59 protein-coding genes and 1 pseudogene (1 of these 60 cut by a window edge) are annotated in these 55,396 nt (G+C 62.4%); 19 read left to right on the top strand and 41 right to left on the bottom strand.

All coding sequences use genetic code 11. From position 1 onward, the window contains the following. The 7 genes from pqqC to E5X88_RS25665 form a co-directional block, all read right to left on the bottom strand. On the bottom strand, nt 1–293 hold the beginning of the coding sequence (gene pqqC / locus E5X88_RS25695) for a pyrroloquinoline-quinone synthase PqqC (protein ID WP_292166229.1). 466 nt of this gene lie to the left of the window's left edge; only the first 293 of its 759 coding nucleotides appear in the window; it begins with the start codon at nt 291–293; the stop codon falls past the left edge of the window. Continuing rightward, entirely contained in the window at nt 290–1,228 is a 939-nt protein-coding gene (gene pqqB, locus E5X88_RS25690; RefSeq protein ID WP_292166228.1) for a pyrroloquinoline quinone biosynthesis protein PqqB, read from the bottom strand. Before pqqB ends, pqqC begins: the two co-directional genes overlap by 4 nt. Nucleotides 1,229–1,384: 156 nt before the next feature. Continuing rightward, entirely contained in the window at nt 1,385–1,480 is a 96-nt protein-coding gene (locus tag E5X88_RS25685) for a pyrroloquinoline quinone precursor peptide PqqA (RefSeq protein WP_101954564.1), read from the bottom strand. A gap of 163 nt (nt 1,481–1,643) precedes the next feature. Further along, the gene (locus E5X88_RS25680; protein ID WP_292166224.1) at nt 1,644–2,201 is read right to left on the bottom strand and encodes a PQQ-dependent catabolism-associated CXXCW motif protein; all 558 of its coding nucleotides are present in this window, start codon (nt 2,199–2,201) and stop codon (nt 1,644–1,646) included. Nucleotides 2,202–2,211: 10 nt separating this feature from the next. Next, nucleotides 2,212–3,075, bottom strand: coding sequence for a substrate-binding domain-containing protein (locus E5X88_RS25675; RefSeq protein ID WP_292166223.1), 864 nt, complete (start codon nt 3,073–3,075; stop codon nt 2,212–2,214). A gap of 1 nt (nt 3,076) precedes the next feature. Continuing rightward, on the bottom strand, nt 3,077–3,601 hold the full coding sequence (locus tag E5X88_RS25670; RefSeq protein WP_292166222.1) for a c-type cytochrome, methanol metabolism-related: 525 nt from the start codon (nt 3,599–3,601) through the stop codon (nt 3,077–3,079). A gap of 177 nt (nt 3,602–3,778) precedes the next feature. After that, a complete protein-coding gene (locus E5X88_RS25665) occupies nt 3,779–5,680 on the bottom strand; it encodes a methanol/ethanol family PQQ-dependent dehydrogenase (protein WP_292166221.1) in 1,902 nt (633 codons plus the stop codon). A gap of 675 nt (nt 5,681–6,355) precedes the next feature. Between E5X88_RS25665 and E5X88_RS25660 the strand changes: the two genes are divergently transcribed. Then, the gene (locus tag E5X88_RS25660) at nt 6,356–6,709 is read left to right on the top strand and encodes a hypothetical protein (protein WP_292166219.1); all 354 of its coding nucleotides are present in this window, start codon (nt 6,356–6,358) and stop codon (nt 6,707–6,709) included. A 51-nt stretch (nt 6,710–6,760) separates the two neighbouring features. Here the strand turns inward: E5X88_RS25660 and E5X88_RS25655 are convergent, their stop codons facing one another. The 6 genes from E5X88_RS25655 to E5X88_RS25630 all read right to left on the bottom strand — a co-directional run bounded on the left by E5X88_RS25655 (nt 6,761) and on the right by E5X88_RS25630 (nt 11,514). Further along, the gene (locus E5X88_RS25655; RefSeq protein ID WP_292166217.1) at nt 6,761–7,624 is read right to left on the bottom strand and encodes a quinoprotein dehydrogenase-associated SoxYZ-like carrier; all 864 of its coding nucleotides are present in this window, start codon (nt 7,622–7,624) and stop codon (nt 6,761–6,763) included. A gap of 97 nt (nt 7,625–7,721) precedes the next feature. Beyond that, a complete protein-coding gene (locus E5X88_RS25650) occupies nt 7,722–8,693 on the bottom strand; it encodes a quinoprotein relay system zinc metallohydrolase 2 (RefSeq protein WP_292166215.1) in 972 nt (323 codons plus the stop codon). A gap of 33 nt (nt 8,694–8,726) precedes the next feature. Further along, the gene (locus E5X88_RS25645) at nt 8,727–9,467 is read right to left on the bottom strand and encodes an ATP-binding cassette domain-containing protein (protein ID WP_292166308.1); all 741 of its coding nucleotides are present in this window, start codon (nt 9,465–9,467) and stop codon (nt 8,727–8,729) included. Then, nucleotides 9,436–10,263 (bottom strand): ABC transporter permease, encoded by an 828-nt coding sequence (locus E5X88_RS25640; protein WP_292166212.1) that lies wholly within the window; start codon nt 10,261–10,263, stop codon nt 9,436–9,438. Before E5X88_RS25640 ends, E5X88_RS25645 begins: the two co-directional genes overlap by 32 nt. Then, nucleotides 10,260–11,264: an ABC transporter substrate-binding protein gene (locus tag E5X88_RS25635; RefSeq protein ID WP_292166210.1), complete on the bottom strand. Its 1,005-nt coding sequence runs from the start codon at nt 11,262–11,264 to the stop codon at nt 10,260–10,262. The genes E5X88_RS25640 and E5X88_RS25635 overlap by 4 nt, the downstream gene beginning before the upstream one ends. A gap of 40 nt (nt 11,265–11,304) precedes the next feature. Continuing rightward, nucleotides 11,305–11,514 carry a hypothetical protein gene (locus E5X88_RS25630; RefSeq protein ID WP_292166207.1) on the bottom strand — a complete coding sequence of 70 codons (210 nt, stop codon included), beginning with the start codon at nt 11,512–11,514 and terminating at the stop codon, nt 11,305–11,307. Between the two features lie 679 nt (nt 11,515–12,193). Here E5X88_RS25630 and E5X88_RS25625 point away from each other — a divergent pair. Then, on the top strand, nt 12,194–12,574 hold the full coding sequence (locus tag E5X88_RS25625; protein WP_292166206.1) for a cytochrome c family protein: 381 nt from the start codon (nt 12,194–12,196) through the stop codon (nt 12,572–12,574). 165 nt (nt 12,575–12,739) lie between these two features. Here E5X88_RS25625 and gph read toward each other — a convergent pair whose 3' ends face one another. The 10 genes from gph to E5X88_RS25575 form a co-directional block, all read right to left on the bottom strand. Then, nucleotides 12,740–13,441, bottom strand: coding sequence for a phosphoglycolate phosphatase (gene gph / locus E5X88_RS25620; protein ID WP_292166205.1), 702 nt, complete (start codon nt 13,439–13,441; stop codon nt 12,740–12,742). Next, the gene (locus E5X88_RS25615; protein WP_292166203.1) at nt 13,438–13,995 is read right to left on the bottom strand and encodes a thioredoxin family protein; all 558 of its coding nucleotides are present in this window, start codon (nt 13,993–13,995) and stop codon (nt 13,438–13,440) included. The genes gph and E5X88_RS25615 overlap by 4 nt, the downstream gene beginning before the upstream one ends. Nucleotides 13,996–14,016: 21 nt before the next feature. After that, nucleotides 14,017–14,703, bottom strand: coding sequence for a ribulose-phosphate 3-epimerase (rpe, locus tag E5X88_RS25610; protein ID WP_292166201.1), 687 nt, complete (start codon nt 14,701–14,703; stop codon nt 14,017–14,019). Between the two features lie 62 nt (nt 14,704–14,765). After that, nucleotides 14,766–15,704, bottom strand: coding sequence for a CbbX protein (gene cbbX / locus E5X88_RS25605; protein WP_292166199.1), 939 nt, complete (start codon nt 15,702–15,704; stop codon nt 14,766–14,768). Between the two features lie 8 nt (nt 15,705–15,712). Next, the gene (locus tag E5X88_RS25600) at nt 15,713–16,147 is read right to left on the bottom strand and encodes a ribulose bisphosphate carboxylase small subunit (protein ID WP_127206186.1); all 435 of its coding nucleotides are present in this window, start codon (nt 16,145–16,147) and stop codon (nt 15,713–15,715) included. A gap of 17 nt (nt 16,148–16,164) precedes the next feature. Further along, nucleotides 16,165–17,643: a ribulose-bisphosphate carboxylase large subunit gene (locus tag E5X88_RS25595; protein ID WP_292166307.1), complete on the bottom strand. Its 1,479-nt coding sequence runs from the start codon at nt 17,641–17,643 to the stop codon at nt 16,165–16,167. 36 nt (nt 17,644–17,679) lie between these two features. Then, nucleotides 17,680–18,759: a class II fructose-bisphosphate aldolase gene (fba, locus tag E5X88_RS25590; protein WP_292166196.1), complete on the bottom strand. Its 1,080-nt coding sequence runs from the start codon at nt 18,757–18,759 to the stop codon at nt 17,680–17,682. 12 nt (nt 18,760–18,771) lie between these two features. After that, nucleotides 18,772–20,793: a transketolase gene (gene tkt, locus E5X88_RS25585; protein ID WP_292166195.1), complete on the bottom strand. Its 2,022-nt coding sequence runs from the start codon at nt 20,791–20,793 to the stop codon at nt 18,772–18,774. Nucleotides 20,794–20,803: 10 nt separating this feature from the next. Next, nucleotides 20,804–21,676: a phosphoribulokinase gene (locus E5X88_RS25580; RefSeq protein ID WP_292166194.1), complete on the bottom strand. Its 873-nt coding sequence runs from the start codon at nt 21,674–21,676 to the stop codon at nt 20,804–20,806. A 4-nt stretch (nt 21,677–21,680) separates the two neighbouring features. Next, on the bottom strand, nt 21,681–22,727 hold the full coding sequence (locus E5X88_RS25575; protein WP_292166193.1) for a class 1 fructose-bisphosphatase: 1,047 nt from the start codon (nt 22,725–22,727) through the stop codon (nt 21,681–21,683). Nucleotides 22,728–22,848: 121 nt separating this feature from the next. Between E5X88_RS25575 and E5X88_RS25570 the strand changes: the two genes are divergently transcribed. Continuing rightward, nucleotides 22,849–23,808: a LysR family transcriptional regulator gene (locus E5X88_RS25570; protein ID WP_292166192.1), complete on the top strand. Its 960-nt coding sequence runs from the start codon at nt 22,849–22,851 to the stop codon at nt 23,806–23,808. A 30-nt stretch (nt 23,809–23,838) separates the two neighbouring features. Here E5X88_RS25570 and E5X88_RS25565 read toward each other — a convergent pair whose 3' ends face one another. From E5X88_RS25565 to E5X88_RS25550, 4 genes are all read right to left on the bottom strand, one after another. Beyond that, nucleotides 23,839–24,453, bottom strand: coding sequence for a TetR/AcrR family transcriptional regulator (locus E5X88_RS25565; protein WP_292166191.1), 615 nt, complete (start codon nt 24,451–24,453; stop codon nt 23,839–23,841). A 140-nt stretch (nt 24,454–24,593) separates the two neighbouring features. Beyond that, on the bottom strand, nt 24,594–27,704 hold the full coding sequence (locus E5X88_RS25560) for an efflux RND transporter permease subunit (RefSeq protein WP_292166190.1): 3,111 nt from the start codon (nt 27,702–27,704) through the stop codon (nt 24,594–24,596). Continuing rightward, complete coding sequence (locus E5X88_RS25555; RefSeq protein ID WP_292166189.1) at nt 27,701–28,807, bottom strand: efflux RND transporter periplasmic adaptor subunit; 1,107 nt, start codon at nt 28,805–28,807, stop codon at nt 27,701–27,703. Before E5X88_RS25555 ends, E5X88_RS25560 begins: the two co-directional genes overlap by 4 nt. A 36-nt stretch (nt 28,808–28,843) precedes the next feature. Then, nucleotides 28,844–29,269 (bottom strand): hypothetical protein, encoded by a 426-nt coding sequence (locus E5X88_RS25550; RefSeq protein WP_292166188.1) that lies wholly within the window; start codon nt 29,267–29,269, stop codon nt 28,844–28,846. A gap of 118 nt (nt 29,270–29,387) precedes the next feature. On the opposite strand from E5X88_RS25550, the pseudogene E5X88_RS25545 reads away from it, so the two are divergent. Continuing rightward, nucleotides 29,388–29,819 (top strand): annotated as a pseudogene (locus tag E5X88_RS25545) (hypothetical protein). An 86-nt stretch (nt 29,820–29,905) separates the two neighbouring features. Here the strand turns inward: E5X88_RS25545 and E5X88_RS25540 are convergent. Next, nucleotides 29,906–30,364 (bottom strand): nuclear transport factor 2 family protein, encoded by a 459-nt coding sequence (locus E5X88_RS25540; RefSeq protein WP_292166187.1) that lies wholly within the window; start codon nt 30,362–30,364, stop codon nt 29,906–29,908. Nucleotides 30,365–30,486: 122 nt separating this feature from the next. Between E5X88_RS25540 and E5X88_RS25535 the strand changes: the two genes are divergently transcribed. The 4 genes from E5X88_RS25535 (at nt 30,487) to E5X88_RS25520 (ending at nt 33,723) form a co-directional block, all read left to right on the top strand. Further along, a complete protein-coding gene (locus tag E5X88_RS25535) occupies nt 30,487–31,065 on the top strand; it encodes a TetR/AcrR family transcriptional regulator (protein WP_292166186.1) in 579 nt (192 codons plus the stop codon). Between the two features lie 47 nt (nt 31,066–31,112). Beyond that, on the top strand, nt 31,113–32,417 hold the full coding sequence (gene fabF, locus E5X88_RS25530) for a beta-ketoacyl-ACP synthase II (RefSeq protein ID WP_292166185.1): 1,305 nt from the start codon (nt 31,113–31,115) through the stop codon (nt 32,415–32,417). Between the two features lie 68 nt (nt 32,418–32,485). Continuing rightward, nucleotides 32,486–33,298, top strand: coding sequence for an oxidoreductase (locus E5X88_RS25525; protein ID WP_292166184.1), 813 nt, complete (start codon nt 32,486–32,488; stop codon nt 33,296–33,298). A gap of 224 nt (nt 33,299–33,522) precedes the next feature. Then, nucleotides 33,523–33,723, top strand: a complete 201-nt coding sequence (locus tag E5X88_RS25520) for a hypothetical protein (protein WP_292166183.1) — start codon at nt 33,523–33,525, stop codon at nt 33,721–33,723. 26 nt (nt 33,724–33,749) lie between these two features. Here the strand turns inward: E5X88_RS25520 and E5X88_RS25515 are convergent, their stop codons facing one another. The 6 genes from E5X88_RS25515 to E5X88_RS25490 all read right to left on the bottom strand — a co-directional run bounded on the left by E5X88_RS25515 (nt 33,750) and on the right by E5X88_RS25490 (nt 38,876). Beyond that, nucleotides 33,750–34,379 (bottom strand): hypothetical protein, encoded by a 630-nt coding sequence (locus E5X88_RS25515; RefSeq protein ID WP_292166182.1) that lies wholly within the window; start codon nt 34,377–34,379, stop codon nt 33,750–33,752. Beyond that, a complete protein-coding gene (locus tag E5X88_RS25510) occupies nt 34,379–35,212 on the bottom strand; it encodes an ABC transporter permease (protein WP_292166306.1) in 834 nt (277 codons plus the stop codon). Before E5X88_RS25510 ends, E5X88_RS25515 begins: the two co-directional genes overlap by 1 nt. A 35-nt stretch (nt 35,213–35,247) precedes the next feature. Further along, nucleotides 35,248–36,036, bottom strand: a complete 789-nt coding sequence (locus E5X88_RS25505; RefSeq protein WP_292166181.1) for an ATP-binding cassette domain-containing protein — start codon at nt 36,034–36,036, stop codon at nt 35,248–35,250. 89 nt (nt 36,037–36,125) lie between these two features. Then, nucleotides 36,126–36,626: a hypothetical protein gene (locus E5X88_RS25500; RefSeq protein ID WP_292166180.1), complete on the bottom strand. Its 501-nt coding sequence runs from the start codon at nt 36,624–36,626 to the stop codon at nt 36,126–36,128. 52 nt (nt 36,627–36,678) lie between these two features. Further along, complete coding sequence (locus E5X88_RS25495) at nt 36,679–37,605, bottom strand: YVTN family beta-propeller repeat protein (protein ID WP_292166304.1); 927 nt, start codon at nt 37,603–37,605, stop codon at nt 36,679–36,681. 65 nt (nt 37,606–37,670) lie between these two features. Further along, a complete protein-coding gene (locus E5X88_RS25490; protein ID WP_292166179.1) occupies nt 37,671–38,876 on the bottom strand; it encodes an ABC transporter substrate-binding protein in 1,206 nt (401 codons plus the stop codon). Between E5X88_RS25490 and E5X88_RS25485 the strand changes: the two genes are divergently transcribed. The 10 genes from E5X88_RS25485 (at nt 38,776) to E5X88_RS25440 (ending at nt 48,060) form a co-directional block, all read left to right on the top strand. Further along, nucleotides 38,776–39,225 (top strand): hypothetical protein, encoded by a 450-nt coding sequence (locus tag E5X88_RS25485; protein WP_292166315.1) that lies wholly within the window; start codon nt 38,776–38,778, stop codon nt 39,223–39,225. The genes E5X88_RS25490 and E5X88_RS25485 overlap by 101 nt on opposite strands. After that, nucleotides 39,222–41,063, top strand: coding sequence for a (5-formylfuran-3-yl)methyl phosphate synthase (locus E5X88_RS25480; protein ID WP_292166178.1), 1,842 nt, complete (start codon nt 39,222–39,224; stop codon nt 41,061–41,063). Before E5X88_RS25485 ends, E5X88_RS25480 begins: the two co-directional genes overlap by 4 nt. 3 nt (nt 41,064–41,066) lie before the next feature. Further along, a complete protein-coding gene (locus E5X88_RS25475) occupies nt 41,067–41,618 on the top strand; it encodes a flavoprotein (protein ID WP_292166177.1) in 552 nt (183 codons plus the stop codon). After that, on the top strand, nt 41,611–43,005 hold the full coding sequence (locus E5X88_RS25470) for a DUF6513 domain-containing protein (protein WP_292166176.1): 1,395 nt from the start codon (nt 41,611–41,613) through the stop codon (nt 43,003–43,005). Before E5X88_RS25475 ends, E5X88_RS25470 begins: the two co-directional genes overlap by 8 nt. Nucleotides 43,006–43,008: 3 nt before the next feature. Next, entirely contained in the window at nt 43,009–43,599 is a 591-nt protein-coding gene (locus tag E5X88_RS25465; RefSeq protein ID WP_292166175.1) for a DUF447 domain-containing protein, read from the top strand. Nucleotides 43,600–43,816: 217 nt separating this feature from the next. Then, on the top strand, nt 43,817–44,392 hold the full coding sequence (locus E5X88_RS25460) for a hypothetical protein (protein WP_292166174.1): 576 nt from the start codon (nt 43,817–43,819) through the stop codon (nt 44,390–44,392). Beyond that, nucleotides 44,385–44,912 (top strand): hypothetical protein, encoded by a 528-nt coding sequence (locus E5X88_RS25455; RefSeq protein WP_292166172.1) that lies wholly within the window; start codon nt 44,385–44,387, stop codon nt 44,910–44,912. The genes E5X88_RS25460 and E5X88_RS25455 overlap by 8 nt, the downstream gene beginning before the upstream one ends. A 322-nt stretch (nt 44,913–45,234) precedes the next feature. Next, the gene (locus tag E5X88_RS25450) at nt 45,235–45,714 is read left to right on the top strand and encodes a hypothetical protein (protein ID WP_292166171.1); all 480 of its coding nucleotides are present in this window, start codon (nt 45,235–45,237) and stop codon (nt 45,712–45,714) included. Further along, nucleotides 45,711–46,988 (top strand): XRE family transcriptional regulator, encoded by a 1,278-nt coding sequence (locus E5X88_RS25445; protein ID WP_292166170.1) that lies wholly within the window; start codon nt 45,711–45,713, stop codon nt 46,986–46,988. The genes E5X88_RS25450 and E5X88_RS25445 overlap by 4 nt, the downstream gene beginning before the upstream one ends. Continuing rightward, entirely contained in the window at nt 46,975–48,060 is a 1,086-nt protein-coding gene (locus tag E5X88_RS25440; RefSeq protein ID WP_292166169.1) for a beta family protein, read from the top strand. Before E5X88_RS25445 ends, E5X88_RS25440 begins: the two co-directional genes overlap by 14 nt. On the opposite strand, the gene E5X88_RS25435 is transcribed toward E5X88_RS25440, so the two are convergent. Both E5X88_RS25435 and E5X88_RS25430 read right to left on the bottom strand, forming a co-directional pair. After that, nucleotides 48,014–48,619: a sce7726 family protein gene (locus E5X88_RS25435; protein WP_292166168.1), complete on the bottom strand. Its 606-nt coding sequence runs from the start codon at nt 48,617–48,619 to the stop codon at nt 48,014–48,016. The genes E5X88_RS25440 and E5X88_RS25435 overlap by 47 nt on opposite strands. 294 nt (nt 48,620–48,913) lie before the next feature. Then, nucleotides 48,914–49,948 (bottom strand): hydantoinase/oxoprolinase family protein, encoded by a 1,035-nt coding sequence (locus E5X88_RS25430; protein WP_292166167.1) that lies wholly within the window; start codon nt 49,946–49,948, stop codon nt 48,914–48,916. A gap of 45 nt (nt 49,949–49,993) precedes the next feature. Between E5X88_RS25430 and E5X88_RS25425 the strand changes: the two genes are divergently transcribed. Continuing rightward, on the top strand, nt 49,994–50,692 hold the full coding sequence (locus E5X88_RS25425; RefSeq protein ID WP_292166166.1) for a HisA/HisF-related TIM barrel protein: 699 nt from the start codon (nt 49,994–49,996) through the stop codon (nt 50,690–50,692). Between the two features lie 238 nt (nt 50,693–50,930). Here E5X88_RS25425 and fae read toward each other — a convergent pair whose 3' ends face one another. The 5 genes from fae to E5X88_RS25400 all read right to left on the bottom strand — a co-directional run. Continuing rightward, nucleotides 50,931–51,437 (bottom strand): formaldehyde-activating enzyme, encoded by a 507-nt coding sequence (gene fae / locus E5X88_RS25420; protein ID WP_292166164.1) that lies wholly within the window; start codon nt 51,435–51,437, stop codon nt 50,931–50,933. 166 nt (nt 51,438–51,603) lie between these two features. Next, complete coding sequence (locus E5X88_RS25415) at nt 51,604–52,410, bottom strand: triphosphoribosyl-dephospho-CoA synthase (protein ID WP_292166163.1); 807 nt, start codon at nt 52,408–52,410, stop codon at nt 51,604–51,606. Between the two features lie 63 nt (nt 52,411–52,473). Next, nucleotides 52,474–53,418 (bottom strand): RimK family alpha-L-glutamate ligase, encoded by a 945-nt coding sequence (locus E5X88_RS25410; RefSeq protein ID WP_292166161.1) that lies wholly within the window; start codon nt 53,416–53,418, stop codon nt 52,474–52,476. Nucleotides 53,419–53,421: 3 nt separating this feature from the next. Continuing rightward, nucleotides 53,422–54,378: a methenyltetrahydromethanopterin cyclohydrolase gene (mch, locus tag E5X88_RS25405; protein WP_292166160.1), complete on the bottom strand. Its 957-nt coding sequence runs from the start codon at nt 54,376–54,378 to the stop codon at nt 53,422–53,424. Next, on the bottom strand, nt 54,375–55,396 hold a 1,022-nt coding region (locus E5X88_RS25400), incomplete at its 5' end, for an ATP-grasp domain-containing protein (RefSeq protein WP_292166158.1). The genes E5X88_RS25400 and mch, both read right to left, overlap by 4 nt.

Genomic DNA, 55,396 nt, shown 5'->3' with positions numbered 1-55,396 from the left:
CCGCTCCAGCCGTCCTCGCCGTCATGGTCCTCGATGCGTTTGCGCCAGGCGGCGCGAAACGCCGGGTCCTCGGCACGTGCGAGGATCATGGCGTCCTTGCGCGGGATGACAGCCTGGTAGCAATAACGGTTCAGCGCCCAAGCCTGCATCTCGACCCTCGACAGCGCACCGCTGGTCATCCTGTGATGGAAAGGATGACGGTTGTGATAGCGCTCGGCTCCGACCTGCCGCAGCACGGCTTCGAGCTCGCTGGAGGACAGGCCGTTTCTGGCCGCGTCGTGAAAATCGCTCAAAATTCCATCTCCATTCCATCGCGGGCGACTTCCCAGCCAGCCGCTTTGACCGCTGCGTGTTCGGCAGAATTCTCGTCGAGAACAGGATTGGTGTTGTTGATGTGGACGAAGACACGGCGGCCGATCTTCACATCGGCCAGGCCGGCGATCGAACCCGCGTCTCCCGACATCGCCAGATGGCCCATGCGCGCACCGGTTTTCTGGCCAACACCGGCAGTAACCATCTCGTCGTCGGTGTAGACCGTGCCGTCGAACAGGAGGCAGGCGGCATCGGCCAGACGTGTGCGCAGGGCTGCATCGATGCGCGCGCAGCCCGGGATATAGAAGACGGAGCCGCGACTGCCGGCGCCGGCGATGCGGACGCCGATCGTGTCGCCGGAATCGGAGCTGAAATTGGCATCCGGATGGCCTCTTTCCTCGAGATAGAGCGCTATCTTCCCGGGCACGGGAAAGCTCTCGACAGCCACGCCGGTGTCATGGCCGTCCGCATCGCAGATCGCCAGCTCCTTGGTTGGCGGCAAGGTGCGTCGCGGCACGAGCGCCGGATCGAGAACATTGAAAATCGAATTCGCCTCCAGCGTCGCCAGAACCTGTGTCGTTGCATAGATGGCGAAAGGCTGCCGCTCACGCAGGCTGAGCAGGCCGGCGACATGATCGACATCGGCATTGGTCAGCACCACCGCGCGGATAGGCGTCGAACGCAGCGGCGCATCGTGTGCGGGCTGCAATTCAGGCGTTTGCGCAATCTGCTGGCGCATATCGGGCGAGGCGTTGAAGAGAACCCAGCCGACCCCATCCGCCGATGCGGCAATGCTTGACTGGGTTCGCGAATGCACGCCAGCCATTCCGGTGCGAGCCGCGCGGCTCAGGCGATAATTGCAGTTCCATTGCGGAAAGCCGCCGCCTGCCGCCGAGCCGATGATCTTCAAGCGCATTGCAACACCCGCCCTGCGGCTTGTTCAACCGGCAGGAAATTTTCGACCGTGAATGGCTTCGCGCCCGTATCGGACGCGTCAAAGCCTTTCACCAAGAAGACCTCGCGCGGCAAGGGAGTGCGTGCCCCCGTTGCCAGGGACACGCACCTCTGCGGGCTACTTCTTGGGAGGAATTTCAGCAGGCAGATACCGCGAAATTTCGAAGCCCGCAGCAACCTGGCACATGGTCGGTTTTGTCCAGCTCTTCTTCATGGCATTTCTCCTCTTCTACCAGCCCGAAGGGGCCGATCTTTTTTCAGTCAACCATTGCTGGGCACCATTGCAATGGCTCGTCCATCAAGTCTCAAATGGACAAATGAAACGATAGGTTCTGAAAAGTCCAAAAATAAGACGACCGAAATAACAATGCTCATGCTCAATTGCTGATCACGTAAGGCTTCTTCTCCTCCAGCGGAAGGTTTGCACGTTCCCATCCATCGGCGCCGGGCGGATACCAGATCACCGAACTGTAGCCCCATTCGACGGCCCGTTTCGCGGCATTCCAGGACATCCAGCAATTCGTCATGCAGTAGAACACGATCGCGCGCGACTTGTCGGCACCGGCTTCGGCCGCGAGGCCCTGGCGAAAATAGCTGGCGGTCTCCTCGGAGATAGCGCCGTAACCGACATTGGCCAGCCAGATGCTGCCTGGAATGTCCTTTCTGGTCGTCTCTCTCCAGATCGTTCCTGCCGGCAGATTGGCCGGCTTCGGCGTGTTCGGCATGACGTCGAAGAACACGGCCTTCTTCTCCCGCCACAGCGCCTCCGCTTCCGCCGTCGTCACCACCCTGGCGCCTTGCAGCGTCTGCGGCACCGGCGCCCGGTATTCGTCCATCCGGTAGCCGCCGGGTTCGGCAATATCGCCAGCCCACATCGGTTCGGTCAGACCCAGAAGGCTCGCCGCGACCAGCAAAATCGTCTCCTTTCCCTTCATACCGGTTTCGTCATTGCGTGATCGGATTGTCGTGTTCGTCGATCAGCGGCACATTGTAGTCGAGCAGGATCCTGTTGATCTCCGCCTGGTTTTCCCTGATCACCCGATTGAGCGTCCGCTTCCATTCCTGGTCGGATGGACGCACGCCCATCGTGATGCGGTAGGACATGCGCGAACCGGTCTTCTCCTTCACCAGCGGAACGATCGTGAGATCGGCGCCGAGTTCCTTGGCATAATAGCCCGCCATCGGCCCCCACATGATCGCCGCGTCGATCTTGCCGGCGAGCATGTCCTTGATCATGACCTCCCCCATGGAAGGGGTGAAGCGCGTATCCACCGCCAGCGGATAGATTTTTGCCGTTCGCAAGAGCTTGTTGGCGGCCATGTTGGCCGTCGGCGGCGTGCTTTCGACGACACCGATCCTCTTGCCGATGAGTTTCGGATCCTCGATCGTCTCGACGCCTTCCATGCCCTTGCCCTTCGGGTGCACCAGCACGTAGGAGGAGCGGTAGTAGGCGTTGGTGTTCTGCACCAGTTCATCGCCCTGGGCATAGCCCATGACGATGTCGCATCGGTTGGCCGCCAGCGTGTTGCGCACGAAGCCGGCGACAATGGGAAACCATGTGTAGGCGACGGACTTCCGACCGGTTTTCGCGGCAACCAGTTCGGCCAGCTTGTTTTCGAAGCCTTCGCCGCTCTTGTCGGTGAAGGGCATGTTCGAAGGATCGGCGCAGACGCGCAGAATGTCGGGGTCGACCAACTCTCCCGCGGCGCCAAGGCCGGCGCCTTGCGCCTGGGCGTTCGACGGCAACAAGGCGAGCGCGCCGAGGATCGGCAGGACAACGCGCAGCTTCGATGCATCGCGGCTGATCATGTCATCCACCCATACAGGATGCCTCGGCATCCTTCGCTGCCTGTGGCTTGTCTGCTTTCTTTGGCGGCCTGCCGCGGGGCGCCGTACCGTCGGCGCGGGCACGCAGATAGACGTAGAGATCGTCCATGTAGCAATAGACGTTCTTGTTGTCGCCAAAGGCGGGCATGACGTTCTCCTTGCCGCCACCGACATTCTTGCGGCCTTCGGCGACGATCGAAAGGAACGTGGGGTAATCCATGGTTTTCAGGCTGTTGACCAGGCCCGGCGCATAGGTCGAACCTGTGCCGTCCTGTCCGTGACAGACGTGGCAATCGGAGTGATAGCGGCGGTAACCGCTGAACGTATACCAATCCACGGTGCCGTTTTCGATCTTGTAGGTCGGATTTCCGTCCGCGTCGAAATACTTGCCGTTTTCTTCAGTCACCGCCTTGGCTTTTTCCGCGCTGTCCTCGGCTTGCGCGAGACTTGAGCTTGCCAGAGGCAGCAGGGCCAGGACGAGAGCGGAGATTACGATGCGAACAGACATTCAAACTCTTTCTTCATTTGCCACGAACACGGGTTTTGCTGTCATGAAGCGGCATGGATCGATGTTTTGGGTGCGTGGCGAAATCGAGAGCCCGGTCCTGGCTTCCCGGTGATCCGGGCTCTCGTTTTTCAAGCCTTGGTCTTTTACAAGACCCGCGGCGTGCCTAAGGTTCCCGTATCAGTCCGGAAGACCGAAGACGGTGAGCTGGCCGCCCAGCGTCGTGTAGTCGGCAAGTGCGGCGTAGCCACCGACCGCACCCAGACCAGCAGTCCCGACGACCGCGGCCTCGTCGCCTTGCGCACGGCCCTGATCGACGGCGCCATGCCAGGCAGCGGCGTTATCGGGCGAAAGCAGTCCGCCTGCCAGACCGATACCGGCCCAGCCGCCGACGCCGGACAGAACGGCGATATACTGCTTGCCGCCATGCTCGTAGGCCGTGATGTTGCCGATGATGCCGGACGGAGTCTTGAACTTGTAGAGTTCGTTGCCGTCATGATCGACCGCCTTGATGTAGCCTTCGAGCGTGCCATAGAAGACGACGTCGCCGTCGGTTGCCAGAGCGCCCGACCACACCGAGAACTGCTCGGGCTTGGACCAGACGATCTCGCCCTTGGCAGCATCCCAGGCAATGAAGTTGCCCATGTTGCCGTCGCCTCCGGGGGGAGGATACATCGACACGGTTGCGCCCACGTAGGGCTGGCCGGCGGTGTAGCTCACCTTGTAGGGCTCATAGTCCATGCAGACATGGTTTGTCGGCACATAGAACAGGCCGGTCTTCGGCGAATAGGCCGCCGGCTGCTGGTCCTTGGTTCCAAGCGCCGCCGGGCAGATGCCCGTCGTGTTGGTGTCTTCGCCATTCTGCTGGGTCGAATATTTGGCCACGACCTGCGGGCGACCATACTGGTCGCTGTTGGGGTCCATGTTGACTTCCGTCGCCCAGTTCACTGCCGGATCGTATTTCTTGGCGACGAGAAGTTCGCCAGTGGCGCGATCCATGGTGTAGGCAAAGCCATTGCGGTCGAAATGCACCAGCACGTCGTGCTTGGCACCGTTGACCTCCATGCCGTCGACGAGAATCATCTCGTTGATGCCGTCAAAATCCCACTCGTCATGCGGGGTCATCTGGTAGAGCCATTTGGCAACACCAGTATCCGCATCGCGAGCCATGATCGTCATCGACCAGCGATTGTCGCCGGGGCGCTGGACCGGGTTCCATGTCGAGGGGTTGCCGGTGCCATAGTAAACCAGGTTCAGCTTGGGATCATAGGAATACCATCCCCACGTCGTGCCGCCGCCTGTCTTCCACTGTTCGCCTTCCCAGGTGTTCGTGCCGGAATCCTTTCCGACAGGCTTGCCGAGATGGGTGGTCTTTTCGGGATCGATCAGGGTGTCTGCGTCCGGACCTTCCGAATAGGCTTTCCAGGCGAGCTTGCCGTCTGACAGATTGTAGGCGGCCAACCAGCCGCGAACGCCGAATTCAGCGCCGGAGACGCCGACGAGCACCTTGTCCTTGACGACTACGGGCGCCGACGTGCCGGATTCGCCCTTTCCGCCGTCGGTCTGATCGCCGTTCTTGACCGACCAGACGACCTTGCCGGTCTTGGCGTCAAGCGCGACGACGGTGGTGTCGGCCTGGTTGAGAATGATCTTGCCGTCACCATAGGCGACGCCACGGTTGACCGTGTCGCAGCACATGATCGCAATGACATTCGGGTCTTGCTTGGGTTCGTATTTCCAGAGGATCTTTCCATCATTGTTGAGATCGAGAGCGTAGACTGTGTTCGGGAACGGCGCGTGGACATACATCACATCGCCGATGATCAGCGGCCCGCCTTCATGGCCGCGCAGCACGCCGGTGGAGAAGGTCCACTTGACCTGCAGGTTCTTCACGTTGTCCTTGGTGATCTGGTTAAGCTTGGAAAAGCGGGTGTTGGCGTAGTCACCCGTCTGCATCACCCAGTCCTTGGGGTTTTCGGCCATTTTCATCAGCTCTTCATTGGCCGATGCCATGTGGACCGCGCCGAACGACATGAGCGCCGCGGTCGTTAGTAGGTAGGCAGTTTTCGCAAATACACGCATCAAAGTCCTCCCAGGGTTCACAATGACGAATCGTCCGTTGAGCCCACGAGGGCTTGCCCAAGCGATTCATGTGGGGGAAGTATTTCCGGCAGCGTGTCACGACCTAAGCCAGATGAGCAGAGGGCACCGTTACTGCCCACCCCACTTGGCCTACGAAAGACAGTCGCCGCTCCCTAATGACGGTGACGCCCTTGAAGCCGGAAACAGGATGAAGCTATGTCATCCCCAGGCGGAAGGCAAGAAAAATCACTTCCGACTATGTTGCACTGCAATATAGAGAAATAGATATGAAAAAACTCATACGGAAAGCTATTGATTGACTGTGGTCTATGATGGATTTATATAAATTGTCCAATTTTGCGTATTTTTTGGGCAGAATGTATTGGTTTATATTTGGGAATATTCATTGGGTCGTATGACATCAAGTATGCGCGCGTCGCTCCGGGTGCCGATAGTGAGAGAGGCATGAAATGAAGGTCAAACACCAGGATTCGGAGCGGATGATCGTGCTGTTGGGGAGGCCTTTTGCCGGCCGGTACGGCCCTGCTCCTTTGGTACTATATGGCCAGCGTGAGAACTTGACGGGCGTGGTGGCACGAGGCCAACTGGTGCGGTGATCCTGTCTCGATCCATCGGGTTCGATCTATCGCGTCCAGGCCAATCGGAGGGTTCCCCATGATTAGATATGTCGGCTTTTCGACCTTGCCGCTGTTGCTCACATCGGCCCTGGCCTTCGCAAATCCGGCGGGCGCCGCCGGAGACTACCCGACAGCCACGGTCGTCGACTATGTGCTCGGCTGCATGCAGACGAACGGCCACACACGCCAGGCGCTGGAGAGCTGTTCCTGCTCGATCGACGTCATCGCCTCGATCCTTCCCTTCGACCATTATGAAAAGGCCGAAACCTTCAAGAGCATGTCCCTGACGACAGGGGAGCGCTCGGGACTGTTTCGTGAAAGCGCGCCGGCGAGAGCCGCCAGCACGGAACTGAAGCGCGCGCAGGCGGAAGCCGACGTGCGCTGCTTTTAGGGTCCTGGTAAGGCGGGCGACGGGACAACCGCTGCATGCGGTTTTGAGGCTTCAGAGCCCGGTAGCCTCCAGTGGCCATTGATCGCGAAATACCTTGCCATCCGTATCGATCGCTTCGACCTGGATTTCGCCATTGCCGTGCGCCTTGAAGTCGAACCGGAAATTGGGGTCTTCCGAAATCGATATTCCGCCTTCCATCGAGAGGATCGGCCGGTCTGCCTGCGAGATCGACAGTTTCTGAACAAAATGCGCGGGGATGAAATACTGGGTCAGCGGATTCCGCTGCAGGCCCGAATTGTTCGGGTGCCGGATCATCAACTGCAATTCCTGTGCCTTTGTCATCGTCTCTTGAGGCGGGAATTGGCGCAGCTTCATCTGCCCCATCGTCGCCATCGCCTCGTCCTGGTTCTTGACCGCCGGGGCGGAGCATCCGCCTGACGCCTTGACGAAGGTCTGGGCCATGTGAAGCTCGCCGCCCTGCGTCTCTGCAATGGCACGCAAATAGGAATAGTCGTTGACGCGCACGCGCGTCGACAGATGCGTCACGCCGGCGTCCTTGCCGATCTGGAACGCCGCCGCCACCGGTGCCGGATTGACGTCGATGATCAAGGTGACGGATTTGACGCCGTCGGGCGCCTTGTCGAGGTCGATATAGATGTCGACGGGGACGATGGCGGCATCCTGCGCCCGCTTCGGCGCCTCGATCCTGACGACGCCGGTATCGACCAGAATTGCCCGGTCGCCGAACACGTCGCCTTTCAAATCCTGCCAGATACTGTCCGAAGATGCGGTTGCTTGCTGCGCGTCGGCGGCCCCGGAGGAGCCAAGGAACGTGCCGACGGCCAGGATGATCGCGGCGAAGATGGCTGCGAGCGGCAAGGTGGGCTGCCGGCTCCGGTAAGCGTGGTCTTGCATTTCGATGCCTCCACCAATGTCAGAGAGGTGGTGCCCAGGCTGTTGTCAAGGATATGCCTTTGACGATGCGTTGGCAAATAACGCCTGCCGGTGCGATCTATTCCCATTCGAGTTCGGCAAAAGCGGCCGTTGCATTGCGCTCATTGTAGTCGTCGAACAGACGCCAATTGCCCCGTTCGCTGCGGCCAGCGGTCTTGACCGCCTCGCTGAGCGGCCTCCCGTCGGCGATCGCCTTGCGAATATCATGCGCCAGAACCTCGAAATAGCGCCGCTCCGCCGTCAGCGCCTGCGGCCAGTCGGCCGGCACGGGACCATGACCCGGCACGACGCGCGCGGCGCCGATCGCGGCGAGCGCATCCATCTGGCGGAGCCAGCCGAGCAGCGATCCGTCGAGCGTCGGCAAGGACCCCACGAAAACAAGATCGCCGGCAAACAGCGTGCCGGTCGCGCCGTCGAAGACGGTCAGGTCGTTGTCGGTGTGAGCCGCCTTCCACGCCCGCAATTCGAGCACGCGCCCGCCGAGGTCGAGTTGCAGGCGATCATCGACCAGCCTGGTCGGCGGTATGATCTCGATCCCTTTCATGAGCGCTTCGCCGATCTGTTCGCGAAAGCTCTGCAGGTAGAACGCGCCGCGCGCCTCGAGCGCGCGCGGCAGATTGTGATGGCCGACGATGGTCGCGCCGATCTCCCGGAATGCCGCGTTGCCGAAGATGTGGTCGGGGTGCATGTGGGTGTTGATCAGGTAGCGAACCGGCTTGGCGCTTACTTTGCCGATCGCGGCGATGAAGGCGTTCGCCTCGATCAGGCTGCCGCCGCTGTCGATGACGGCAACGGCGTCGGTCCCGACGACGACGCCCAGGTTCGAGATCGCGCCCTGGTTGGCGGCGCTCATCAATTCATCCACGCCCCGGAAAGCGAAGACGCCGTCGGCGACTTTCTCGACCTTGAATTCAAGGCTGCCGGCAGCGGCGAGAGCGGCCCGCCCGAGACAGCAAGGCAGCACCGCGGCGCTGACCGCGGTGCAGGCGAAGCCGTTCACAAGCTTGCGTCGTACCCTGTCGATCGGCATGGCTAATCCCTCGATATGCACTGCTGGGGGCGATCAGGCGACGCCCGGAAATTTCTGGTGGAACGACCGCAAAAGGTCGCTCATCACCTGTGGATTGCGATAGTGCCGTGGCAGCCTTACGTCGAACATGCCGAGCACATGGGCTGGCCGCTGCGACAGCACGATGATGCGATCCGACAGCATCAGTGCCTCACGCAGATTGTGCGTCACCATCAGGGCGGTCGTGGGCCGCGCCGACCACACGGTCAAAAGCAGGTGCCGAAGCCGCTCGGCGGTCCGTTCGTCGAGTGAGGCAAACGGCTCGTCCAGCAAAAGCACCGCCGGTTCGGTGGCGAAGGCCCTGGCAAGTGCCGCCCTGCGCGCAAGGCCGAGCGAAAGCTCCGCCGGATAGAGCGAGCGCATGCCGGCGAGGCCGAGCGTGTCGAACAGTCCGTCGAGGTTCTTCGTTCTCAGACCTTTCGGCAGCGCCAGCCTGACATTCTGCTCGACCGTTCGCCACGGCAGCAAGGTCGGTTCCTGGAACACGGCGGCGATCCGGTTGGAGCCGCCTTCAGGCAGTTGGAAGGAGCCGGAAAAGTCCTTGTCCAGTCCAAGCAGGATGCGCAGCGTCGTGGTCTTGCCGCAGCCCGATGGCCCGAGCAGGCAGGCGAATTCGCCTTGCCGGACCTCGAATGAAAGGTCCTGGAGCGCCGTGACCGAGACGCCTTGCGCGGACCTGAATATCTTTTCGGCGATGTCGACCCTAAGCGGGACGGCGGCGCCAACGGGTTGCATGTCGTTCAACGGGCTGCACCAGAAGGAGTTCGATGACAAGCATCACCGCCACGAAAGCCAGCGTGTAGGCAAGAATGGCGGCGACGTCGAAGAGCTGGAAATAGAGATAGATCTGGAAGCCGACACCATTGGAGCGGCCGAGCAGTTCGACCACCAGCACGATCTTCCAGATGAGGGCGATGCCGGACCGCGAGGCGGCGGCAAGATAGGGCTGCAGTTGCGGCAGCAGGACATGGCGGATGCGGTCGAGGGGACCGAAGCGGTAGACGGCGGCCATTTCGGCGTAACCCGGGTCAAGCGCTCTGGCGCCTTCGCGCATGGTCACCACGACATTCGGGATCTTGTTCACGGCAACCGCGCCGATCGCCGCCGCCTCGTTGAGGCCGAACCAGATGTAGGCGAGCACGATGACCACCAGCGCGGGGATGTTGAGGAACAGGATCACCCAGGGGCTGAAGAAACGGTCCGCGCGGCGGTAGCTGCCGAGGAGAACGCCGATGACCGAGCCGAAGACCATCGCGATGACGTATGCCGCGGCAACCCGGCCGAGTGTCGCGCCGAGATGGCAGAAAAGGTCGCCGTTCGCCGCCTCCGCGAGCAGCACCTGCCAGACCTGCCCCGGCCCGGGAAAGGCACGGCTCGGCCAGGCATTTGCCGCAAGGCCCCACAGCAGGCAAAGCCCGAGCAGAGAGACCGCGATCGTCAGCACGGGTGCCGCCGCCGTCGCAAGGCCGGATTGGCTGGATATGCCGGCGGCAACGCCAGGCGTGCGATCACCGGTGTCAGGTGCGGTCATTTCGGAAGTTCCTGCCAGAACGTGCCGGGCGCCATCTCGGGTGCGCTGCCGACCAGCTTTTCGCCGCCGATCTCGGCCAGCACGCGGTAGAGCCTGCCCGCGTCGGCCGCATCCTCGGCGATGGGCCGCCTGGGAATGCCCTCGCGATAGCGGTCACGCAGTTTGGCTAATTCCTTGCCTTGCGCGCGGACGATCGGCGCAAGGCGCAGCCACTCATCGTCGGATCTGGCCAGCAAGTCCTTGGCCTGCGCGGAAGCCTTGATGAAGCCCCGGACGGCGTCCGGATTCTCGTTCGCCCATTCGTCATGGAAGACGTAGCCGAGCGCCGACACGGCGCCCGATGCCCCGAGCGCTTTCGCCGCATCGTCCGCGCCGATCAGCCGACGAAAGCCGTTGGCCTCGAGCCGCGCGCAAAAATGCCAGAAATTGAGCACCGCATCGAGTTCGCCTTGCTTCGCCTTTTCCGAAATCAGCGGCGGCGCGCCAAAGACGATATCGCCGGTTGCCGGGAGGTCGAGGCCGTGATCGCGCCGGGCCAGCGCCTGGATCAGCAGCCAGCTCTTGTCGAGTGGCCCGCCGGCGACGCCGATCTTTTTCCCCTTGAGATCGGCGATGCTCCGGATCGGCGATTCCTCCTTGACCATGATCGCCCCGACGGCGGTCGAATAGGGGACCAGTGTAAGGTCGACGCCTTCCGAGCGCTGGCGCGAAACCCACAGCCAGTCGGTCACGATCATGTCGATCGCCCCGGCCAGCATCGCGACGTTGGTTGCGTCCTCGCCGGCGAAATCGACGACCTCCAGATCGATGCCGTTGGCCGCGTCGAACTTGTGTTGTTTCATGGTGTCAAGCACCCAGCTCACGGTGCCGAACTTCAGCACGCCAATGCGAACCCTAGCGGTGGCGGAGGAGGGGGCCGTGGCGAAGGCGGGCCTTGAGACGAGAGCCGCGGCTGTTCCGAGAGCTGCCAGACGGAGCGTTCCTCGACGCGAAATCATCATGATGTCTCCTCCCGGGGCCGTACTGAGCCAGGGGCGCCGATCAGATCGCACGGTCCTTGTTCGGGAAAGCGCATTTCCAGCGCTTGACCTTGAGGCCCGGGTGTTCCTGCGACCATTTCGCGATTTCGCTGGGCGCCAGCATCATACATTGGAACAGAGAGCCACGGCTCTCGAAATAGAGATGTTGGTCTCGGCAGTTGCCCGGATTGGCAATCAGGCAAACCGTCAATATGAGGTCGACCATATCCATTCAGCACCTCTTGCGCGTTTAAAGACGCCGCTTCGGCGAGATCCGGCCCGATCCGCGAGCCTGGACAAAATCACCACTTGCCGGAGTCCCGAGGTGCCCATGGAAAACCGGAATGGTTTGAGGCTACGCGTTCACCCGATGGCCGTCAACAAAAGGCGAATGGATCAGCTGGTACTGCCGGAACCGTTGATTCGCAGCCCTGTGAGGGACGGCGCCGAAACCTGAAAACAAAAAACCCGCCTCGGCGGGCGGGTATTGGCGCAAGTCAGCACCGTGCTTGAATTACTAGCATAACTGAGAGCACAAAGCAAGAACAAACTGGCACGGATCGCGGGCTGGCAACCAAGGCAATCGCCTCAGGTTTGCGCTGCCCCTTGTCCGCCTGCGTGCCAGCGTTGGTGGTTGGCGAAAGCCGACGCGGCATCCGGCCTCCCCCCTTGCGGGGGAGATCGGCAACTTCGCCTACGGCGCCACGATCGGCAATTGGTCTGAAGCGATTGCCTTGAACTTGGGTAGCGGTTGACATCCCTCATCTGCCGGGTAGCCTCCAGGATGCAGGTGCCGCAACTTCACAAGGGAGAAGCGGATTTCGCTCTGCCGTAAACGACGTATGCCGATGATCAAAACAACGGCATGCGCAAATCGTCCAGGGCACCCTGACGATCAATGAGGAAATGCCATGCGTGCAATCGCGTTTTTCGCCGTCGTGTCCGTTGCGACGTTCATCACGAACCAATCCCAGGCACAGGATGCCGCCGCGGGTGAGAAGGTCTTCACCAAATGCAAGGTCTGTCACGTCGTGGACAAGGACCAGAACAAGGTCGGCCCGTCGTTGAGCGGCGTCATCGGCCGGACGGCCGGCACGCATCCGGGGTTCAAATATTCCAAAGCCATGACCGAGGCGGGTGAATCCGGCGTCAAATGGGACGACGCTACGCTGACGACCTACCTTAAAGATCCCAAGGCCATGATCAAAGGGACGAAGATGGCGTTTGCCGGCCTCAAGAAAGACGAGGATCTCGCCAACGTCATCGCCTACCTGAAGCAATTCTCCAAATAATGGGGTTACTTTCTGCGGAAGAACCGGGTTCTTCGGTGGAAGTAACCCGACTTCGCCGGCCGCTCGAAACGTTCGGCTGGCGCCCGCCTCATGCATGTCGCCCAAAAGTGTGCAGCGGTTTTGGGACAACGACATGCATGAAACAAAGGTTCAAGACGCCGCCGGTCAGGCGGCGTCCTGCAGCCTCCGCATCGCGGAAGGCAGATCGAGGAGGCTGCCGCAAACGAGGTCGGCGCCAAGCTCTTCAACGGGAATTTGGGTGTAACCGCCCCGCAGCAGGATGACGGGCATGCCGGCGGCGCGCGCGGCGGCCACGTCGGCGCTGCTGTCACCGACCATCAGCGTGTCACGCGGTTCGACCCAAAGCTGATCGAGCGCCAGCAGCAGAGCGTCGGGCGCCGGTTTCATGTATGTCACCGCGTCTCCGCCGACGATCGCGCCGAGATATTCCGTCAGCCCAAAATGCAGCAGGATTTCGCGAGCCGCCAACTGCGGCTTGTTGGTCACAACACCCATGGCTATGCCGCTCAGGTGGAAGTGCGTGAGAACCTCCCTGACGCCAGGCATCAGCCTCGTCAGGCCGTTCAGATGTCTGCGATAGATCGGCGCCATGACGCGGTTGGCCTCATCGAGCGCATTGCCGAGAAGCGGCGATCCGGAAGCCGCGAAGGCCCGTTCGACCAGCTTCCTGATGCCGCCGCCGATCATCGCCTTGACCTGATCCAGGCGCAGCGGCGGCAAATCGTGGCCGGCCAGCAATTCGTTGACCGCGGCCGTTATATCAGGCGCCGAATCGACCAGCGTGCCGTCGAGATCGAACAGGATCGCCTTTGGCGATCGAAACGGCCTGCCCGCGCCCACGTTCATGCGGCATCCTTCCATTTGATCGAACAGCCGATCGAGGCGATCTGGTCGAGCGGTCCGTCGCCGGTTCGGGCAATTTGCTTCATCGCCTCGAACAGGTCGCGCCTCAGCCCAGGCGGTCCGGCGTCTCGTCGCGACGCGTCCAGCCGGCCACGATATTGCAGCGTCAACTCGCTGTTGAGCCCGAAGAAATCCGGCGTGCAAACGGCTCCATAGGCACGCGCCACCGTCTGGTGCTCGTCGTGGAGGTAGGGGAAAGTGAAGTCGTTCGCCCTGGCGAAGAGCTTCATGTTGTCGAAGGAATCATCCGGATAGGCGTCGGCATCGTTGGCGTTGATCGCGACAAAGCCGATGCCTTGCGCCTTGAGGTCGTTGGCATCGCGCACGATGCGTGAAATCACCGCCTTCACATAGGGGCAGTGGTTGCAGATAAAGGCCACCACCAGCCCGTTCGGGCCGGCGTGGCTGAAGATCGAATGGGATTTGCCGTCGACGCCGGGCAAGACGGCATCGACGGCTTGCCAGCCGAAATCGCAGACAGGTGGGATTGCCGCCATATTTGCCCTCCGATGAAAGGTTTACGCGGCTTTCCGGATCGCTCCGTCGGCCGCCTGCCTGATGGCGCCTATATTGGCGCGATAGGCGGCCTCGGTGTCACCCTTGAAGATGGCCGAGCCGGCGACCAGCACATTGGCGCCGGCCGCGGTGACCAGCGGCGCGGTCTCGGGCGTGACGCCGCCGTCGATCTCGATATCGATCGGACGGTTGCCGATCATTGCCTTGACCCGCCTGACCTTGTCGATGACTGCTGAAATGAAAGCCTGGCCGCCGAAGCCTGGATTGACCGTCATCAGAAGCACCAGATCGAGCCGGTCGAGCACATATTCGATGACGCTTTCCGGCGTCGACGGGTTCAGCGACACGCCGGCCTTCTTGCCGAGATTCCTGATCGCCTGCAGCGAACGGTCGAGATGCGGCCCGGCTTCGGCATGCACCGTGATGATGTCGCAGCCGGCATCGGCGAAAGCGGCGAGATAGGGGTCGGCCGGCGCGATCATCAGGTGGCAGTCGAAGACCTTGTCCGTTCGATCGCGGATCGCCTTGATCACCGGCGGGCCGAAGGTGATGTTGGGCACGAAATGGCCATCCATCACGTCGAGATGGATCCAGTCGGCGCCCGCGCGGACGACAGTTTCGACCTCATCGCCGAGCCGCGAGAAATCCGCAGAAAGCACCGAGGGCGCGATGATTGTCTTAGTACCCATGGTCGTCGGCTCCCATTCTGTCTTCTGTCTCCGGTCGCTGCACACCAACCGGCGTCATCTTGTCAGCGCGCCTTTGTCTCCGGTTCGCCTTCGAGCTTACCTTCCGCGAACACACGGCTGCCGCGAATATCGGATTCCTCAATGGTGATAAGGTCGGTTTTCGTCAACGCCCTGCCGCGCGACGCGAAAAGCCGGTTGGCCTGGCGAAGCCGCGCCCGGTCGAGCCCATTGCGGACCGAGCGAGCGTTGGAGAAATGCGGCAGCCGCATGCGAATCGGGAGATACTCTTCGAGCGCCTTGGCCGCCGCCTCGCTGAGACGGTAATTCTGTTCTGCCAGCATGATCTCGGCGATCGATTTGAGCTCGCTGACGCCGTAGTCGGGAAAATCGAGATGGTGGGCGATGCGCGAGCGCATGCCCGGATTGCTGTCGAAGAAGCGGTCCATCTTGTTCTTGTAGCCGGCAAGAATCACAACCAGATCGTCACGGTTGTTTTCCATGCATTGCAGCAGGATTTCGATCGATTCCTGGCCGTAGTCGCGTTCGTTCTCGGGCTTGTAGAGATAGTAGGCCTCGTCGATGAAAAGCACCCCGCCCATGGCGCGCTTGATCACTTCGCGGGTTTTGGGCGCGGTGTGACCCACATACTGGCCGACGAGATCGTCTCGCGTCACCGCGACCATGTGGCCTTCGCGGACATAGCCGAGACGATGCAGGATTTCGGCCATCCTCAGCGCCACGGTGGTCTTTCCGGTACCGGGATTTCCCGTAAAGTTCATGTGCAGCGTCGGCGCGCCCGAGGTTAGCCCGAACTTGCGGCGAAGCCGGTCGACCAGAAGGAGTGCCGCGATCTCGCGGATGCGGGTCTTGATGGGCTTCAGGCCAACGAGTTCGCGGTCGAGCTTGTCCATCACCTCGTCAATGTTAGACGCCTCGAACTCGGCCTGCAGATCAACCGATTCGTCCTGCGCGGCAGCGCCCTTTGCTATCGCGTCCAGCATGGTTTCGGCTAGCTCCGCTCGCCTTCGGGCCTGTCGGTCGCATAAGGCACGATCGAATAGCCCTGGCTGCGGCCGTCGCGCTCCTGGCGCAGTAGCCGGAACCCGGGTTCGTTGGGCGGCCGATTGACGATGAACGACATGCGCGGCGCTTCCCAGCCCTTGGTCGAATCGAAGGCGGTGACCCGGACATACATGTTGGGCATGGCTTTCCGGCAATTGTTGACTTCAAGCAAGATGCCCGCCGGGTCCTTCAGGTCGAACATCGGGTTGCCGTACATTTCCCAATAGGTGTTTCGCGGATGTGGATCGTCTGTGTACTCAACGCTGACCGCCCAGTGGTTTTTCAGGGCGTATTTGATCTGCGCCGAAATCTGCTCATCGGTCAGGTCGGGCAGGAACGAGAACTGTCCCTGCGTGACCTTGTTTCCCGGATTGGTCATCATGGCGACGGTTCCTTTCGTTAGAAGCTGGGCGTTGCGGTTGGCACGAAGTCGGCCGTGTCGGTCGATTCGTAGTTGAAGGTGACGTCCTTCCAGGTCTCCAGGGCCGCCTTCAGCGGCGTGCACCATCTGGCCGCCTGTTCGAGGATCTTGGTCCCTTCGCGCAGATAGTCGCGTCCCTCGTTGCGCGCGAGGATCATCGCTTCCAACGCGACGCGATTGGCCGTCGCGCCGGCCTGGATGCCGTCCGGATGGCCGATCGTGCCGCCGCCGAACTGCAGGATGACGTCCTCGCCGAGATAATGGATCAGCTGGTGCATCTGGCCGGCATGGATGCCGCCCGAGGCGACGGGCATCACCTTGTTGAGCGAGGCCCACTCCTGATCGAAGAATAGCCCGGTTTCGAGATTCTGCGGCGTGCGCTCCTCGCGCAGCGTGTCATAAAACCCCTTGATCATCAGCGGGTCGCCTTCCAGCTTGCCGACCACCGTGCCGGCATGGATGTGATCGACGCCGGCCATCCGCATCCATTTGCAGATGACCCGAAAATTCATGCCGTGGTTCTTCTGGCGCGAATAGGTCGAGTTGCCGGCGCGGTGCAGGTGCAGGATCATGTCGTTGCGGCGTGCCCATTTTGCCATCGACTGGATCGCCGTATAGCCAATGACCAGGTCGATCATGACGATGCAGGAGCCAAGCTGTTTTGCGAATTCGGCGCGCTCGTACATCTCCTCCATCGTGCCGGCGGTGACGTTGAGATAATGGCCCTTGACTTCGCCGGTGGCGGCCGACGCCTTGTTCACAGCCTCCATGCAGTAGAGGAAGCGGTCGCGCCAGTGCATGAAGGGCTGCGAGTTGATGTTCTCGTCGTCCTTGACGAAGTCGAGGCCACCCTTCAGCGCCTCGTAGACGACGCGGCCGTAGTTGCGGCCTGACAGGCCAAGCTTCGGCTTCGTCGTCGCGCCGAGCAGCGGCCGGCCGAACTTGTCGAGCCGTTCGCGTTCCACCACGATGCCGGTCGCCGGGCCCTGGAAGGTTTTGAGGTATGCCACCGGGATGCGCATGTCCTCAAGCCGCAAGGCCTTGACCGCCTTGAAGCCGAACACGTTGCCGATGATCGATGCAGTCAGGTTGGCGATTGAGCCCGGCTCGAACAGGTCGAGATCGTAGGCGATGTAGGCGAAGTACTGCTGCTCGGTCTTGGTGCCGGGACCTGTGTTCGGCACCGGTTCGGATTTGAACGCCTTGGCGCGGTAGAGCTCGCAAGCGGTCAGCCTGTCGGTCCAGACCACGGTCCATGTCGCGGTAGAGGATTCACCGGCGACAGCGGCGGCCGCCTCCTCGTGATCGACGCCGGGCTGCGGCGTGATCCGAAACATGGCGATCAGGTCGGTCTCCTTGGGCCGGTAATCCGGCTCCCAGTAGCCCATCTTCTTGTAGGGGATGACGCCCGACTTGTAGCGTTCCTTGCCTTCCTTGAGCGTGCCTGCTGACGGCATGTCGATCTTGTTCATGACAGGTCTCCTGTTTGCCGCTCAGGCGGCTTTCGCGGTTGCGATATGCGGGTCGAGTTTTCCCGCGGCGTAACGTTTCGCCATCTCGTCCATGGCGATAACCCTGATCTTCGAAGCGTTGCCCGCGGTGCCGAAGCGCTCGAAGCGATCGCGGCACAGGTCGCGCAAGGCGTCCATGGCGGGTTTCAGGAATTTGCGCGGATCGAATTCGCGCGGATCCTCCGTCGCGACGCGGCGGAACTGCCCGGCCATGGCCATGCGGCAATCGGTGTCGATGTTGACCTTGCGCACGCCGTAGCGGATGCCGCGCTCGATCTCCTCGACCGGAACGCCAAAGGTCTGGGGCATCGCGCCGCCATACTTGTTGATGATGTCCTGCAGTTCCTGCGGCACCGAGGAAGAGCCATGCATGACCAGATGCGTGTCGGGCAGCTTTTCGTGGATCGCCTCGATCACCTGCATGGCCAGGATGCCGCCGTCGGGCTTGCGGCTGAACTTGTAGGCGCCGTGCGAGGTGCCGCAGGCGATCGCCAGCGCGTCGACCCGGGTGGCGGTGACGAAGTCGACCGCCTGATCGGGATCGGTCAAAAGCTGGTCGTGGGAAAGCGCGCCTTCGGCGCCGTGCCCGTCCTCGGCCTCGCCCTGGCCGGTTTCCAGCGAGCCGAGCACGCCGAGCTCGCCTTCGACGGAAGCGCCGACCCAATGCGCCATGCGTGCGACACGCTCGGTGATGGCGACGTTGTACTCGTAGCTCGCCGGCGTCTTGGCGTCCGCCATCAGTGACCCGTCCATCATCACCGAGGTGAAGCCGTGGCGGATCGCCGAAAGGCAGGTGGCTTCGTTGTTGCCGTGATCCTGGTGGATGCAAAGCGGAATGGCCGGATGCATTTCGGTCAACGCCTCCATCATCTTGGCCAGCATGATGTCGTTGGCATAGGAGCGGGCGCCGCGCGAGGCCTGGATGATGACCGGCGCGTCGCAAGCCTTGGCCGCCTCCATGATGGCGAGGCCCTGTTCCATGTTGTTGATGTTGAATGCCGGAACGCCGTAGCCGTGCTCGGCGGCGTGGTCGAGAAGCTGGCGAAGGGTGATGCGGGCCATTGTCGGGTTCTCCTAAATGATGAGCTTCAGCGCCGCTGCGGCGACAGCTTCGGGCGTGATGGCGAAATGCCGGTAGAGATCCGGGGCAGGGGCGCTGGCGCCGAAACCGGCCATGCCGACGAAAGCGCCGGTGTCGCCGATCCAGCGGTCCCAGCCGAGCCGCGCCGCGGCTTCGACGGCGATGCGCGGGGCCGAGCCGAGGACGGCCTTGCGGGTATCGGCGTCCTGTTCCTCGAAGAGTTCCCAGCACGGCATCGAGACGACCGCGGCGGCGATGCCGTGCTCGGTTTCCAGCCGTTCGGCCGCGGCAACGGCGATCTCGACCTCCGAGCCGGTGGCGATCAGCGTCACGGCGCGATGCCCGGCTGGCTCGCGCAGGATGTAGGCGCCCCGGCTCGACCGGTTCTCGCCGCTGTGTGCCTCGTCGCTGTGTGCTTGGCGCAGCATTGGCAGGTTCTGGCGCGACAGCACCAGCACGCTCGGCCGGTTCTCGCTCTTCAGCGCCAGTTCCCAGCACTCCGCCGTTTCGATGATATCGGCCGGACGGAAGACGTTGAGGTTCGGCGTGGCCCGTAGCATCGCCAGGTGCTCGACCGGCTGGTGGGTCGGGCCGTCCTCGCCAAGGCCGATGGAATCGTGCGTCATCACATAGACGACGCGCTGGCCCATCAGCGCCGAGAGCCGCATCGCGCCGCGCGCATAGTCGGCGAAGCACAGGAACGTGCCGCCATAAGGCACAAAGCCGCCATGCAGCGCGATGCCGTTCATGGCCGCGGCCATGCCGTGCTCGCGGATGCCGTAGTGGATGTAACGGCCGGCATAGTCGTCCGGCGTTATGCGATCCATGCCCTTGGTGATCGTCAGGTTCGAATGCGTCAGATCGGCGGAGCCGCCGACGGTCAGCTCGGTTGCGGCATTGATCGTGCCGAGCGCCATTTCGGAAGCTTTTCGCGTTGCAACCTTGCTTGCCTTCTCGACATGCTCCTTGCGGAAAGCGCCGAGCGCTTCGAAGACCGCATCGGGCAGCTTGCCGGCGACCGCGCTCTCAAAGGCCTGGCGCCGCGGCGAGGCGGCAAGCCGCTGCTCCCAGGCATGCCGTGCCGCTTGTCCACGCTCGGCGATTTCGCGCCAGGCGAAAAGGATGTCGTCCGGCACCTCGAACGGCGCGTGGGACCAGCCGATGTTTTGACGCGTCGCGGAGATCTCCGCATCGCCCAGCGGTGCGCCATGCGTCTTTTCCGAACCGCCCAGATTGGGCGCGCCCTTGCCGATCACCGTGCGGCAGGCGATCAGGGACGGCCGATCCGACTGCTGGGCCGCTTCGATTGCGGCAGCGACCGCTCCCGTGTCGTGGCCGTCCACCGATTGGACATGCCATCCAGCGGCCTTGAACCGTGCCGGTTGGTCCATCGATGTCGACAGCGACGTCGGCCCGTCGATCGAGATCGCATTGTCGTCCCAGAAGACGATCAGCCGGGAGAGCTTCAGGTGGCCGGCAAGGTCGATCGCCTCGTGGCTGATGCCTTCCTGCAGGCAGCCGTCGCCGGCAATCACATAGGTGAAATGGTCGACGAGATCGGCGCCGTGACGGGCCGCGAGCATGCGCTCCGCCAGCGCCATGCCGACAGCAGTCGAAATGCCCTGTCCGAGCGGACCGGTCGTCGTCTCGATGCCGAGCGCATGGCCATATTCCGGATGCCCGGCGGTGCGGCTGCCCAGCTGGCGAAACCGCTGCAATTCCTCGATCGGCATGTCCTCGTAGCCGAGCAGGTAATGCAACGCATATTGCAGCATCGAGCCGTGCCCGGCCGAAAGCACGAAGCGGTCGCGATCGGGCCAGTCCGGCGTGGACGGATCGATGGTGATGAAGCGGCTGAACAGCACCGTCGCGACATCGGCCATGCCCATCGGCATGCCCGGATGACCGGAATTGGCCTTCTGGACGCTGTCCATCGCCAATGCGCGAATGGCGTTCGCCATGTCGCGCTCCGAGACGGCGGCGGCGACGGATTTCAGGGCTACTTGGCTGGTCATGGCGTCCTCCTCACGACACGCGTTTCTTGCGTTCGATCAACTGCAGGATGAGCGGCGTCAGGATCAGCTGCATGGCAAGGTCGAGCTTGTTGCCTGGCACCACTATGGAATTCGGCCGCGACATGAACGAGTCGTGGATCATCGAAAGCAGGTAGGGGAAATCGATGCCGCGGGGATTGGCGAAGCGGATGACCAGCATCGATTCGTCGGGCGTCGGAATCCAGCGCGCGATGAACGGGTTGGACGTGTCGACGATCGGCACGCGCTGGAAATTGATGGCGGTCTGCGAGAATTGCGGGACGATGTAGCGGACATAGTCTGGCATGCGGCGCAGGATGACGTCCATCACCGCCTCGGTGGAATAGCCGCGCGTTGCGCGGTCGCGATGGATCTTCTGGATCCACTCGAGATTTATGACCGGCACCACACCGATCTTGAGGTCCGCGTGCCTGGCCAGGTCGATCTTGTCGGTGACGACGCAGCCATGCAGGCCCTCGTAGAAGAGCAAGTCGCTCGGAGGGAATTCGCGCCATTCGGTGAATTGTCCCGGCGGCGTGCCGTATTGCTTCTCCTCGTCCTCGTCATGGATGTAGGTGCGGGTCTTTCCGGTTCCCCGGCGGCCATATTCCTCAAACACCTCTTCGAGGATTCCGAGTTCGTTGGCCGCGGCATTGAAGTGGGTGAAGTTCGGATTGCCCGCCTTCTCCTCCTCGGCCACCTTTGCCTTCATCGCGGTGCGGTCGTAGCGGTGAAAGGCGTCGCCCTCGATGAAGGCGGCCTCGATGTTCTCGCGCCGGAAGATCAGCTCGAAGACGCGCTTGACCGAGGTGGTGCCTGCGCCCGAAGACCCGGTGATGGTTATGATGGGGTGCTTTGCCGACATGTGCTCAGGCCCTGAAAAGGCCGCGGCGGCTGAACAGCGGCGCGCGTTCGCCGATTGCGCTGGGGTCGATGTGGTAGCGGGTGATGCGCGCGACTTCCCGCGCCGATCCGAAGACCACGGGCACGCGCTGGTGCAGGCTCTCGGGTTCGATTTCGAGGATGCGGGTGATGGTATCGGTGGCGGCGCCGGCCGCCTGTTCGACGAGATAGGCGATCGGGTTGGCCTCATAGACGAGGCGCAGCCGCCCCTGGCGGTAACCCTTGCGCTGGTCGCCTGGATACAGGAACACACCGCCGCGCATCAATATCCGATAGCAGTCTGCAACCAGGGATGCGATCCAGCGCATGTTGAAATCCTTTCCGCGTGGGCCTTCGGTGCCTTCGAGGCAGTCGTCGATGTAGAGCCGCACCGCCTCGTCCCAATGCCGGTAGTTGGCGGCGTTGATGGCGAACTCCTGGGTGCGCGCAGGGATGATCCGGCTCTCGTAGGCCTGGACGAAGGTGCCGAGCCTGGTCGAGAGAACGAAGACATGCGTGCCGCTGCCGAGCGACAGAACGAGCGCCAGTTGCGGCCCATAGATGAAGAAACCGGCACCCAGCAGGTTCACGCCCGCCTGCAGAAAAGAGGCGGCCGGATTCCCATCCGGCGCGCCAGTTGCAGGGAGGAGCGAGAAGATCGTTCCGATCGACACGTTGGTATCGATGTTGGAAGAGCCGTCGAGCGGATCGATGGCGATGGCGAGAGGCGCCTGGCTGTCGAGCAGGACCGGCTGCTCCAGTTCCTCGGAGGCGTAGAGCGCGACCGGAGCGTGGCGCATGGCGTCGAGGAAGATGTCGTCGGCGAAGATGTCGAGGTCCTTCTGGATGTCGCCGTCTGCGTTGGCGCCGCGGGTCCCGGCAAAGGCGGTGCCGAGCACCCCTTGATTGATGGTGTTGCGGATCTTGGTAGCGGCCTGCGTCAGCTGACGGATGGTCGCGACGACCGCGGAGCGCAGTTCGTCGGGCGGGCCGAGATAGGAATTCAGAAAAGCGTCGAGCGTTGCCGCTGGCATCGTAACCTCCCGATCCAGCCGCATCTCCTCGGAGGCCGGATTGGGGAATGAAAACAAACGACGTCTGATAAGTAAAATTCAATAACTTTACTTCCTCAGTAAAAAAATTTTAGTATGGCGTATGAGAAACCTCACGCTCAAGCAATTCAAGACCGTTCAGGCGATCATCAGCCATGGAAAAATCGTCAGTGCGGCCAAGGTGTTAGGCCTGTCTCCTCCAGCGGTGACGATCCAATTGCGGCAGGTGGAGGAGGAGTTCCAATTGGCCCTGTTCGACCGGACGTCGGACGGCATGCGTCCCACTGCCGCAGGTCTGGCCTTCGTCGAGACGGCGCAAGCCATCGAGGAGCGGCTTCGTCTGCTCGAAGACAAGATGGATGCGATCAAGGGCGTGCGCACCGGCAGCTTGAGGCTCGGCGTCGTTTCCACCGCCAAATATTTCGCGCCGCGGCTGATGGCCGGCTTCATGAAGGAGCATCCGGACATCGACATGCGGCTCGCCATCGGCAACCGAGCCGAAACCATCGACAGTCTGAAGAACCACGACATCGACATCGCGCTGATGGGACGCCCGGCGAAGGAAGTCCCGGTGCGTGCCTCGGTCTTCGGCGATCATCCGCTGGTCATCGTCGCGCCGCCCGACCACCCGCTGGCGTCGGCACGCGACATTTCCAAGGAGCGGATCGCCGAAGAGCATTTCCTCATTCGTGAGCCCGGTTCGGGCACGCGCATCTCGCTGGAAATATTCCTGAGCGACGTGCCCGGCCGCATCGACGATCTCGGCGTCGAGATGGGCTCGAACGAGACGATCAAGCAGGCGGTGATGGCCGGGCTCGGCATCGCCTTCATCTCCGCCCACACCATCGCCGCGGAAACCGAAGCCGGCCGGCTGGTCATCCTCGACGTTGTCGGCATGCCGATCCGCCGGCAGTGGTTTTCGGTGATGCGCACCGATCACGCGGTCTCGCCGGCCATGGCGACGTTCCACGATTTCCTGATGCGCAAGGGCGCGATGTACCTGCCCCTGTTCGGCAAGCTCTATCGGCACGACGAGCCGAACATCAGGGATCGCGCGAGTTAAGGCGCGCGGCCGCCCTGCATACGGCATGCGTTAGTTCGACTTGCCGAGAGCTTTCAGGATAAAGCGAATCTGCTCGCGCAGGGCCGCTTCGGTGTCTTCGCCGTTTTGAACGCACTGCTCGATCAGAATCGGGTGGAAGAACGGCGTGAACGCGGTCCTGACCGCACGCGCCGCTCCCGAGGGATCTTCGACCTTGAGTTCGCCCGCTTCGATGCCCTCGCGGATGATCGCCTCGAAGATCGTCGCCATCCGCTCGACATGCGCCCTGACGATCGCCCAGTTTTCCTGCATGGCGGCGACAATCAAGGCGTGCATGCGCTTTTCCTTGGCCAGTTTCGTCTTGTTGTGGTGGTGAACGGCAGTCAGGAGCCGGTCGAGCTTCTCCGAGGCTGGCGCGTTCGCGCGTGCGATCGCAAAGGCGATGTCAACGACCTCGTTCATGACCCGCCCGCAGATGGCCTCGTTGATCGCACCCCTGGAGGGGAAGAAACGGTAGACGTTCGCCGGGCTCATGCCCAGTACAGTGGCGATGTCGGCCACCGACGTCTTGTGGTAGCCGATGCGACGATAGTGCTCCTCCGCTACGTCCAGGATGCGCGCACGCACCTCGTCGGGATCAGTTCGCGTTCGGACCGGGCGATTCACGGATGTCTCCAGAACTGATGAAGCGATCTGCCGGATTCGCCGTGGATCATCTGTAAGCGGTAAGACGTGCAGCTGGCCCTGCGTATGTTCAGGCAAAGCCGGGGGCGAGAACTTGACCCGTCTCCTCTGACAAAAGGGCCTCACTCGGCAGCCATTGCTATTCGCTGTTCCGGTTCCTCCGTCGATACCTCATGGTTCTCATCGGCAGTCGGCCTGATCCGGAACCACGCGGCATAGAGCGCGGGAAGGAAGAGCAAGATCAGCACCGTGCCGACCGCCGTGCCGCCGATCAGCGTATAGGCCATCGATCCCCAGAAGACGGAGCTCGTGAGGGGGATGAAGGCCAGCACGGCGGCGAGTGCCGTCAGGATCACGGGCCTCGTGCGTTGCACCGTGGCCTCGATGACGGCGTGATAGTCGTCAAGGCCGGCAGCACGGTTCTCCTTGATCTGTTCAGTCAGGATCAGCGTGTTGCGCATGAGGATGCCGGCCAGTCCTATCATGCCCAGAATGGCGTTGAAGCCGAAGGGCTGGTTGAAGGTGAGCAGCATCGGCACGACGCCGACCAGGCCAAGCGGCGCCGTCAGCATGACCATGGACATCGTCGAGAAGGACCGCACCTGCAGCATGATAACGATCAGCATGGCGGCTATCATGACCGGGAAGACTTTGGCTAGCGCGGTGTTGGCCTTTTCAGCCTCCTCGATCGATCCGCCCAATTCGATGCGATAGCCGGCCGGAAGGGATGCGATCAGCGGCTGAAGCGCCTTCATGATCTCCCTGGAAACCTCAGGAGGCTGGGTCGCCTCATTGATGTCCGAGCGGATCGTGATGACGGACGTGCGATCGCGGCGCTTGAGGATCGGCTCTTCTAGACGAATTTCCGAATGGCCGATCTGGTCGAGCGGTATCGAGCGGCCGTCCCGGCTCATCAGGGAGAAGTCCGCCAAACGCGCCGGATCCAGCCGCTCGCCGCCGGCGCTGCGTGCCACGACGGGGACATTGCGGATGTCTTCGCGAACCTGCGTAACGGGGATGCCGGTGAGCAGGAACTGTAGTTGCTGGGCCACTTCAGCCGGCGAGAGGCCAATGAGGCTCAGCCGATCCTGGTCGGGGACGAAGCGGAGCACAGGCGTGCGATTGCCCCAGTCGCGGCTGGCCTGCCGCACGTCCGGAACGCCCCGCATGATGTCGAGGGCCTTTTCGGAAATGCTGTACAGTTGCGCGGAATCGGGTCCCATGACCCGGAACTCGACCGGGAACGGCGTGTAGGGGCCGAACACGAGCTGCGTGACGCGCACATAGGCCTCGGGTGCAAGCCCCTGTGATACCGCCTCTCGGAGCCGGTGCTTCAAAGCCTCACGTGCCTCGGCGTCCGGGGTCAGCACGACAACCTTGGCGAAGGCAGGATCAGGCAGCTCCGGCGCCATCGCGAAGAAGAAGCGCGGAGCGCCCTGACCGACATAGCTCGTGACGATTTCGGCCTCGGGCTGTTCGTCCAGCCAGTCTTCGAGCTTCTTCACTGTGGCGGTTGTCGTCTCGATGCTGGTGCCTTCCGGCAGGCGAACCTCCACCAGCACTTCGGGGCGGTCGGATGTCGGGAAGAACTGCTGTTTGAGGGAACCCATGCCGACAACGGAAAGTGCGAAGGCGATAGCAACGATACCGGAGGTTGCGAACTTGTGGCGCACAGCAAAGGTGATGAGCCGCCGCAGGCGCCGATAGTTCGGTGTGTTGTAGATCGCGTGGTGGCCGCCTTCGACCGGTTTGATCTCGGGCAGCATCTTAACGCCAAGATAGGGCGTGAAGATCACCGCGACGATCCAGGAGACGATGAGGGCGAACCCCACGACCCAAAAGATGTTGCCGGCGTATTCGCCCGCCGTCGAGCGCGCGAAGCCCACCGGCAGGAAGCCGGCGATCGTGACGAGGGTTCCCGACAGCATCGGCGCCGCGGTGTGGCTCCACGCATAGGCCGCCGCCTTTATGCGATCCATTCCCTCTTCCATCTTCACCACCATCACCTCGATGGCGATGATGGCATCGTCCACGAGAAGGCCAAGCGCCAGGATGAGGGCGCCAAGCGTGATGCGGTCGAAGAACCGACCGGTTTCCAGCATGATGAGGAACACGACGGCAAGCGTCAGAGGGACGGCGGCCGCGACGACGATGCCGACGCGCCAACCCATGCTGATCAGGGCGATCAGCAGCACCACGCCGAGCGCCATCGCGAATTTCATCATGAATTCGTCAACCGCCGAGGTGATGTTGACGGCCTGGTCGCTCACCTTGTCGAGCGTCATCCCGAGCGGCAGTGTCTGTGCGATGGCCGCTGTCCTGTCCTCCAGCGCCTTGCCGAGCGCGAGGCCGTCCCAGCCCTCCTGCATGACCGCCGCGAGCATGATCGTGGGCTCGCCCTGGCGTCGGATGAGATAGGTGGGAGGGTCCTCGTAGCCTCGGCGGACCTCGGCGATGTCGGAGAGCTTCAACGTCCGCCCGGCAGCGACGATCGGCGTGTCGACGATCCCCTGGACACTGTCATAGGCGCCGTCGACCCGGATGAAGACTCGCGGCCCCTTTGTGTCGATCGAGCCCGCCGGCGTGACGGTGTTCTGCCGCTGCAAGGCGGCGACGATGTCCTGTGCCGACACGCCGAGGGTCGTCAGTTTGGCATAGGAAAACTCGACGAATATCTGTTCGGGACGTTCACCGAGAATATTGATCTTTTTGACGCCGGGCACATGCAGTAGGTCCTGGCGGATCACTTCGGCCTGCCTGGCCAGTTCACGCATCGGCATGCCCTTGGCCTTCAGCGCATAAAGGGCGAAGCTCACGTCCGAGTATTCGTCGTTGACGAAGGGGCCATAGACGCCCGGCGGCAGGTTGCGGGCTTCATCCCCGAGCTTCTTGCGGGCCTGGTAGAATTCCTCCTGGACGACAGATGGCGGTGTGTTGTCCTTCAGCGTGACAGTCATATACGCATAGCCTGGCCGTGTGGTCGTCTCCACCCGGTCGTACCAGGCCAGCTCCTGCAGCCGCTTCTCCAGCGGTTCGGCGACGAGATCCTGCATCTCATGTGCCGTCGCGCCCGGCCAGGCCGTCGTGACCGTCAGGGTCTTGATGGTGAAGTTGGGATCCTCCGCCCGTCCGAGCATGAGGAACGCATAGGCGCCGGCGGCCACAAGCAGGAGGATGAAGAACAGGGTGACGGCCCGTTCGCGAACGGCGATTGCGGAAAGATTGAGGTTCATCCCTTGTCTCCGCTTTCAGACGCAGTCCTGACGCGCGCGCCCTCCTGCAGGAGATGGGCGCCGAGCGAAACGATCGGGTCGTTTGAGTTCAGTCCGGTGACCACGGCGGTTTCGCTGGTCACCCGAACAAGCTGGACGGGCTGAAATTTCACCGTCGAGGTGGCGCTGTCCAAGACCCAGACGCCGGTCTTTTCACCGTCGTCGAGCACGGCTCCCAGCGGCACCTGGACTTCCGCCTGGCGTGCCGGGCTCGCAAGCCGAACGGTTACCGTCGCGCCAAGCGGCGCTGCCGCGGCCTCACCGTCGAGCACATAACGCGCCTCATAAGTACGGGTACGGACATCGGCAGAGTTCGACAATTGCCGGAGACGTGCCGTATAGCGACGCCCATCGCCACCATACACGCTGGCCTCGGCCGCCGACCCGATCGCCGGCCGGATTGTTTCGGGAAGCGCGACCACCGCTTCGCGGGGGCCAGCCTTGGCGACCCGCACCACCGCCTGGCCGGCGGAGACGACCTGCCCCGGCTCCCCAAGCGTCTCAACCACCGTTCCATCCGCGTCCGCCAAGAGGACCGCGTAGGCTGCCTCGTTCTCGGCGACCCTTGCCTCCGCGGCGGCGGCGGCGAGTTGCGCCTTGGCCGTATCCAGCGCGGCCGTCGCCTGCTCGTAGCGCTGTCGGGGGACAAATCCATCCTTAAGCAAACTGGCGTATCGCCGTTCGTCCGGTTCCGTCTGAACGACCATCGCACGCGCTGCGGCAACGGCGTTGCGCTTCGCCGTGAGCGCGAGGCGAAGGTCGGTATCGTCGATCCGCATCAGCGGCTGACCGGCCTTGACCTCCTGACCGACGTCCACGAGCCGTTCCACGATCTTGCCTGGTACGCGAAAGCCGAGATTGCTCTCAACCCTCGCTCCGATGATGCCGGTGAAGCTGCGCTCGGATCCGGTCACCGGCGCTGCCGTCACCAATCTGACGATCGGCGGTTCCTGCCTCGGGTCGCTCACGGCAGCGGCTTCCTGCGTGGGAAGTATGGCGAATGCCGCCGCCCCTGACATCGCGATCAGGACGCTCCCCAGCACAATAGCGGGTCTCTTTTTCACGTTCGTCGCCTCTCAAAATAGATTGCGTTTGACCCTCTACATCGGCCCCACGGACGCGAGTCCTCGGCCAGCAGCAGGCAGGCTGCCGCCTGCAAGTCGGGTCGGTGCATTGGCATCGGCTCGCAGGTGCATGTCAGCCTCGGTCGAGACCGTCACCTCCTCGCCGGACCGCGAGAACGCGTAGAGCGGGCCGCGGTGGCCCGGCATCGAAAAGGCTACGGAGTCGCCGTCGGCGAGGCCCATGACGACGCGCTGCTGATCGCCGCCGGTCTTCGGCGCGAAGGTGGCGGTGACCTCCAGGAGGTCGCCGTCGACCGGGAGGTAATAGACGACCATGTCGAGGTGTCCCTCGTGCAGGCTGCCGCCTTCGATCGGGCGTCCTATGGTGGCTTCCTCGGCAAATGCCGGGGCGGCAAGAAACAGCGCGGCCAAAACTGAGGCACTCAAGGTTTTGCGGATCATCTCGTATCTCCTCTTTTAAATTACGTTCGAACTCTATATATAAGTTAGATTACGAATGCAATCTAAAAAATGAAAATAATGATGCCGGTGAGGTGCTGCGGAAAACCGCGAAACGCCGATCAATGTGGCAGGCCGGCTTTTCGGGAGCGCGGCTTTGACGGCATCGGCCTTAAAGGAGATGATGGAGGGTGCCGGGCTGACCCAAGGCGCGTTTACAAGCAGTACGCATCCAAGGACGATCTGGGGCGCAGGCGTCCAGGCGGGCGATGGAGAGCGCCAGGCAGGGCGCCGACGTGAAGGCATCATTCGAAGCCGGGATCAGGGAATATCCTGGGATGCTCGGTAGGCGGGTTGGCGAGGGCCCAGGCAACGAGCCCAGCAGCAGGGAGCCTGTTTGGACTGGGGACATCGCGAACAGGTGTGCGAGGACATCGCGAACAGTTTTGCCATTCTGTCGACAACGGCCGGTACGGCGCTCCTCTCGCGAGCCGTCAACGACGAGCGGCTGTCGAGGCGGCTCCTCTGCAAGCGGCCGCAGAGAGCGCGCTGATGGGGTGTCCGCGGGCGATGCCAGCATGGCCACGGGCTTGCGTAGCCGCAGTCAGGTTACGCTGCGGGCCGCTGACTGCGCTTCTGCTAGCCTACAATTGGTTCGGCGACAGCTTCTTCGAGGCCAGTTGCCGCCTGGGCGGCAAGACCGCGGGCCGCTGCTTGTGAATCGTAGAATTCCTCAAGTGCATAGACCTTGCCCCACCGCAGTGTGAATACGTGGAGCCCACTGTTGACGTAGGACGCGTCGCCGTTGAGCAGCGTTGCGGTGCCGTCCCACTGGGCAAATACGGTGGTATGCCACGGCCAGCCCTTCACCCAGACGTGGTTGACCGTGAGATGGAGATTGGGCAGGACGCGGCCGAGGCGCTCAAACCAGCGGCGCACGGCTTCCTTGTCGTGGCGCTCACCGCCAAGCGCGTGGGCGCCGGAAACGCGGTGATGGACATGCGGCACGAGTGCTTTCACCGCCTCATCCCAGCGATGGTTGTTGACGTGGTCGAAGCTCTGCCGGATCGATTTCTCGACAACATAACTGTATAGCATCTGACCTCTCCTCCAAATTTGTTCGATGCGTGATCGAGGCACCGTGCGCAGCCGAATTGGATTGCGTTCGTACTCTATACCTGCTATAGATGTCGAACGCAAGCTAAATAACGGAGGTCGACATGCGTGTGAGTCGCATTCAGGCGGCGGAAAACCGCGAAACCGTGATCAATGTGGCAAGCCGGCTTTTTCGGGAGCGCGGCTTTGACGGCATCGGCCTTAAGGACCTGATGCAGGCTGCCGGGCTGACCCAGGGCGCGTTCTACAAGCAGTTCGCCTCCAAGGACGATCTGGCGGTGCAGGCGTCGAGGCGGGCGATGGAGAGCGCCACCCTGCGGTGGTCGGCCGCGACTGCGGCAAAATCCGAGGATCCGCTTGGCGCGGTGATCGCATTCTACCTCAGTATGGACCATCGCGGAGAAAAGATGGACGGCTGCCCGATTGTCGCGCTCGGTTCGGATGCCGCCAGACAGGGCAGCGACGTGAAAGCATCGTTCGAAGCCGGGATCAAGGAGCATCTCGAAATCCTCGGCCGTTTCATTGCCGAGGCCAATGGTGAGCAGCCCGATAGAAAGGCTATGGCCATTCTCTCGACGATGGTCGGTGCGCTGACGCTATCGCGCGTCGTCAACGACCCGGACCTCGCCCAGGCCTTTCTGGACGCGGCGACCGAACAGGTTCGCGAAGCAGCCGCCGCTTGAACGGCGTGCGCAGCGCTGGCGGCGCACCCGAATTGATAGGAAAATAGATGCGACGGATTGTTGTTACAGGCATGGGAGCGGTCACGCCCCTTGCTGCCGATGTCGACGCGTCGTGGTCGCGGCTCATGGCCGGTCGCTCGGGCATCCGCAGGCTTCCGGACGATATGGTGGGAGACCTCCCGGCCAAGATCGGAGGGGTGGTTCCCTCGCTGGAAGACGATCCGGACGCTGGTTTCGATCCGGATACCGTCCTGGCTGCGAAGGACCAGCGCAAGGTAGACCGGTTCATCATCTTCGGGCTCGCCGCTGCACAAGAGGCCCTCGCGCAAGCAGGATGGGCGCCCGTCTCGGAAGCGGATCGCCTGCGTACGGCCGCGATCATCGCGTCCGGCATCGGCGGGTTCCCCGCCATAACCGAGGCGGTGCGCACGGTCGACCAGCGCGGCGTCCGCCGCCTATCGCCGTTTACGGTACCGTCCTTCCTGGTAAACCTCGCGGCGGGCCACATCTCGATCCGCCATGGCTTCAAGGGGCCGCTCGGCGCACCGGTGACGGCGTGCGCGGCCGGCATCCAGGCGATCGGCGATGCGGCTCGCCTCATCCGCGCCAACGAAGCCGATATCGCCGTGTGCGGCGGAACCGAAGCCTGCATGAACATCGTCAGTCTCGGTGGTTTTGCTGCCGCACGCTCTCTTTCGACCGGCTTCAACTGGGCGCCGGCTCAAGCGTCACGGCCTTTCGACGTGTCGCGGGACGGCTTCGTCATGGGCGAAGGGGCCGGCATCCTGGTCATCGAGGAACTGAGCCACGCGATTGCGCGTGGTGCGAAACCGCTCGCCGAGCTCGTCGGCTACGGCACGACGGCGGATGCGCATCACGTCACCTCCGGTCCCGAGGACGGCGACGGGGCGCGGAGGGCCATGCAGATCGCAATCGCCCAAGCAGGAATTTCGCCGCGCGAGATATCTCATCTCAACGCGCATGCGACCTCCACGCCTGTCGGTGATCTCGGGGAAATCGCTGCGATCAAAACACTCTTCGGCGCAGATTCCACCATTGCTGTTAGTGCAACGAAATCGGCGACCGGACACCTGCTCGGCGCCGCCGGCGGGCTTGGAGCCATCTTCGCAATCCTGGCGCTCAGGGATCAGGTGGCGCCGCCAACTCTCAATCTGGGCGTGCCGGATCCAGCCGGCGACGGCATCGACTTCGTCGCAAACCAGGCCCGCCCGATGGCAATGGACTACGCGATCGCCAATGGCTTCGGCTTTGGCGGCGTCAACGCCAGTGCGCTATTCCGGCGCTGGACGGACGAGTTGGCCGGCGCGAACGCCAGAGGCGCTCATAACTGACTCCGACCTTTCGTGCTTCTTCCATGCCAATCCAAAATCAGTCCAACCCAAAGAAAGAAATGATTTCCATGAACAAGACCAATCCTGGCGTCGCCCTAGTGACGGGGGCGTCCTCCGGCATCGGGCGCGCGACGGCCATAGCTTTGCAAAGCGCCGGTTTCCGCGTGTTCGGCACCAGCCGTCGCGCAGCCAAAAACTCCGACGGCCTAACCATGCTGGCCTGTGACGTGACCGATGACGCGTCCGTGGCGAAACTGGTCGATGACGTGCTGGCCGAGACCGGGCGCATCGACCTGCTCGTCAACAATGCCGGTATGGGTCTGTTCGGTGGCGCGGAAGAGTCCTCAATGGCCCAGGCTCAGGCACTGTTCGATGTGAACGTCTTCGGCGTGCTCCGCGTGACCAACGCGGTCCTGCCGATAATGCGCCGTCAAGGCAAGGGTAGAATCGTCAATTTGAGTTCGGTGCAGGGGTTCATTCCAGCTCCCTATTTCGCGCTTTATGCGTCGACCAAACATGCCATCGAAGGCTATTCCGAATCGCTCGACCATGAACTGCGCCCGTTCGGGATTCGCGTTGCATTGGTTGAACCCGCCTATACTCGCACGTCCTTCGAAGACAATCTCGCCAAGCCGGACCAGTTGCTTGATATCTATGACGCTGCGCGCGCTGGCATGAACGCAGTCGTGCGGAAAGCAATGGAAAAAGGCGATTCGCCCGAAGTGGTAGCCAAGACGATTTTGGCGGCTGCGACCGCATCCGTTCCGAGAAGGCGCTATGCGGCGGGAAAAATGGCGCGCCAGGTCAGTTTCCTGCGCCGTTTCGTCCCCGCATCCGCATTCGACAAAAGCCTGCGAAAACAGAACGGGCTGCCGGCCTGAGGCGGGCGTCACATTGGCGCAGCAACCTGAAGCGATTGTTCTGGAGAACACTCGGCGACCGTTGGCGTTAGATAAGCGATATGTTATGTTGCACTGCGAAAAGAACGGGGGCCACGTCCTTTCACGCCTGTAAGCGATCTGTATGTGAGACCCCTGCAGACTGGTCGGTATCTCGGAAACCTCCCGGGCATGGGGTTCGGGAATTCGATGGGGACAAAGGGGTAATGCTTTACACACTCGTTATGATGGTCTGCCTGACGGATGTGCCGCAGACCTGTGAACAGCGCGAACAAATGGTGGACGGCCTGGCGATGAATCCCGGGACCGCCTTCATGCAGGCGCAGCCGCTGGTGGCTCGGTGGGTCGAGACACATCCCGGCTATTTCGTGCAGCGCTGGCGCGTGCTGCCCGGCCGGGGGACATGAGATCCGCCGCGAAGATCGGATAAGGGCTATTTCTTCGCGGCGAGTGCCTCCGAGACAGTCTTGGACAATTGATAGAGCCGCTGCTCGATTATCGTTGGCACGTCACAGACGTAAGTCAGCGACTGGACGCGCTCATTGAATATTCGCGTTGCGAATTTCAGTTGCTCGGTTCGCCGTTCGACCTCGTCGGGATCCGCATCGGGCTTTGCCTGCAACGCATCGACGCCGGACGCTTCCTTGCGCAATTCGGCGGCCATCTGGAGCTGCTTGTGGGCGTAACGGGAAATGCCCGACATCACGTGCGAACGCTCGGCGTCCATGTGGTCGAACATGCCTTGCACCAGCATCGCCATTTTCGGTGCAAGCTGCTCGGCCGGCATGGCGGCGGCGAAATCCCTGATCTTCTTCTGGGCTTCCGCAATCGGCATCCGCCGGGCTGCCACCTCCTCGACCAGGGCGGAGATGGCTGGGTCCTTCGACCAGTCCTTCGCCGCCGAGGGAAGCTCCGGCCCGTTCCAGATCTGGCCGAGCGAGAGTTGCGGCACCTTGCGCTGTATGCAGGGCCAGTCCGGATCGGCGTTCGCCGCATTGGCTTTCACGCCAGGCGCGAGCAGGGCAACCACAACCAGGCTGCGAACAAGGCTCATTCGGGCCATCAGGCATTTCCTCCCGTGTCCTGTTTGCGGGTCATCAGGCCGCGCGAAGGGTCGTAGGCGATGATGGCGGCGGCAAGGAACAGCAGCGTGCAGCCGGCGACGACGCCCAGCGACAGCCAGTCGACCTGGCCGTAGAAGGCGAAGCGGATCAGTTCGACGGCATAGGTGAACGGATTGGCGAGGCAGATCTTGTAGAGCAGCGGGCTCGCCTCCTGGATGCGCCACAAGGGATACAGCGCCGGAGAGGCGAAATAGCCGGGAAAGATGACGAAGTTCATGATGCCGGCGAAGTTTTCGAGCTGCTTGATCATCGAGGACAAAAGCATGCCGAGCGCGCAAAGCATCATGCCCGACAGGAACAACGCCGGCAGCACCATGAGATAGCCGAGCGGCGGCGCCTTGACGCCCCAGAACCAGGCAACGATCAGGAACGCGTAGACCTGCGCGATCGATACGGCGACGCCGGCGAGCATCTTCGACACTAACAGGAACCAACGCGGGAAGGGGCTGACCAGCAGGGTGCGCATGTTGCCCATCTCGCGGTCGTAGACCATCGACAGCGAAGACTGCATGCCCGAGAACAGCAGGATCATGCCGCACAGGCCCGGCGTGATGTAGACCTCGTAGAGCACGTAGGTCTTGTAGGGTGGGATGATCGATACACCGAGCACCTGCCGGAATCCGGCGGCAAAAATGAACAGCCAGATGAGCGGCCGAACCAGCGAGGATATGAAGCGCTCGCGCTGGTGCAGGAAGCGCAGGCACTCCCGCAGGACGACGCCCTTGAGGCAGATGAGATAGTGGCGCAGGCCGAATTTTTCGAACCTCGGCATGATGCCGGCGACTTTTTCGGGCATTGCGGGAGCGCTCATGGCGATATCTCCGCGCTGCCGGCCGGTTCGATGCGGCTGAGCTTCGAAAAGGCGTCGCGGATCGAACCGGCACCGCTCGCCCTGACGACATCGGCTACCTTGCCCTTGGCGACCAGATCGCCCTGCCGCAAGACGACGGCATGGTCGCCGTCTTCAACCTCGTCGATCAGATGCGTGGCCCACAGCACGCCGATGCCCTCGGTTTCGACAAGCTTGCGGATGGTGGCGAGAATGCCCGCGCGCGACTGGATGTCGAGGCCGACGGTCGCCTCGTCGAGCAGCAGCAGGGACGGGCGGTGGAGCAGTGCCCTGGCGATCTCGATGCGCCGCATCTGGCCGCCGGAAAGACTGCGTGCTTTGTCATGCTGACGGCCCTGCATGTCGACTGTGTCGAGCAGCGCGGCAATGCGCTGCCGGGCCTCGCGTCCCCCGATGCCATGCAGCGAGGCGTGGTAGGAGAGGTTCTGGTGGACGCTGAGATCGAGGTCGAGCGTGCGTGCCTGGAACACGATGCCGACACGCCTGAGCGCTTCGCCCGAGGCGCGGCTGACGTCATGGCCGAAGATGCGAATCGATCCGCGGCGCGTGTCGTAAAGATGGCTGATCAATGAGAACAGCGTTGTCTTGCCGGCGCCGTTGAGGCCGAGAAGAACAGTGAAAGTCGCCGGCGCGATCGAGAACGAGACGTCGTTGAGCGCCCGCTTCGGACCATAGGAATGGCTGACGCCGGCGACATCGAGCGCCGCCACCTCATCTCTTGGCCCGCTTGTCCTCACATGCTGCACGCCGGCTGGCTCCTTGTCGTCGACAATAGTAGCGCACCGGGAGTCTAGCGCACAGGGTCCGATCGCGCAGGTTGTACTTTCCGGTGACCCTACTTGATGGTGATCGTGCCTTTCATGCCCTTGTCGGCGAGGTCGGGCACCGACCATGTGTAGATGCCGGGCCTCACGGTGGTGAACTGGACCTGGATGGTGCCGTCGGCGTCGAATTCGAGCCATGCGGGTGCGCCGTTCATGTGCACCTCGAGGTCATTGATGACGATCTGGTTGTTCCACACATTGCGGAAGAGGTCGGTGTGGAATTTGTACTCCAGCCCGCCCGCCGCGGTGATCTTCCAGCGATAGCCCTGGCCGGCGATCAGCTGGAAGTCCTTCTGGTTGGCGGTGAACTGGTCTTCCTTGGTGCCGAGGATAAGTTCCGGCACGTCCTTGCTGGCCCGGGTTGCCTTCTCGGCTTCGGCACCGGTCTCCGTTTTGGTGGCCGCACCGGCGGTTGCGTCATCGTCATCGTCGTCGTCCTGCGCCCAAACCTGGCCCTGCGTGAGTGCCATGCCGACCAGCGCAGCAAAAGCGATTGCCCGAAATTTCCGCATGATTTCCTACCCTTCTGCTGTTTTTCTGTCTGTTTGATTCAATTGGGTTGATTCAATTGGGCGAGACGACGACGCCCCACGGCAGCGCGCCGACGGTCACCGACTGCACCGGCTCGTCGGTCGCCACGTCGATGAAGGTGATGTCGTTCGACACGCCGTTGGTCGAGATGATGGTCTTCTGGTCGGGGGTGAAGGCGAGCTGCCAGACGCGTTGGCCGACCAGGATGTATTTCTCGACCTCGTAAGTCTCGGTGTCGACCACCGCGACGCGGTTGGCCGGACCGAGCGCCACATAGGCTTTCTTGCCGTCGGCGGTGATGCGCACACCGACCGGCTGGATGGATTCGGCCCTCAGGCCTGATATCTCGAAGGTGATCTTGTGGACGACTTCGCGCGTTTCATTGTCGATCACCGAAACCGTGCCACCGATCTCGGCACTCACCCAGGCCTGCTTGCCGTCGGGCGTGAACTCGACGAAGCGCGGACGCGTGTCCACCAGCACGTTGTGGGTGATCTCGTGGGTCGACGTATCGATGAAATGCGCCATGTTCGTCGTTTCCGACGTGTTGACCATGGTCTTTCCGTCCGGGCTGACGCCCATGCCTTCCGGTTCCACGCCGACCGGGATCTCGGCCAGCACCTTCTTGCTCTCTATGTCGATGACGGTGACGAGATTGTCGTCTTCGTTGGCGACGTAGAGTGTCTTGCCGTCAGGCGAGAGCACGAACAGCTCCGGGTCAGGCCCGGAGGGCAAGGTATCGACGATCTCCAGGGTTGCCGTGTCGATCACCTCGATCGAATCATCGTCGCTGGCGCAGAGATAAACGTGCTTGCCGTCATGCGAGATGGTGATGCCGCGCGGACGCTGCCCGACATTGACGGTCTTCACCACCTGCATCGTCGCGGTGTCGACGACGCTCATCGTGTTGTCTTTCTCGTTGGAAACATAGGCCGTGTAGGCCGCCGCCGGGCCGGCCATAAAGCCGGTCACGAGAATGGCGAGTGCGCAAGCTCCTCCGTGCACTGAAATTCCTCCCAATTGGTCTACTTAAGCACGCATTTTGTTTCCGGTTCGTCGACCCCGAGCGTATCGAGCTCGGACACCTGATGCAGAAAGCCCTCCTGCGGCGACGTCGAGACGACCGACCGGTTGTCGCCGAGGAAGATCGGCTGCCTCAACTGCTGGTTCCACTTGCGGAAGGTCAGTTTCTGCCCCTTGAAGGCGGCGATCGAAAAATCGTCGGAGCGGATGAAGTCGGCCATCTTGCGCGGGTCGGCGCCCTGCGTGCGGGTCGCCGCCTCGCCAAGGATGCGCACCGCAGTCCACGCCGCCATATCCTTCGACAGCATGCGGCGGCCGTTTGCCTTGGCGAAGCGGTTCTGGATCTGGGTGCCGCCCCATTGCTCGCTGGCCGGATGCCAGGCCGAAGGGGTGAGGCCGGCGGTGCCGGCGACCGGCCGCGCAATCCAGGTGCGGAACGGAACGTAGGTGCCGAACACCTCGCTTTCGTCGGCGACCAGCAACACGTCGTGCTCCGGCAGGTCCTGGGTGAAGACAGGCATCTGCCGCTGGATCTGGACGACACCGGAATCGGTCCGTCGCGCGGTGCCGGTATCCTTGAACTCCTTTTCGGCGACGATCTCGCCGCCGAAGCGCGTCGCCGCCCGGCGCAGCGCCTCGGCAAACAGCTGGTCGCGCTCGTGCGAGCCGTAGATCAGCACCCAGCGCCGCCACTGCTTCCAGATGAGATATTGCGCCAGCCCGTCGGCCAGCATGCTGCGCGTTGGGATGGTGTGGAAAATGTTGGCGCGGCATTCCTCCTCGCGAAGACTATCGTCGGTGGCGCCGGCATTGAAGATCAAGACGCCATTGTCGCGGGCAAGATCGGCGATCGACAGCAATTGCCGGGCCGAGAGGTCCGCGACCACATAGCGTTCGCCTTTGGCGATCATTTCCTGGAAGGCGGGAACGACGTCCGCGTCCGGCTTTACCTCGGTCACGTCGAGGCTGAATTTCTGGCGGAGGAAGCTGCCGGTCGTGTTGTTGTCGGCGATCGCCACATTGCCGCCGGCGACACCTTCATCGCGTGGCGGGACGTCGAACACCGACAAAGCCAGTTGCGGCGCATAGGCGCGCAAATAGCCTATCTTGATTTCGGTTATCTTTTTCTCCGGCTTGGCCGTTGCAACCGGCGACGCTTCCTGGGCTGCCGCGCCGGGAACGTTGACGGTTGGGGAAAAAAAGCACAAAAAGGCCGCGAGAGTGCACGGCACCGCGCTCGTCATCGATAAAATTACCCGTTCTTGCGCTAAAGTCCGATTGTTGTCGGATCGGCGCGAAGTCAAGGTGCCCGAAATGAGCTTAGCTGACCCGCAAAATTTATCAAACCCTGAAAGTGGACTTCTTGCGTCTGCTTTAGTCCCATGCCTTCTCGCCGGAACGGCAGCCGGCCGGATTTCGGTATACGGGTCCAAGATCAGCACTGCCGTTGCCGATATGGAACCTGCCGCCGACGAGGCGGTGGACGAATCCCGGCACCGGAAGATCAATCGTCTCAAAAAGGGCGTCCCGTCCCTCATGCCGGAGAAAGTCCAATGACCAGAATGCTGGCCAGCGTCACCGGCGTCGACGAGGCGAAAATCGCGCTTTCGGGCGGCGCCGACATCATAGACCTGAAGGATCCGAAGGCGGGAGCGCTGGGCGCGGTATCCACGCAGACGCTCCGCCGGACGATTTCGGCGATTGCCGGCCGGGCGCCGGTCAGCGCGGTTTGCGGCGACCTGCCGATGGAACCCGAAACGATCCGCGCCAAGGCCGAAGAGATCGCCGCCACCGGCGTCGATTACGTCAAGATAGGCTTTTTTCCGTCTGCAAATGCCGTCGCTTGTGCGGAGGCGCTCGAACCGCTCGCCGCGCGAACGAAACTGATCGCCGTGCTGTTCGCCGATCTGGCGCCGGATTTCGAGCTCTTGCCGATGCTTGCCAAACATCGCTTCCATGGCGCCATGGTCGATACCGCGAACAAGGCAAACGGGCGGCTGCTCGACCATCTGCCGCCCGAGCAAATCCCGGGGTTCGTCGATCGAGCGAAATCGCTCGGTCTCATGGTTGGTCTGAGCGGATCGCTGGAGGCCCCCGACATTCCGCGCCTGTTGCCCTTCGCTCCCGATTTTCTCGGCTTTCGCGGGGCGCTGTGCGGCCACTCCGGCCGCACCGGTTCGATCAGCGCCGAGGCGGTTTCGCAGATCCGCGAGCTGGTTCCGGAAGAATCCCGGGCCGGCGGCTCGTCGAGCGTCGACTACCGCCTGCTGGCGGCGCGGGGCTATTCGCCGGGCACCGACCCGACACTGGGCACCGACAAGATCTTCGTGCGGGATTTTGTCCTGCCGGTCCAGATCGGCGCCTACAGCTTCGAGCACGGCCATACACAGAAGGTGCGTTTCGACGTGAGCGCCGACGTGCTGCAAGTCACCGACCATCCCGAAGACATGCGCCATGTGTTCTCCTACGACATCATCATGGACGGCATTCGCACCATCGTCGCGCGGGGCCACGTCCAGCTCAGCGAGGCCCTGGCCGAGCAGGTGGCGGCCTACATTCTGGAGAACCCGCGTGTCGTGCGCGTCACGGTAAGGGTGGAAAAGCTCGAACTCGGCCCAGGCGGTGTCGGCGTCGAGATCGAACGCAAGCGCCAATCGGCAGGCCGCGGCGTTGCTTCCGGCTCTGCCGGGCGAAAAGACCAAAGCGCTGTTTCCCAGCCGCGACAGGAAAAGCCTGAGGTCGTCAGGCGCGCTGTCGTCAAGCGCGCCGTCGTCAAGCTGGGCGGCAGCACGGTTCGTGCGGCGGAACTGGAGAGCTGGATCGCGGCGCTGGCGGGTTCCAAGCTGCCGATCGTCATCGTGCCCGGCGGCGGCCTCTTCGCCGACCAGGTGCGCGAGACGCAGATGCGCATGGATTTTTCCGACACCGCCGCCCACGCCATGGCGATCCTCGCCATGGAGCAGTTCGGCCAGGTCATCCTCGACCGCGACGAAAGGCTGGCGCCGGCACGGTCGCTGGAAGAAATGGTACGGGCGATGGACACTGGGAAGGTCCCGGTGTGGCTGCCGTCGGCATTGGCCCTGTCGGCGCCGGACATTCCAGCGTCCTGGGACATCACCTCCGATTCCCTTGCAGCCTGGCTTGCCGGCAAACTCGGCGCGAAGGCGCTGCTATTGATCAAGCAGACCGGCGCCTTCTTCGGCAGCGACACCATCGACAGCCTGGCGGCCAGAGGCATCGTCGACGCCGGCTTCGCCGCCATGTTGCCCGACGGCGTCGATTTCCATCTCGCCGGCCCGAAAGATGCCGCCGAGGCCGGGACGCTGCTTGCGGCTGGCAATCTGCCCGGCGTCGCGATCGCGGCCCCGGTCCGGCCGGCAAGAAAAGCAGGGTAGGCGATGGCGAAGCTGCATACGCCGCGCTGGGCATGGGTTTTGACCGGTTCCGGTCATTTTTTTACGGAGAGCTTCGCACTCATTCACCAGCTCGAGCATTGCGATGTCTTCGTGTCGAGAGCCGCCGACGAAGTGCTGCGCATGTACAAGCTCAAGCTCGATTTTCCGGAGACCACGCGCGTGCTGCATGACAAGACGGCGAGCGCGATCCCGGTCGGCGAATTCTATCACGGTGTCTATCACACGGTCGTGGTGGCGCCGGCCAGTTCCAACACGGTCGCCAAATGCGTGCTCGGCATTTCCGACACGCTGGCCACCAATGTCTTTGCCCAGGCGGGAAAGTGCCGCGTGCCAACCATCGTCTTTGCTTGCGACACCGCGCCGGAACTCGAAACCATGGCGCCGCATGGGCTGGTCAAGGTCTATCCGCGCAGGATCGACCTGGAGAATACCAACCGGCTGAAGAGCTTCGAGCGCACCCAGGTGGTCGAGTCGCTCGCCGATCTCGAAGCCTCGGTCAGGCGGCGCCACGCCGAGCTCGCAGGCCATGGCTGAGCGGCTGGTCTTCCTTACCGGCCATCTGGCCAAGGTCCGGTTGGAACGGCTGCTGGCGGGGCTTGGCGAAACCGAATTCGCGTGGGAGATCATCGACATCGGCGTCAAGGTCGCGGCGCTGATGAGCGAAGACATCATCAAGCGGCGGCTCAGCCTGACAGGCGCGGCCGACCGCGTCATCCTGCCCGGCCGCTATCGGGGGGACATCGAGCACCTGTCGAACCATTTCGGCGTGCCCTTCGTGCGCGGTCCCGACGAGATCGCCGATCTACCGGTCTTTCTCGGCCGGGCGGGCGAGCCGCCTGACCTTTCGCGTCACGACATGCGCATCTTCGCCGAAATCGTCGATGCGCCGATGCTGTCGATCGAGGCGCTTGTGGCGCGGGCGCAGGCGCTTGCCGCGGCCGGCGCTGATGTCATCGATCTCGGCTGCCTGCCGGAAACGCCGTTTCCATTGCTGGAAGAGGCCGTGCTCGAGTTGAAGGCACGGGGATTTCTGGTCAGTGTCGATTCCGCCAGCACGGACGAACTGTCGATCGGCGCGCGCGCCGGTGCGGACTATCTTCTCAGCCTCGATGAGAACACGCTGCCGCTGGCCTTCGACCACAAGGCGGTGCCGGTGTTGATCCCGTCCGCGCCCGGCGACCTGGATTCGCTCGGGCGGGCCATCGAAGCCGCGCAAAAGGCCGGTGTCGCCTTCATCGCCGATCCCGTGCTCGACCCGATCCATTTCGGCTTTGCCGCGTCACTCGGACGCTTCATCGAGGCGCGCCGCCGCTGGCCCGAGGTCGAACTGCTGATGGGCACCGGCAATCTCACCGAATTGACCGACGCCGACAGTTCCGGCGTCACCGCCGTTCTGGCCGGGCTCTGCTCGGAACTGCAGATCCGAAACGTGCTTGCCGTACATGTCAGTCCGCACACGGTGCGAACGATCGAGGAGCACGATATTGCCCGCCGCATCCTGTTTGCCGCGAAGAACGACGGAGCGTTGCCGCGGAGTTACCATCCGGGACTCCTGCAGGTTCACGACCGCAAGCCGTTCACGGCCTCGACCGGCGATATCGAGGCATTAGCGGCGGAGGTGCGCGACGCCAACTTCCGCATCATGACCGCCGAGGACGGCATCCATGTTTTCAACGGCAAGGGGCACGCGGTTGCCAGGGATGCGTTCGAACTCTTTGCCGGGCTTGGCGTCGAGGCCGATGGCGCGCACGCCTTCTATCTCGGCGCGGAACTGATGAAGGCCGAGATCGCGTGGCGCCTCGGCAAGCGCTATGTGCAGGACGAGCCGCTCGCATGGGGCGTCGCCGCGCCGGCTCCCGAAACCGACCGCACCCGTCTTGCCGAAGCGGGACACACACTTCGCGCGAAGAAAGAGCGCTAAACCATGCCCTACATTCGCGAATCGATCATCACCACCGTCAGCAAGGCCGGAACCGTCCACATCGCGCCGATCGGTATCATCGCCGAGAAGGACGGCTGGATCATCGCGCCGTTCCGGCCGTCGGTCACGCTCGACAATCTCGCCGACGTGCCGTTCGCCATCGCCAACTATACCGATGACGTGCGCATCTTTGCCGGCTGCCTGACCGGCCGCAAGCTTTGGCCAACCGTTCCGGTCGACGGGTTTCCAGTGCCGCGGCTCGCGGCGGCGCTCGCGCATTCGGTCCTCGAAGTCGAACGTGTCGACGACGATGGCATGCGGCCTCGCCATTTCTGCCGCGTCGTGCGGGAGGAAACTCATGCGCCGTTCACCGGCTTCAACCGCGCCAAGGCGGCGGTGCTGGAACTGGCCATCCTGGTCAGCCGGCTCGGCATGCTGCCGCGCGACAAGATCGAGGCGGAAATCGCCTACCTTTCGATCGCTATCGAAAAGACCGCGGGCGAGGGCGAAAAGGAAGCCTGGGGCTGGCTGATGCAGCGTGTCGGCGATCACCTTGCGGCCAAGGATGCCAGCGGCGAGGATGCGCGGGGATGAACCGGATATGCTGAACCAGAGTAAGCGTCCGGGCTGACGTGTTTTAGCACACGGTGGCGGTGGCGCTGATCTCAAACGGCGGTGTTCGATCCGTTTGCGGTCATTGAGCCCGGTATGCACGATGACTGGTCGCGCATCTTCCTCAGCCGACAGCACCCTGGTTTTCGCCTCCGGCATCCTCATGCTATTGTGCCTTCGGGTTTTGAGGGTGGGATTCATGGTGAGATTTGTTGCCGCCGCGATGTTCGCCATCGCTGTTTCATCGGGGCCGATCCCGTCCATGGCTGCCGGCCCCACACATGAAAAGTGCACCTGCGACCTCACGCGAGAGGACGCGCTCAACAATGGCGCGTCCGTCAGGAATGCGACCGCCTGCTGGTCTACCGAGGACCCTGATCTGCAATGGTGCGATATCACCGTTCAGGCGATCGAGGGCGATAACCGACACCAGACAATTATCAACGAACTTGTGCAGCTTCAGAACGACCCCGAGGGCATGACGGCATTTCTGCAGCGCCAGGCCGAGGAATCAGTTCTGAGCAGTGCCGTCCCGGCAAACATTGAATTTCTGAATCAGGCACGGGCCGAGCTCCCTGCCTTGATGAAGGCCTTCGATAAGCTAACCTCCGCATGCGTCCAAGGATTCATTCGATACCAGGAAAAGAAGGAATTCTTCACAGGTATCGACGAAGGGGCCTTTTCCTGCCGCGTCGGCAATGTCACAGGGTGGCTGCGTATGTCATTCCAGATCGGCAACGTCAGCTTCGTGTTCATGGTCGCGCCAAATGCGTAAGTGGTGGCGTCAACTGACTATTGCAGGCGTGATCTTGTTCATCCTTGCAGGTATTGCGGGTGGCCCCCTAGGGGACATCGGTAGCGCAATCACCTTTTGGTTCAGAAGCCATTTCTCAGCTCCTCAAAGGCTGACCATCGACTTCAATGATGTTCAAGGCTGTCTACAAGGGAAGCTCGCCGACATCGCCAAACGTCAAATGGATGGTGTCGGGCTGACGAATGGCGCAGATTCTTTGACGATCTGCGACAATCAACCTCTCAATGCCGTTCGCTCGGAACTGCCGAGGGCGTTGGCAAACAGGATACCCGGCTGTCTGAATTGGCGGAGTTGGGAGGCCGGCGGGCTCGTGCTTGTCCGAAAGAGCGACGCTGTTTGTGCGCTACCTGGTGGCAAGCGTTTTGTCTGCGACGGTCCAAATGGACGACACGCCCTCGGCAACAATGCCGTCGGTGATTCAATGGACCGTATCACCCCATGTTCAGATGACCTATTGCGCCGCTTCGGTTTCTCTTCCTGATCGGGATATTAGGCCATCAGACAAGATCGCCGATCGCCATCGGATAAAACTTGCCGGAAGCGATCACTCAGGCGGACCAAGCTGAGCGACCAGTCAGGGGCCGCAGGCGGACGGGCGGCTTGGTGGCAGCGAGGAGCGACAGCGGACATTTGGCGCATGCCAAGGGCGCCTACCCAATCCTTCCGAAGGCATTCGCTGCCGGTTCAACGAGGAATCTTCTTTCTAGCGTTCCATCTGGGCTCCCAAGCGGCATCCGGCGGCGATCAGGTGCCAAACCCTCCCGCACTTGCCTTTTAGTATTTACAACATTATTGTTGTAAAAATGATTCCTGCCCTCGTCATGTTGCCCGGCTCCCCGTGGACCGTTCTGCCCCCTGGGGCGCACGCGGCGAGTTTGGAAGATGTGGCGACTGCTTTCGCAACGAATGCTTGGCGGCGTGAGCTTTTCGAGGGCCTCGTTCTCGCCTCTGGCAAGCTGCGATTGGCTGGATGTCCGGCGATCTATCTCGACGGCAGCTATGTGACCGGCAAGCCGAGGCCTGGCGACTTCGATGCATGCTGGGACCCTACCGGGGTCGATCCGGCCAAGCTCGATCCAGTGTTCCTGGAGTTTGCGAACGGTCGGGCAGCGCAGAAAGCGGCATTCAAGGGCGAGTTCTTTCCGTCTTCGATGATGTGCGTGGATGTCGGGCAGGCATTCGTCGATTTTTTCCAACTGGATCGTTTCACAGGAAAACAGAAAGGGATCATCTCCATTCCGCTTTCGGCCGATCCACTTCTCTCCGGGAAGGTGCAGCCATGATTTACAGCGACAAACAGTATGGCGTATCGAGTGCGCAACTAGCGAAGTTGCAAGACGCGCTTGCTGCTGCGAAGGCGCGCACATCGGATCAGGTGTGGCTCAAGCAGGCGGAGATCGATGGGCTCAAAAGCCAAATCGCCGATATCGAGGCCGAGCTTGCCGAATACGATCTGTTGAAATCCGGCCAGGCCTCGTTCTCGAAAACCTATGCGCTAGAAGAATTGCCGCGCGTGCTGGTGCAGGCGCGAATTGCCTCCGGCATGAGTCAGACGGACCTCGCCGAAAAACTTGGCATGAAGCCTCAACAGGTGCAGCGCTACGAGGCGACCGACTACATGGGCGCAAGCCTTGGTCGGCTGATCGAGATTTCGAAGGCGCTCGGTGTGAAGGCGTCAGGAAGTTTTGAGGGACCGAAGCAGGCCGGCGGATCGGTGTTCGCGTGGGGCGATGCCGACGATATCGTCTGGGGTCAGCTCCCCTACAAAGAGATGATCAAGCGCAAGTGGTTTGATCTGCCGCGTGGCGCAAACCCGATTGAGCGCGTGAAGGAATATTTCCTGCACGCGGCCGGACCGCAATTTGCCACGGCGTTTCACCGCAAGAAGATGCGCAGCGGGAACGTGCCGAACGAATACGCCCTACTCGCGTGGCAGGCGCGCATTCTAGAGCGGGCGCGTAGCAAGATTGAAGCAGAAGAGATCGGAACCTTCGAACTCGATGACCGGTGGCTGCCAGAGTTGGTGCATCTCACGAAACGGAAGGACGGACCGAAGCGTGCCCGCGATCTGTTGGCTGACAAGGGCATCGTGCTTATCGTCGAACGGCACCTCTCGGGATCGTATCTCGACGGCGCAGCCATGTTTACTGACGGCGATACGCCGGTTGTGGGCCTTACGTTGCGATACGACCGGCTGGACAATTTTTGGTTCGTGCTGATGCACGAGCTCGGTCACGTCTTCCTGCATCTCTTCGACGGTTTGCGCTTCGACTTCTTCGACGAGGAAGGCGGCAATGACGGTGATGCTATCGAGGCGGAGGCTGACAAATTCGCGCTCGACGCTCTGATACCGGAAGCATTGTGGGATCAGTGCCTGTCCCGCTTCGCCCTCTCGGAAGAGGCGGTGAAGATCGACGCGGAGACGATCGGCATCGATCCGAGCATTATCGCGGGGCGCATCAGGAAGGAGCGCGGCAACTATACCATCCTGAACGATCTGGTAGGTCGGGATCAGGTGCGCTCGCAGCTAGAGGAGGCGAGCGATGATCTTGACTAAGGATATGTATGTTCCGGCGCTGCGGTGGCGTCAGGGCGAATATCAGGCGCTTGCCCGCCTTGCCGCCGCCGCCAAGGACCGCATCGTTCCCTATGTCACCATTCCGGAAGTCGAATTCGATTTCGAGTTGTGGCAGCCGAAGAAGACGGTTCAGGAGCACGTCCATCCGTTTGCCGCCCGCTTCAAGGCCAAGTGGGGGCAGCGGCCAGCGTGGGTCGGCGTGCATCCCAGTATTTCCGGCAACCCAATGGGGGACGGCCGCGACATCTTCACATACGTGTTCGAAGCCCTGCGAGCATTCCAGGCAAACGCGATGCCCGCTGTTCCTCTCGATGCCTCCCCACTCACGGTCGCATCGGTTGCAGGGATCGTTGCGACCGATGGCCTTGGAGCGGCCATCGCGGTTCGGCTGGAGGACCTAATGAAGCCGGATGCGCGCACGCGTATCGAGGCTTTGACCACGGCGCTCGGTATATCGCTCGACGAAGTTGATCTCGTTATCGATCTCGGCGCGCCGAATTTTGAGCCCTACAATGCTTTTGCAGGCGCGCTCATTGCGGCCATGCAAAAGCTTGGCGACCTGCATGCCTTCCGCAATTTCGTCGTCATCGGCACGGCGATTCCGGAGACATTCAAGGACGTTGCCAAGGGCGCGGACCAACTCCCGCGCCACGATTGGCTCTTTTATCAGGCGCTGCTCGGCAATATGCCAGCCGGCATGCGGCAGCTGAACTACGGGGATTACACGATCGTCCATCCAGAATTCAAAGCGTTGGATATGCGTATGATCAAGGCGGCCGGCAAGCTCGTCTACACGACGCCGGCGGCTTGGGAGGTGCGCAAGGGTGGGGCATTCAATGACAATCGTGCACAGATGCATGGTCACTGTGCGTCAATCGTAGCATCAGGAAAGTTCGATGGTGCCGGCTATTCAAGCGGCGATGAATACATCGCAAAATGCGCGGTTCATAAGGAAGGACCGAGCAATCAGACGCGGTGGAAGGAGGTGGCGATCAACCACCACATCACGCGTGTGCTGGACGATCTCGCCACGCTTGGCGCTGCACCATGAAGGCGCGGATGGACGCGGTGATCTCACGCAAGCTCATTGCTTCGCACAGCATCTCGTAAAGCTGCCTTCTCGGCCGCCGGAGGTCTTTCGGCGCATATCCGGCCTGGCTCAGGAGTTCGATGACTTCATTGCGCCAGAGAAGATGCGCCATCATGACCGGATCGATGTCGGGATTGGCGGTGACGTTTCGCAACACATGGAAGCTGATACCGCCTCTTGGTCCCTGCTCGGCCACGATCACGCCGCACCATTCGGGAGCGTGACTCATGATGCTTGCGACGTGCTTCGGCGCGGCGACAAGTGTGAGCTTTTGTAGTGTCTGGCGGTAGATTTCGATCTGCGTCGCGAACCGGTCCAGGTTGTCCTTGGCGCTCTTGATTTCGTAGCCGTGGATGCAGCCATTGATGACGGCGACGTCGATACGGCTTCGGGCGTGCGCGAGGCCAAGCTCGTCGATCACGAGCGTATTGGGATGAGATTTCGCGTGCCGCAATCGTTTGGCGTGTAGCGCAGAGCGAATGTCTGCGTCTGTCGTTTCCAACTTCGTCATGGCCGGCATCGTTACCCTCTTGCTTATGTTTGCCGGAGGTTCTGCTCGAAGCCAAGGTGGCATTCTGACTCACCTGACATTTTTCAAGCGTGTCGCCGGCGATGTCCGCTCCTAGTCGTTGAGAAGCCGGCCCAGAACGACCGAAATGGGCGCGAACCGGACATGCGCCGAGCGGGTGCCGAACCTTCCATCCTGTTGCGACCTTGCGCGCGGTCCGGTTTTGGATGCGCTGGTACGGGTTTCAAGTCGGGCCAATTCCAGGGACAGTATCTCATCTCCCCGATTGATCGGATGGCCATGAACCTACAAACGACACCCCGCCAACAGCGCCACCGCCGATGCAGGTGCCGCGCTGCTCGCTTCGTCGCGAACGGCGTCATCTGCGGGGATGATCTCGGCGAAGTCGACGAAGCGGCGTTCCATGCGTTCGGCCAGCCGCCTGATCTGCCAGCGGCCGGTTCCGGCGCCGACGATCGGGACATCCCGGGCGAGCGGCCCGGCGACCAGCGACGCCGCGTCGTGGATTTTGCGCAATTGCTGCTCGCTGAACCAGCGCGCGACCTCACGCCACTCCGGCGGTGTCAGGTCGGCGGCATCGCGCCCGATCATGCGCGCCAGCCGCGCGATCGAGCCATCGACAGTCTTTTCCTTGCCGTCGGCGGAAGAGTGCCTGTCGTCCCTTTCGTCGAGCACCCCCAGGATACGGTGCGCGTCGGCGATCGAGGCGAAATACTCGTTCATCAGCGGTGTCAGCCTGCCACGGACGGGGGCCGACGAGGCCACACCGAACAGGAACGTCCTGGTGAAGCCGGTATAGACCAGTTCGCCGCTCAGAAGCCGTTCGGCATCGGTGTAGCCATCATTGGCGACGGCGCCATTCCTGATGGCGATGATGTCGGTGGTGGTGGAGCCGATATCGACGAACAGCGCATCGCTGGCACGTTTCGCCACCAACGACGCCGTTGCGTGCCAGTTGGCGGAGGCCACATCGGTGCTCAGCCGCGCTGCCTGCTCGACCCCGACAAAGCCGGACCGCCCGGCATAGATCAACTTTTCGCCCGGGAAACGGGTCGAAATCTCGTCCAGCAGAGCCGCGACGCCGGCATCGCGGGACGGAAAGATGTCCGCCAGCTCGCCGGTCATGGTGAATGCGTTGAGATCGGCGCCAGCGTAAATCGGAGCCGCTTCGTCGAATGCCGAGGTCAGATTATCCAGTCCTAGCCAAAGCGGCGTGGCGATCGTTACCGCCTCGACGATGCGGCCGTCTTGCGCACGCGTCACCTTCAGATGCGCGCCGCCAATATCGAAGCCGGCAATGATGCTCTTTCTTTTTTCCACACTTCAAGCTTTCATGACAGGGACAGTTGGTTAGCGAGAAAAGCGTTGCGTATCATTCCGGTTCTCGACCTGAAAGGCGGCGAGGTGGTCCGCGCCTGCCAAGGAAAACGCGATCGCTACAGGCCGATCGTTACGCCGCTCAGCCAAAGTTCCGATGTCGTCGCGGTCGCCGAAGGCCTGCGCGGGCTTTACCCTTTCCCGACCTTCTACATCGCCGATCTGGATGCCATCGAAGGCGGAACGCCGAACAGTGGTGCGCTTGCCCGACTGCAGGCGATGGCGGAGCCGCCGGAGCTTTGGGTCGATGCCGGCATCGCCGACGAGAAGACACTTTCGGCGGCACTTGCCGAACCCTGGCTTTACCCGGTCCTGGGTTCCGAATCGCAGCAGGACGACGCGCTTTTCCGGCGTTTTTGCGATCATCCGGACCTTATCCTGTCGCTGGATTTCTTCGACGACGGGTTTCGCGGTCCACCATCATTTCTCGACGAGCCGGAGCTTTGGCCGCAAAAGGTGATCGTCATGACACTGGCCAAGGTCGGCTCCGCCTCCGGTCCCGATTTCACGCGGCTCGAGGCGATCAAGGCGAAGGCTGGAAGCCGCTCCGTGATCGCGGCCGGCGGGGTGCGCAACGAGGCTGACATTCGCGCCCTTTCGTCGCTCGGCATCGCCGCGGCGTTGGTCGCGACCTCGCTGCATGACGGCACGCTCACGCCACGGTACCTCGCATCGCTTGGCACCTGACATTCGACCCCCCGGAAACTGGACGTTGGTTTAGGGCGGCGACTCTCAAATTGAATCATGTCGCCGCTCTATCGCTTTGTTAAAGCATAGGATTCCCGAACCGGTTCCCACCCCCGGGTCGGAACCCGAGGGCAGGCTTTTGGGATCCGATGCTCTAAAGGCCCAGAAGCTTTTTCAGGCGGCGCAACAGACCCTCCGGCTCCGCCGAGGGTTTTGCCTGTGCGGGGCTGTCTCTTGTCTAAGCCGCGAACGGATGCTTCACCTGGTCCCGCTTAGCCGTGGCTTCGGCAGCCGTCGGCGTTCCCGAGACCGCGCGCTGAATGGCTTCCTTCGTCGCTTCGTAATTGTATTTCTGGATCTTGGCGTCGTCCGCCGCGTCCCAATGGATGAAAACGCCGACGCAGATGAACACATCGTCCGCCTCGTCGGCAGGAATGATCCCCTCGGCGACGCTTTCCTGCACGGCCAGTGCAACCGCATGCTGGGCCGGACCGAACATCTGCACGGCCTGCTTGGCGCCCTTGATCGTGACCTTGTTGAACAGAATGGTGTTGGGCTTGCACTGAAGATTGGGCGCGATCACCGCCAAAAGGGAGGTGAAGCCGTCCTTGTTGTTGGTAAGCGCGTTGCAGAATGCCGTTTCGACCGCGCTCCCCCGTGGGCCGATGAGCAGGTCGACATGCGCCACTTCGTTGCCGTCTCCTACCAGCGATTCACCGACCATTACTTTCGAGATTTTTGCCATGCCAATTTCCTCCAAGACACAATTATGGTGTCCAAAGACGCCGCAACCGAGCGAGCGCTCGATGGACAGCTATCCTTGTTGGCAGCGCCCGGACGTCCGGACCGGTTGGCTGGATAGCCGCGGAAGCACAGCTTCCACCTCTAGAAGTCAACCACCAACGCTGCGATTATGCAAGGCGAACGCCGAGGAGGTGGACTAAAAGAGTAGCCACGGTCAGGTCGGCCGAGGTGCCGGGATTGATGTTGTCCGCCTTCAGTCGGCGGTCGAACCCCATGAGCAGATGAATGCGTGCCGCCTCGTCGTCGTTGGCATGGAGCGCCGCCTGAACGGCAAGGGCATCCTGCCGCGCCTGATTTGCGGCTTCAGCTCCGTGGTTGCGCACCACATGACTGTCGGGGAAGCCCGCGAGAAACGCCATATAGGCGAATACCGTCGGCCACATGCCGCCTTCGCCGCGGGCCAACGCTGCTTCCAGAGCCGCAAGGCCGACGCCGAACACGTCGCCGAAACAGGTAACGTACTGGCGGGCGATCATGTCGCGGTCGGCCGCCTCCCGCATCGCTTCGAGCAGATGAACCTTCGGCTCCTGCCGCACATCGTTCGCGGCCTCTCCGAGGCCGCCTGGCGCGGCCGCGACGATCGCCTCGAACACCGCCCTGGTATCGTCCATGCTCATCGCGCGCAGCACCGCGTCGAGATTGTCGTGCAGTCGATTGTCGTGCAGTCGGGCGCCCATCATTTCGGCGGCGCATATCAAAGGCCCCGACAGGAGGATGATACCGAGATTGGTATTGGTCGCGACCGCCAGGCGTGTCGCGCGGACCGCTTCCAGAATGCGCTGTCCGACCGGCAGGCGAGGATCGGTCAGCGGTCCGGACGAAACCTGCGCACTCGTCATGAACTGGGCGGCGGACATGCCGTGCCCGTCGGCGAACAAATGGACGTTGCCCGGTTTCAGCGCCTCGATCTCCATCCGGCAAGCATCCTGGTAGGCTGCCCGGAGGCGTTCTCGCGAAAGCGCCATGCTAGCGGCTCGTCACGAATTCGCCGGCGCGGTGAGACGGTAGGGGCGCGCCGCCGCTGCCTCGGCGCGATCGGCCAGGAATTTCAGCAGGGCGTCGGCGATCGCATCGGCGATGTTCACCGCGACGACCGATTGGAGCCCGGACCAGGCGGGCATGCTGTTGACCTCCAGCACGAACAGCTTGCCGTCGGCCGCCGGCACGATATCGACGCCGGCGAAATCCGCGCCGAGAGCCGCGGCGGCGGCCCTTGCCAGCGCCGCCAACTGGGTTTCGCCATGCCCCGAAACCAGCTCAGGCACCGCCCCGCGATTGACGTTGGTGATCCAGTCGTCGCCACGGCGGCTCATCATCGCCAGGACCTCGCCGGCGCAGACGAAAACGCGAAAGTCGCGGAAGGGAGGGCCAGGACGCGGCACGTAATGCTGGAGATAATAGACGCCGTTCACCTCGTCCTCGACGGGGAGATCGGACAGTTTTTCGATCAGCCTGATGCCTCGGCCCTGCGCGCCGAAAAGCGGCTTCAGCACCAGCGGCGTGAACGGCAGTTCGCGTTCGGCGACCGCTTCGGCCATGGCACGTCCCTCGACCGCGAATGTCGGCGGCGTCGGCAGGCCGGCATTCTTCAGGAGGAACGTCGTCATCGACTTGTCGACGCAGCGTTCTATCGCCTGTGCGGAATTCCACACCGGAATGGAAAGCTTGCCGAATGCATGAAGCACGCCGAGGCGCCGGGTGACCGCTTCAAACGATCCGGCGGCGATCGAACGGACGAGCACGGCGTCGGGCAGCGTGCTGTCGAAGCCGGGAATCGAAAGTCCGCTCGGGCTGCCGGTGTCGAACGCGATCGCCGCCAGCGGCACGGTTGCGACCACGGCGCCCCGCCGCTCCAGCCTTACCGCCAGGCCTTTGGAGCGGGCGTCCGAATTGTCGCTGGCGATCAGGATGCGGGGGATCATGATCTAACCGAGGCTCCGTTCGAGCATCCGCAGATCACGCTCGCCGCTGCGAAACGTATCGCCGGTTTCGATCGCCGTCACGATCACTTCGGCCGGGCTGAACAGCAGCGGATCGATGGCGTAAAAATCACCCTTGAATCGCTTGAATATCTCGGCGAAGGGATGGCCGTGGTCCCGCGAGGCGCGGCTCGGCAGTCGCTCCGCGAGCTCCCCGGCCTCTTTCGACGAGCCTTTTACGAAGAGCTGGACGCTGCCGCCATAGATGATGGCGTCGTTGGTTCTGCCCATGGCGGTGAGAAAATCCGGATGAGGGGCGGGGATGGGTGCTGCGCCAATGCCGTCGACAATGTTCTCCAGCGGAAATTTGAGATCGTTGGCCTTGTGCAAGGCAACCTCGAGCGAGCGCGCAACGATCTGCACGCTGCCCGCAAGGCTTTGTGTCGGCGCATAGAGGAAGGTGAGCTGTTCGGTTGGCAGTCCGGTCGCCTTGCCGACTTTCTCGACGATCGCTCGGGGCGGCGGTTCGGCCGTCTCCAGGATAAGCACGGCAGATGATGCCGTGTCGCGATAGGAAAGTGCTTCGAACAGCGGTTCGACGCGGGCGAGCGCCCGTGCCGGTCCCGATCCCATGGCGAAATAACCCTGGCTCGACAGATTCCAGCCCGCATACTGGCTGCCCAGGCAGGCAAGCACCGGCTGCGAAGACCGCACTTCGACGGTGAACGGCCATTTCTGCGAGGCGCGGTCCATGAACACCGAAATACTGGCGAGACCGCCCATCGCGGCTTCCGCCATGCGCAGCCCCGCCTCGACGCCGCCGGCGGCCTTGGCGCCGGCATCGATCAGGCACTCGCCCAATGGCCCCCTGGAAACGGCGATACGCAGACGTTCGGCGTCGCCGATCATGCCGTCGACGATGCGCTGCGCATTGTCGTTGAGGAATGCCGAACCATCTTTCATGTCCGGTCTCCTTCCCATTGGTGCTGCAATCGGCTGGCCTGTCCCTTGATGAGCCGCCTCGTCAAATCGGCGCTCGGACCACGCGCGAAGACGGTGCAGACAGGGTCGCCAGCAATCAGACGGGTGCCGGGCGACTGATGGTCGGCAGTCCATTCAGGCCAGGCAATCGATGGAAAGTGGGCGATCGGGGTCGCGGCGTAGGTCACCATCGAAGCCATCGAGTCGACGAAGCGCGGCAAGCGGTAAGTCCTGCCTGTCGCAGCGCGCAGATGCGCTTCGATCAGTGGCGCGTCGCCATCGTCGAAAATGTCGAGCGTGGCGCCTGGCCGCGGATTGATCTCGATGAGCGTGTAGCCATCCGGTCCGCGAATGAGATCGGCGCTGCACAGTCCAACCAGGCCGGCGCGGTGCGCCAGACCTGAAAGCCAGCCGCCTATCATCGCCGCCTGCCTGCGGTCGAAGCGTCTCAACCGCACGGCGCCGCCGTAGCGATAGGGCGCTGCCGGAGCAGGGGACGTCCATTGCTGGCTGAAGCCGACGATATCAGCGGTCTGGCCGTCGCCGACGAACAGGGCCGAGATGCTGCGGCCGGCAATGAAACGCTGGAAATAGCGACCGGTGGCCGGGGTTTCTCCGGCGGCCCGTCTGATGTGCCCGCCGCCGGCGCCGCCCGCGGTCTTGACCACCCAGTTTTCCGGATCAGGCGGCCGGTCCCATTGGAATTCCGGATGCGGGATGCCGAGTTCGGCGCAATCGGCGGCCAGCAATTGCGGGTCCTTGATCCTGCGGATCGCAGCGCCGCTGTTGCCGGCGAGCGGAAAATGGCGCGCGATCTCGTCGACGGTTTCCGTCATCCGCTCGAAGCCCGAGCCCAGGATGATGGCGACCGGTTGGTCGTCTCCAGTCAATTGCCGAAGCGTCTCGATGATGCGCTCGCCGTCGACGCCGCTTTGCAGGTCGCCCGGCAGCATCGTCGCGCGTTCTGCGAGCGCATCATCGAGACGCTTCGGCAATTGAC

This window comes from Mesorhizobium sp., assembly GCF_004962245.1.
Classification (GTDB): domain Bacteria; phylum Pseudomonadota; class Alphaproteobacteria; order Rhizobiales; family Rhizobiaceae; genus Mesorhizobium.
The sequence above is the reverse complement of the archived record's forward strand: the minus strand, read 5'-3'. Positions and strand labels throughout refer to the sequence as shown.

Coding starts and splice junctions, on each gene's coding strand:
- pqqB (WP_292166228.1), bottom strand. CDS start 1,228: ATGCGCTTGAAGATCATCGGCTCGGCGGCAGGCGGCGGCTTTCCGCAA.
- E5X88_RS25685 (WP_101954564.1), bottom strand. CDS start 1,480: ATGAAGAAGAGCTGGACAAAACCGACCATGTGCCAGGTTGCTGCGGGC.
- E5X88_RS25680 (WP_292166224.1), bottom strand. CDS start 2,201: ATGAAGGGAAAGGAGACGATTTTGCTGGTCGCGGCGAGCCTTCTGGGT.
- E5X88_RS25675 (WP_292166223.1), bottom strand. CDS start 3,075: ATGATCAGCCGCGATGCATCGAAGCTGCGCGTTGTCCTGCCGATCCTC.
- E5X88_RS25670 (WP_292166222.1), bottom strand. CDS start 3,601: ATGTCTGTTCGCATCGTAATCTCCGCTCTCGTCCTGGCCCTGCTGCCT.
- E5X88_RS25665 (WP_292166221.1), bottom strand. CDS start 5,680: ATGCGTGTATTTGCGAAAACTGCCTACCTACTAACGACCGCGGCGCTC.
- E5X88_RS25660 (WP_292166219.1), top strand. CDS start 6,356: ATGATTAGATATGTCGGCTTTTCGACCTTGCCGCTGTTGCTCACATCG.
- E5X88_RS25655 (WP_292166217.1), bottom strand. CDS start 7,624: ATGCAAGACCACGCTTACCGGAGCCGGCAGCCCACCTTGCCGCTCGCA.
- E5X88_RS25650 (WP_292166215.1), bottom strand. CDS start 8,693: ATGCCGATCGACAGGGTACGACGCAAGCTTGTGAACGGCTTCGCCTGC.
- E5X88_RS25645 (WP_292166308.1), bottom strand. CDS start 9,467: ATGCAACCCGTTGGCGCCGCCGTCCCGCTTAGGGTCGACATCGCCGAA.
- E5X88_RS25640 (WP_292166212.1), bottom strand. CDS start 10,263: ATGACCGCACCTGACACCGGTGATCGCACGCCTGGCGTTGCCGCCGGC.
- E5X88_RS25635 (WP_292166210.1), bottom strand. CDS start 11,264: ATGATGATTTCGCGTCGAGGAACGCTCCGTCTGGCAGCTCTCGGAACA.
- E5X88_RS25630 (WP_292166207.1), bottom strand. CDS start 11,514: ATGGATATGGTCGACCTCATATTGACGGTTTGCCTGATTGCCAATCCG.
- E5X88_RS25625 (WP_292166206.1), top strand. CDS start 12,194: ATGCGTGCAATCGCGTTTTTCGCCGTCGTGTCCGTTGCGACGTTCATC.
- gph (WP_292166205.1), bottom strand. CDS start 13,441: ATGAACGTGGGCGCGGGCAGGCCGTTTCGATCGCCAAAGGCGATCCTG.
- E5X88_RS25615 (WP_292166203.1), bottom strand. CDS start 13,995: ATGGCGGCAATCCCACCTGTCTGCGATTTCGGCTGGCAAGCCGTCGAT.
- rpe (WP_292166201.1), bottom strand. CDS start 14,703: ATGGGTACTAAGACAATCATCGCGCCCTCGGTGCTTTCTGCGGATTTC.
- cbbX (WP_292166199.1), bottom strand. CDS start 15,704: ATGCTGGACGCGATAGCAAAGGGCGCTGCCGCGCAGGACGAATCGGTT.
- E5X88_RS25600 (WP_127206186.1), bottom strand. CDS start 16,147: ATGATGACCAATCCGGGAAACAAGGTCACGCAGGGACAGTTCTCGTTC.
- E5X88_RS25595 (WP_292166307.1), bottom strand. CDS start 17,643: ATGCCGTCAGCAGGCACGCTCAAGGAAGGCAAGGAACGCTACAAGTCG.
- fba (WP_292166196.1), bottom strand. CDS start 18,759: ATGGCCCGCATCACCCTTCGCCAGCTTCTCGACCACGCCGCCGAGCAC.
- tkt (WP_292166195.1), bottom strand. CDS start 20,793: ATGACCAGCCAAGTAGCCCTGAAATCCGTCGCCGCCGCCGTCTCGGAG.
- E5X88_RS25580 (WP_292166194.1), bottom strand. CDS start 21,676: ATGTCGGCAAAGCACCCCATCATAACCATCACCGGGTCTTCGGGCGCA.
- E5X88_RS25575 (WP_292166193.1), bottom strand. CDS start 22,727: ATGCCAGCGGCAACGCTCGACGCTTTTCTGAATTCCTATCTCGGCCCG.
- E5X88_RS25570 (WP_292166192.1), top strand. CDS start 22,849: ATGAGAAACCTCACGCTCAAGCAATTCAAGACCGTTCAGGCGATCATC.
- E5X88_RS25560 (WP_292166190.1), bottom strand. CDS start 27,704: ATGAACCTCAATCTTTCCGCAATCGCCGTTCGCGAACGGGCCGTCACC.
- E5X88_RS25550 (WP_292166188.1), bottom strand. CDS start 29,269: ATGATCCGCAAAACCTTGAGTGCCTCAGTTTTGGCCGCGCTGTTTCTT.
- E5X88_RS25540 (WP_292166187.1), bottom strand. CDS start 30,364: ATGCTATACAGTTATGTTGTCGAGAAATCGATCCGGCAGAGCTTCGAC.
- E5X88_RS25535 (WP_292166186.1), top strand. CDS start 30,487: ATGCGTGTGAGTCGCATTCAGGCGGCGGAAAACCGCGAAACCGTGATC.
- fabF (WP_292166185.1), top strand. CDS start 31,113: ATGCGACGGATTGTTGTTACAGGCATGGGAGCGGTCACGCCCCTTGCT.
- E5X88_RS25525 (WP_292166184.1), top strand. CDS start 32,486: ATGAACAAGACCAATCCTGGCGTCGCCCTAGTGACGGGGGCGTCCTCC.
- E5X88_RS25520 (WP_292166183.1), top strand. CDS start 33,523: ATGCTTTACACACTCGTTATGATGGTCTGCCTGACGGATGTGCCGCAG.
- E5X88_RS25515 (WP_292166182.1), bottom strand. CDS start 34,379: ATGGCCCGAATGAGCCTTGTTCGCAGCCTGGTTGTGGTTGCCCTGCTC.
- E5X88_RS25510 (WP_292166306.1), bottom strand. CDS start 35,212: ATGCCGAGGTTCGAAAAATTCGGCCTGCGCCACTATCTCATCTGCCTC.
- E5X88_RS25500 (WP_292166180.1), bottom strand. CDS start 36,626: ATGCGGAAATTTCGGGCAATCGCTTTTGCTGCGCTGGTCGGCATGGCA.
- E5X88_RS25495 (WP_292166304.1), bottom strand. CDS start 37,605: ATGGCCGGCCCGGCGGCGGCCTACACGGCCTATGTTTCCAACGAGAAA.
- E5X88_RS25480 (WP_292166178.1), top strand. CDS start 39,222: ATGACCAGAATGCTGGCCAGCGTCACCGGCGTCGACGAGGCGAAAATC.
- E5X88_RS25475 (WP_292166177.1), top strand. CDS start 41,067: ATGGCGAAGCTGCATACGCCGCGCTGGGCATGGGTTTTGACCGGTTCC.
- E5X88_RS25470 (WP_292166176.1), top strand. CDS start 41,611: ATGGCTGAGCGGCTGGTCTTCCTTACCGGCCATCTGGCCAAGGTCCGG.
- E5X88_RS25465 (WP_292166175.1), top strand. CDS start 43,009: ATGCCCTACATTCGCGAATCGATCATCACCACCGTCAGCAAGGCCGGA.
- E5X88_RS25460 (WP_292166174.1), top strand. CDS start 43,817: ATGGTGAGATTTGTTGCCGCCGCGATGTTCGCCATCGCTGTTTCATCG.
- E5X88_RS25455 (WP_292166172.1), top strand. CDS start 44,385: ATGCGTAAGTGGTGGCGTCAACTGACTATTGCAGGCGTGATCTTGTTC.
- E5X88_RS25450 (WP_292166171.1), top strand. CDS start 45,235: ATGATTCCTGCCCTCGTCATGTTGCCCGGCTCCCCGTGGACCGTTCTG.
- E5X88_RS25445 (WP_292166170.1), top strand. CDS start 45,711: ATGATTTACAGCGACAAACAGTATGGCGTATCGAGTGCGCAACTAGCG.
- E5X88_RS25440 (WP_292166169.1), top strand. CDS start 46,975: ATGATCTTGACTAAGGATATGTATGTTCCGGCGCTGCGGTGGCGTCAG.
- E5X88_RS25435 (WP_292166168.1), bottom strand. CDS start 48,619: ATGCCGGCCATGACGAAGTTGGAAACGACAGACGCAGACATTCGCTCT.
- fae (WP_292166164.1), bottom strand. CDS start 51,437: ATGGCAAAAATCTCGAAAGTAATGGTCGGTGAATCGCTGGTAGGAGAC.
- E5X88_RS25415 (WP_292166163.1), bottom strand. CDS start 52,410: ATGGAGATCGAGGCGCTGAAACCGGGCAACGTCCATTTGTTCGCCGAC.
- E5X88_RS25410 (WP_292166161.1), bottom strand. CDS start 53,418: ATGATCCCCCGCATCCTGATCGCCAGCGACAATTCGGACGCCCGCTCC.
- mch (WP_292166160.1), bottom strand. CDS start 54,378: ATGAAAGATGGTTCGGCATTCCTCAACGACAATGCGCAGCGCATCGTC.